The organism is Sphaerochaeta sp. PS, from assembly GCF_032144095.1.
Lineage (GTDB): Bacteria > Spirochaetota > Spirochaetia > Sphaerochaetales > Sphaerochaetaceae > Sphaerochaeta.
On the sequence record NZ_JAVSNJ010000016.1, the window covers coordinates 1 to 56,737 of the forward strand.

49 protein-coding genes (1 of these 49 cut by a window edge) are annotated in these 56,737 nt (G+C 53.4%); 25 read left to right on the forward strand and 24 right to left on the reverse strand.

Annotated features, from left to right (window positions below):
• Positions 1-86: 86 nt before the first annotated feature.
• Positions 87-1,826, forward strand: coding sequence for an adenine deaminase (gene ade / locus ROJ03_RS11250; RefSeq protein ID WP_313727155.1), 1,740 nt, complete (start codon positions 87-89; stop codon positions 1,824-1,826).
• 1 nt (position 1,827) lies between these two features.
• Here ade and ROJ03_RS11255 read toward each other — a convergent pair whose 3' ends face one another.
• Genes ROJ03_RS11255 through ROJ03_RS11265 form a run of 3 tightly spaced genes read right to left on the reverse strand, consistent with a single transcriptional unit; the run spans position 1,828 to position 4,702 of the window.
• Positions 1,828-2,583: an ABC transporter ATP-binding protein gene (locus ROJ03_RS11255; RefSeq protein WP_313727156.1), complete on the reverse strand. Its 756-nt coding sequence runs from the start codon at positions 2,581-2,583 to the stop codon at positions 1,828-1,830.
• Positions 2,580-3,599 carry an iron ABC transporter permease gene (locus tag ROJ03_RS11260; RefSeq protein WP_313727157.1) on the reverse strand — a complete coding sequence of 340 codons (1,020 nt, stop codon included), beginning with the start codon at positions 3,597-3,599 and terminating at the stop codon, positions 2,580-2,582. Before ROJ03_RS11260 ends, ROJ03_RS11255 begins: the two co-directional genes overlap by 4 nt.
• A complete protein-coding gene (locus ROJ03_RS11265) occupies positions 3,599-4,702 on the reverse strand; it encodes an ABC transporter substrate-binding protein (protein WP_313727158.1) in 1,104 nt (367 codons plus the stop codon). The genes ROJ03_RS11260 and ROJ03_RS11265 overlap by 1 nt, the downstream gene beginning before the upstream one ends.
• Positions 4,703-4,859: 157 nt before the next feature.
• Between ROJ03_RS11265 and ROJ03_RS11270 the strand changes: the two genes are divergently transcribed.
• The 5 genes from ROJ03_RS11270 to ROJ03_RS11290 are packed head-to-tail and all read left to right on the forward strand — an operon-like array spanning position 4,860 to position 9,583.
• Positions 4,860-6,188, forward strand: coding sequence for a glutamate-5-semialdehyde dehydrogenase (locus ROJ03_RS11270; RefSeq protein ID WP_313727159.1), 1,329 nt, complete (start codon positions 4,860-4,862; stop codon positions 6,186-6,188).
• Positions 6,185-7,309: a glutamate 5-kinase gene (gene proB, locus ROJ03_RS11275; protein ID WP_313727160.1), complete on the forward strand. Its 1,125-nt coding sequence runs from the start codon at positions 6,185-6,187 to the stop codon at positions 7,307-7,309. The genes ROJ03_RS11270 and proB overlap by 4 nt, the downstream gene beginning before the upstream one ends.
• Positions 7,299-8,228: a hypothetical protein gene (locus ROJ03_RS11280; RefSeq protein ID WP_313727161.1), complete on the forward strand. Its 930-nt coding sequence runs from the start codon at positions 7,299-7,301 to the stop codon at positions 8,226-8,228. Before proB ends, ROJ03_RS11280 begins: the two co-directional genes overlap by 11 nt.
• Entirely contained in the window at positions 8,225-8,977 is a 753-nt protein-coding gene (locus tag ROJ03_RS11285; RefSeq protein ID WP_313727162.1) for an N-acetylmuramoyl-L-alanine amidase, read from the forward strand. Before ROJ03_RS11280 ends, ROJ03_RS11285 begins: the two co-directional genes overlap by 4 nt.
• 9 nt (positions 8,978-8,986) lie before the next feature.
• On the forward strand, positions 8,987-9,583 hold the full coding sequence (locus ROJ03_RS11290; RefSeq protein ID WP_313727163.1) for a GyrI-like domain-containing protein: 597 nt from the start codon (positions 8,987-8,989) through the stop codon (positions 9,581-9,583).
• Here the strand turns inward: ROJ03_RS11290 and ROJ03_RS11295 are convergent.
• From ROJ03_RS11295 to ROJ03_RS11310, 4 genes are read right to left on the reverse strand one after another with little or no spacing between them, the layout of a single operon-like run.
• Positions 9,580-11,037 carry a nicotinate phosphoribosyltransferase gene (locus tag ROJ03_RS11295; RefSeq protein ID WP_313727164.1) on the reverse strand — a complete coding sequence of 486 codons (1,458 nt, stop codon included), beginning with the start codon at positions 11,035-11,037 and terminating at the stop codon, positions 9,580-9,582. The genes ROJ03_RS11290 and ROJ03_RS11295 overlap by 4 nt on opposite strands.
• A 13-nt stretch (positions 11,038-11,050) precedes the next feature.
• Positions 11,051-12,328 (reverse strand): serine--tRNA ligase, encoded by a 1,278-nt coding sequence (gene serS / locus ROJ03_RS11300; RefSeq protein ID WP_313727165.1) that lies wholly within the window; start codon positions 12,326-12,328, stop codon positions 11,051-11,053.
• A 41-nt stretch (positions 12,329-12,369) separates the two neighbouring features.
• Positions 12,370-13,182 (reverse strand): pyrroline-5-carboxylate reductase, encoded by an 813-nt coding sequence (gene proC / locus ROJ03_RS11305; protein WP_313727166.1) that lies wholly within the window; start codon positions 13,180-13,182, stop codon positions 12,370-12,372.
• Positions 13,179-13,685 carry a tRNA (cytidine(34)-2'-O)-methyltransferase gene (locus ROJ03_RS11310; RefSeq protein ID WP_313727167.1) on the reverse strand — a complete coding sequence of 169 codons (507 nt, stop codon included), beginning with the start codon at positions 13,683-13,685 and terminating at the stop codon, positions 13,179-13,181. The genes proC and ROJ03_RS11310 overlap by 4 nt, the downstream gene beginning before the upstream one ends.
• A 140-nt stretch (positions 13,686-13,825) precedes the next feature.
• On the opposite strand from ROJ03_RS11310, the gene ROJ03_RS11315 reads away from it, so the two are divergent.
• Positions 13,826-14,650, forward strand: a complete 825-nt coding sequence (locus ROJ03_RS11315; protein ID WP_313727168.1) for an undecaprenyl-diphosphate phosphatase — start codon at positions 13,826-13,828, stop codon at positions 14,648-14,650.
• A 1-nt stretch (position 14,651) separates the two neighbouring features.
• Positions 14,652-15,800, forward strand: coding sequence for an MFS transporter (locus ROJ03_RS11320; RefSeq protein WP_313727169.1), 1,149 nt, complete (start codon positions 14,652-14,654; stop codon positions 15,798-15,800).
• A gap of 8 nt (positions 15,801-15,808) precedes the next feature.
• Here the strand turns inward: ROJ03_RS11320 and dinB are convergent, their stop codons facing one another.
• The 3 genes from dinB to ROJ03_RS11335 are packed head-to-tail and all read right to left on the reverse strand — an operon-like array spanning position 15,809 to position 19,597.
• Positions 15,809-16,978: a DNA polymerase IV gene (dinB, locus tag ROJ03_RS11325; RefSeq protein WP_313727170.1), complete on the reverse strand. Its 1,170-nt coding sequence runs from the start codon at positions 16,976-16,978 to the stop codon at positions 15,809-15,811.
• A gap of 1 nt (position 16,979) precedes the next feature.
• Positions 16,980-18,125: a D-alanine--D-alanine ligase gene (locus ROJ03_RS11330; protein WP_313727171.1), complete on the reverse strand. Its 1,146-nt coding sequence runs from the start codon at positions 18,123-18,125 to the stop codon at positions 16,980-16,982.
• Positions 18,116-19,597 carry a UDP-N-acetylmuramyl-tripeptide synthetase gene (locus tag ROJ03_RS11335; protein ID WP_313727172.1) on the reverse strand — a complete coding sequence of 494 codons (1,482 nt, stop codon included), beginning with the start codon at positions 19,595-19,597 and terminating at the stop codon, positions 18,116-18,118. The genes ROJ03_RS11330 and ROJ03_RS11335 overlap by 10 nt, the downstream gene beginning before the upstream one ends.
• 176 nt (positions 19,598-19,773) lie before the next feature.
• On the opposite strand from ROJ03_RS11335, the gene ROJ03_RS11340 reads away from it, so the two are divergent.
• The 7 genes from ROJ03_RS11340 to miaA all read left to right on the forward strand — a co-directional run bounded on the left by ROJ03_RS11340 (position 19,774) and on the right by miaA (position 25,788).
• Positions 19,774-20,847, forward strand: coding sequence for a hypothetical protein (locus ROJ03_RS11340; protein ID WP_313727173.1), 1,074 nt, complete (start codon positions 19,774-19,776; stop codon positions 20,845-20,847).
• 375 nt (positions 20,848-21,222) lie between these two features.
• Positions 21,223-22,677 (forward strand): glutamate ligase domain-containing protein, encoded by a 1,455-nt coding sequence (murC, locus tag ROJ03_RS11345; RefSeq protein ID WP_313727174.1) that lies wholly within the window; start codon positions 21,223-21,225, stop codon positions 22,675-22,677.
• Positions 22,677-23,546 (forward strand): YicC/YloC family endoribonuclease, encoded by an 870-nt coding sequence (locus ROJ03_RS11350; RefSeq protein ID WP_313727175.1) that lies wholly within the window; start codon positions 22,677-22,679, stop codon positions 23,544-23,546. Before murC ends, ROJ03_RS11350 begins: the two co-directional genes overlap by 1 nt.
• A 9-nt stretch (positions 23,547-23,555) precedes the next feature.
• Positions 23,556-24,077 (forward strand): (d)CMP kinase, encoded by a 522-nt coding sequence (cmk, locus tag ROJ03_RS11355; protein ID WP_313727176.1) that lies wholly within the window; start codon positions 23,556-23,558, stop codon positions 24,075-24,077.
• A 13-nt stretch (positions 24,078-24,090) separates the two neighbouring features.
• Positions 24,091-24,579, forward strand: coding sequence for a hypothetical protein (locus ROJ03_RS11360; protein ID WP_313727177.1), 489 nt, complete (start codon positions 24,091-24,093; stop codon positions 24,577-24,579).
• Positions 24,580-24,650: 71 nt separating this feature from the next.
• Entirely contained in the window at positions 24,651-24,854 is a 204-nt protein-coding gene (locus tag ROJ03_RS11365) for a hypothetical protein (protein WP_313727178.1), read from the forward strand.
• A complete protein-coding gene (miaA, locus tag ROJ03_RS11370; RefSeq protein WP_313727179.1) occupies positions 24,778-25,788 on the forward strand; it encodes a tRNA (adenosine(37)-N6)-dimethylallyltransferase MiaA in 1,011 nt (336 codons plus the stop codon). The genes ROJ03_RS11365 and miaA overlap by 77 nt, the downstream gene beginning before the upstream one ends.
• On the opposite strand, the gene ROJ03_RS11375 is transcribed toward miaA, so the two are convergent.
• The 6 genes from ROJ03_RS11375 to ROJ03_RS11400 form a co-directional block, all read right to left on the reverse strand.
• A complete protein-coding gene (locus ROJ03_RS11375) occupies positions 25,748-27,229 on the reverse strand; it encodes a hypothetical protein (RefSeq protein ID WP_313727180.1) in 1,482 nt (493 codons plus the stop codon). The two genes, miaA and ROJ03_RS11375, sit on opposite strands and share 41 nt — an antisense overlap.
• A gap of 1 nt (position 27,230) precedes the next feature.
• A complete protein-coding gene (gene amrB, locus ROJ03_RS11380; RefSeq protein WP_313727181.1) occupies positions 27,231-28,073 on the reverse strand; it encodes an AmmeMemoRadiSam system protein B in 843 nt (280 codons plus the stop codon).
• Positions 28,066-29,499, reverse strand: a complete 1,434-nt coding sequence (locus ROJ03_RS11385; RefSeq protein WP_313727182.1) for an NFACT RNA binding domain-containing protein — start codon at positions 29,497-29,499, stop codon at positions 28,066-28,068. Before ROJ03_RS11385 ends, amrB begins: the two co-directional genes overlap by 8 nt.
• The gene (locus ROJ03_RS11390) at positions 29,480-30,844 is read right to left on the reverse strand and encodes a folylpolyglutamate synthase/dihydrofolate synthase family protein (RefSeq protein ID WP_313727183.1); all 1,365 of its coding nucleotides are present in this window, start codon (positions 30,842-30,844) and stop codon (positions 29,480-29,482) included. The genes ROJ03_RS11385 and ROJ03_RS11390 overlap by 20 nt, the downstream gene beginning before the upstream one ends.
• 91 nt (positions 30,845-30,935) lie before the next feature.
• Positions 30,936-34,067 carry a GNAT family N-acetyltransferase gene (locus tag ROJ03_RS11395; protein WP_313727184.1) on the reverse strand — a complete coding sequence of 1,044 codons (3,132 nt, stop codon included), beginning with the start codon at positions 34,065-34,067 and terminating at the stop codon, positions 30,936-30,938.
• Positions 34,068-34,140: 73 nt separating this feature from the next.
• On the reverse strand, positions 34,141-34,614 hold the full coding sequence (locus ROJ03_RS11400) for a hypothetical protein (protein ID WP_313727185.1): 474 nt from the start codon (positions 34,612-34,614) through the stop codon (positions 34,141-34,143).
• A 44-nt stretch (positions 34,615-34,658) separates the two neighbouring features.
• Between ROJ03_RS11400 and ROJ03_RS11405 the strand changes: the two genes are divergently transcribed.
• Positions 34,659-35,684: an HD domain-containing phosphohydrolase gene (locus ROJ03_RS11405; RefSeq protein WP_313727186.1), complete on the forward strand. Its 1,026-nt coding sequence runs from the start codon at positions 34,659-34,661 to the stop codon at positions 35,682-35,684.
• A gap of 1 nt (position 35,685) precedes the next feature.
• On the opposite strand, the gene ROJ03_RS11410 is transcribed toward ROJ03_RS11405, so the two are convergent.
• Genes ROJ03_RS11410 through ROJ03_RS11425 form a run of 4 tightly spaced genes read right to left on the reverse strand, consistent with a single transcriptional unit; the run spans position 35,686 to position 39,276 of the window.
• Entirely contained in the window at positions 35,686-36,441 is a 756-nt protein-coding gene (locus ROJ03_RS11410) for an ABC transporter ATP-binding protein (RefSeq protein WP_313727187.1), read from the reverse strand.
• On the reverse strand, positions 36,434-37,456 hold the full coding sequence (locus ROJ03_RS11415; protein WP_313727188.1) for an iron ABC transporter permease: 1,023 nt from the start codon (positions 37,454-37,456) through the stop codon (positions 36,434-36,436). The genes ROJ03_RS11410 and ROJ03_RS11415 overlap by 8 nt, the downstream gene beginning before the upstream one ends.
• Positions 37,425-38,366, reverse strand: a complete 942-nt coding sequence (locus tag ROJ03_RS11420) for an ABC transporter substrate-binding protein (protein ID WP_313727189.1) — start codon at positions 38,364-38,366, stop codon at positions 37,425-37,427. The genes ROJ03_RS11415 and ROJ03_RS11420 overlap by 32 nt, the downstream gene beginning before the upstream one ends.
• Complete coding sequence (locus ROJ03_RS11425; RefSeq protein ID WP_313727190.1) at positions 38,359-39,276, reverse strand: 4Fe-4S binding protein; 918 nt, start codon at positions 39,274-39,276, stop codon at positions 38,359-38,361. The genes ROJ03_RS11420 and ROJ03_RS11425 overlap by 8 nt, the downstream gene beginning before the upstream one ends.
• A gap of 103 nt (positions 39,277-39,379) precedes the next feature.
• Here ROJ03_RS11425 and ROJ03_RS11430 point away from each other — a divergent pair, with 103 nt between their 5' ends.
• From ROJ03_RS11430 to ROJ03_RS11440, 3 genes are all read left to right on the forward strand, one after another.
• Entirely contained in the window at positions 39,380-40,261 is an 882-nt protein-coding gene (locus ROJ03_RS11430; protein ID WP_313727191.1) for a LysR family transcriptional regulator, read from the forward strand.
• A gap of 122 nt (positions 40,262-40,383) precedes the next feature.
• Positions 40,384-42,126, forward strand: a complete 1,743-nt coding sequence (locus tag ROJ03_RS11435; RefSeq protein ID WP_313727192.1) for an AMP-binding protein — start codon at positions 40,384-40,386, stop codon at positions 42,124-42,126.
• A gap of 13 nt (positions 42,127-42,139) precedes the next feature.
• On the forward strand, positions 42,140-42,445 hold the full coding sequence (locus ROJ03_RS11440; protein WP_313727193.1) for a YhbY family RNA-binding protein: 306 nt from the start codon (positions 42,140-42,142) through the stop codon (positions 42,443-42,445).
• A gap of 168 nt (positions 42,446-42,613) precedes the next feature.
• On the opposite strand, the gene ROJ03_RS11445 is transcribed toward ROJ03_RS11440, so the two are convergent.
• Complete coding sequence (locus tag ROJ03_RS11445; RefSeq protein ID WP_313727194.1) at positions 42,614-44,095, reverse strand: beta-N-acetylhexosaminidase; 1,482 nt, start codon at positions 44,093-44,095, stop codon at positions 42,614-42,616.
• A 243-nt stretch (positions 44,096-44,338) separates the two neighbouring features.
• On the opposite strand from ROJ03_RS11445, the gene ROJ03_RS11450 reads away from it, so the two are divergent.
• From ROJ03_RS11450 to ROJ03_RS11465, 4 genes are all read left to right on the forward strand, one after another.
• Positions 44,339-45,544 (forward strand): ROK family transcriptional regulator, encoded by a 1,206-nt coding sequence (locus ROJ03_RS11450; RefSeq protein WP_313727195.1) that lies wholly within the window; start codon positions 44,339-44,341, stop codon positions 45,542-45,544.
• Entirely contained in the window at positions 45,537-46,460 is a 924-nt protein-coding gene (locus ROJ03_RS11455) for a sugar ABC transporter permease (protein ID WP_313727196.1), read from the forward strand. Before ROJ03_RS11450 ends, ROJ03_RS11455 begins: the two co-directional genes overlap by 8 nt.
• A gap of 1 nt (position 46,461) precedes the next feature.
• Positions 46,462-47,313 carry a carbohydrate ABC transporter permease gene (locus tag ROJ03_RS11460; RefSeq protein WP_313727197.1) on the forward strand — a complete coding sequence of 284 codons (852 nt, stop codon included), beginning with the start codon at positions 46,462-46,464 and terminating at the stop codon, positions 47,311-47,313.
• Between the two features lie 210 nt (positions 47,314-47,523).
• Positions 47,524-48,876, forward strand: coding sequence for an ABC transporter substrate-binding protein (locus ROJ03_RS11465; protein ID WP_313727198.1), 1,353 nt, complete (start codon positions 47,524-47,526; stop codon positions 48,874-48,876).
• Positions 48,877-49,060: 184 nt separating this feature from the next.
• On the opposite strand, the gene ROJ03_RS11470 is transcribed toward ROJ03_RS11465, so the two are convergent.
• Entirely contained in the window at positions 49,061-51,559 is a 2,499-nt protein-coding gene (locus ROJ03_RS11470) for a glycosyl hydrolase 2 galactose-binding domain-containing protein (protein ID WP_313727199.1), read from the reverse strand.
• Between the two features lie 98 nt (positions 51,560-51,657).
• Here ROJ03_RS11470 and ROJ03_RS11475 point away from each other — a divergent pair, with 98 nt between their 5' ends.
• A complete protein-coding gene (locus ROJ03_RS11475; RefSeq protein WP_313727200.1) occupies positions 51,658-52,452 on the forward strand; it encodes an aldolase/citrate lyase family protein in 795 nt (264 codons plus the stop codon).
• 106 nt (positions 52,453-52,558) lie between these two features.
• Here ROJ03_RS11475 and ROJ03_RS11480 read toward each other — a convergent pair whose 3' ends face one another.
• Together ROJ03_RS11480 and ROJ03_RS11485 are read right to left on the reverse strand one after the other, a co-directional pair.
• Positions 52,559-53,083: a hypothetical protein gene (locus ROJ03_RS11480; protein ID WP_313727201.1), complete on the reverse strand. Its 525-nt coding sequence runs from the start codon at positions 53,081-53,083 to the stop codon at positions 52,559-52,561.
• Between the two features lie 446 nt (positions 53,084-53,529).
• A complete protein-coding gene (locus ROJ03_RS11485) occupies positions 53,530-55,191 on the reverse strand; it encodes a diphosphate--fructose-6-phosphate 1-phosphotransferase (protein WP_313727202.1) in 1,662 nt (553 codons plus the stop codon).
• Between the two features lie 184 nt (positions 55,192-55,375).
• On the opposite strand from ROJ03_RS11485, the gene ROJ03_RS11490 reads away from it, so the two are divergent.
• Positions 55,376-56,737 carry the 5' portion of a glycoside hydrolase family 2 TIM barrel-domain containing protein gene (locus ROJ03_RS11490; RefSeq protein WP_313727203.1) on the forward strand. It continues 975 nt past the right edge of the window, so 1,362 of the gene's 2,337 nt are visible here — the first part of the coding sequence; its start codon is at positions 55,376-55,378; the stop codon falls past the right edge of the window.

The window sequence follows — 56,737 nt, forward strand, 5'->3', positions numbered from 1 at the left end:
AAAGATACAGCTATCACTTGCAGAAAAAGTCCAAGATGATACACTGGATGGAAAGGGCAGTTCGTTCGCTATATAAGGAGGAGCAAATGCCAGACGAGAAACAGATGAAACATGTCATCGATGTGGCCGTCGGTCGCAAGGATGCCGATCTCTGCATAACAGGATCTCAGATACTTGATGTCTATAATAAGGAGTGGTTCCAGGCTGACCTGCTCATAGCAGGAGGCCTCATCTGTGCGTTTGCCAAGAGTGGGCAGGGCAAGGCCAAGGAGATTGTTGATGGCAAGGGAAAATACCTGTTGCCAGGCTTTATCGATGGCCATGTACACATTGAATCCTCACACAGTACGCCTGAGGAATTCTCCAACCTGGTTGTTCCCTGCGGAACCACTACCGTAGTGGCCGACCCCCACGAGCTGTGCAATGTAACCGGCCTTGCAGGGTTGGACTATATGCTCATGGCATCAGAACATACCCCCCTCCAGGCATTCTTTATGGTCCCCTCCTGTGTACCCAGCACAGAGTTCGAGCATAGCGGTGCCATCATCCACGCCCCTGAGATTGCCACCCGCATAGGGCACGAACGGGTACTGGGACTTGGGGAGATGATGGACTACCCTGGGGTTATAGCAGCAGATGCTCTTGTTCTGGATAAGATATGGGAAGCAAGGAAGGTCGGCAAGGTCATTGATGGCCATGGACCTGCCATCTACGGGCGGGAGCTGGATGCCTATGCCTCCACCGGCATAAAGACCGACCATGAGTGTGAAACCCCTGAAGACCTCCATAGCCGGGTCCGGCGGGGGATGTATGTCATGCTTCGTGAAGGGTCTGCCTGCAAGAATGTACTGGGCCTTCTTGGCGGGGTGACAACGGCCAACAGCAGGCGTTGCATGTTCTGCACCGACGACCGTCAGCCCAAAAGCATCCTGGAGGACGGGCATATCAACAACAACGTCCGTCTTGCAGTAGGGGCAGGCCTGGACCCCATCGATGCGATCTGCATGGCGACCATCAACAGCAGCGAATGCTACCATCTCACCGACCGCGGGGCCATCGCCCCAGGCATGCGTGCGGATTTTGTCCTCTGTAACGACCTCTCTGAGTTCTCGATGCACAGCGTATACATTGCAGGATCCTTGGTAGCCGAGGATGGGCGCATCCTCAAGGCCGTGCCATTGCTCCACGATGAACGGGTAGCAGGGAAGATGCAGGTAAAGGATTTTTCCCTTTCGAGGCTAGCCCTTCCTTTGAAAAGTGAGCATGTGCGCATCATCGATGCCATCCTTGGAGGTGTTGTTACCGGCAAGGGTGAGGCACATGTAAAGGTAGTTGACGGCCATTGGGTCCATGACCCCTCCCAGGATATCGTCAAGCTTGCTGTCATCGAACGCCATAAGGGGACGGGGAACATTGGCCTTGCCCTCATCAGGGGTTTGGGCATACGGGGGGGTGCGATAGCCAGCTCGGTTGGCCATGATTCGCACAACATCATCGTCGCCGGTGATAACGATACGGATATGGAGGTAGCTGTCAACCACCTCATTGCCCTAGGGGGAGGGATGGTTATCGTACAGAAATCCCAGGTCCTCTCCTGCCTGGCCCTTCCCATCGGAGGCTTGATGAGTGACAAGAGCGGCAGCTTTGTGGCCAAGGCCCTGGACGAATTGCATGAGGTTTCCCAACAAAGGCTCTCGGCCAATCGGGAGATGGACCTTTTCACCACCCTCAGCTTCATGGCACTGCCGGTGATCCCGGCATACAAGCTCACCGATATAGGGCTTTTCGATGTAACGACCTTTTCGTTTGTTCCTCTGGAATTGTAGCCTAGTAGATGAGGGTTCTCCCGCCAACACTGCAAACGGTCATATCCGTCTCATAGAGGGTGGTCAGCATCTCGCTGGTAACCACCCTCTCTTTTGTGCCGAAACAGAGCAGGCTCCCTTTCTTGAGCATGGCGACATGGGTTGCAAGCTCATAGGCAAATGGGGCGTCGTGGGTGGTGAAGATGATGGTCTTGCCCTGGGCATGCAGTGCCTGGAGGATATCGATGACCTTTCTCCGGTTGGCAGGGTCGAGTGATGAGGTGGGCTCATCGAGCAGCAGGACTTTGCTTTGCTGGGCGATTGCCCTTGCTATCAGGACAAGCTGGCTCTCCCCGCCGGAGAGGGTGGTTACCGAACGGTGGGCATAGGAGGCCAGTCCTACCGTTTCCAACGCTTCATAGGCTAGGTGGACATCCTCATCGGAAGGGGAGCCCATCTCTGCCAGATAGGGAGCCCGGCCAAAGAGGGTATACTCCAGAAGCGTGAAGGAGAAGTTGTAGTGCTCGCTCTGGGGAACCAGGGCGATGAACCTACCCAGCTCCTTTCTGCCGTACTCTTTGAGAGGCTTATCGAACAGCAGGATATTGGCAGAGGGCTTCCACCCCAAGAGCAGGTCCATCAAGGTACTTTTCCCTGCCCCGTTTGAACCTAGCAAGGCTACTGTGGATTGTTCCTGGATATCCAAGGTGATGTTGCAGAGGGCCTTGGTTCCCGTTGGATAGGTGTAGCTGAGGTTGTCGACCTTCAAGGCTGTCATGCTTTGCCCTCCTGGTGCTTCAGTGAGAGGATGACGATAAAGATGACCGCCCCAATGAAGCTGGTGAGCAGGCCTATGGGAATTTCGGTAGGGAGCAGTGTCCTGCCCACCGTATCGCAAAGGAGCAGGAAAAGGGAACCCATCACCATCGAGCCTGGGAGGGCCACCTTGCTGTCAGAACCGAAGAGCTTGCGGGCAAGGTGGGGCATGATCAGGCCGACCCAGCCGATGAGTCCAGTAAGCGAGATGGTCAGGGTCGTACCTACTGTTGCCACGACCAGCAGCACTGTCCTGTCGAGCCTGGGATTGAGCCCTACTGAGTAGGCACTCTTCTCCTGTAGGGAGAGCAGGTTCATCCTCCACCTGTAGCTGAACAGGATGGCCAGGCAGACCAGCACGATGGGCATGACGGTGAGTATCTGTTTCCAGTTGCTGTTCCACAGCCCACCCATCATCCAGAACGTGATGTCCTGCAGATCCTTGGTAGGCTCGGCAACCAGCTTTACCACGCCGAGGGCTGAAGAGAAGATTGCCGAAACGGCGATGCCAGAGAGCACCAGCCTAAGCAGCCAACCCCCAAAGCGAAACTTCTTTGCCAGGAAATAGGAGGCTCCCAAAGCCAGAAGCCCAAAGAATGTTGCACTGACCTGGACCAGGGCAGAGTTGTAGTTTCCCACCACAATGACCAGGGCGGCACCGAATGCAGAACCCTGGCTTACTCCCAGAAATCCCGGTTCCACCAGTGGGTTGGAGAACAGCATCTGGAAGGTAAAGCCTGCCGCACTGAGTATGGCTCCTGCAATGAGGGCCAGCAGTATTCTTGGCAGGCGTATGTTGAGCATGATGTTTTTCATCATGACATTCTGGGAGAGGTCCTTGGGGAAGCTGAAGCCTCCCTTGGGGTAACGCCCTGCAAACAAAAAAAGCAGGGAGAGCATAAGCAACAAGAGCAGCAAGGACAACAGGATGGCCCTGTTGCGCTTCTGCTCGTTGTGATAGCTCCTTTCGGCGTTCATTATCTGTTGTTCAATGCAAGGGAGGCATTGAACTTGCTGACGATCGTGTCAAGTTTGGTAGTGTCGGTGATGCTATACATCTGGGTATAGAAAGTGCGCACCATCTCGTCCATGTCCACATCAGCGAAGAGCTGGGGATAGAGGTCCTTGGCCATCCATTCGGCCCCTAGGATCCAGCTGGAGACCGGTTGCATATAGCTGAGCATGTCAGCCGGGGTAGACTTCACCTGGTTATTCTTCACCGCATCAAGGCTCTTCCAGATGGGGGAGCTGTAGATTGCCTCTACAAAGGGGTCCGACAGGCTCTTGTAGCTTACCACATAGATGACCTCAGGGTCCCAGGCAGCTATCTGTTCAAAAGAGACGGTGGACCATCCGTTGGCGGCAAGGTTTGCCCCTTTCCAGACAGCTATGGCACCGACCTGCTCAACCATCCAGGTCTGCATCCATGCTTCAGGGGCTATCTTGAAGGAGTTTGCGTTGTTTTCGCTTACCCCTTGCAGGAAGAGGACCCGTTTTTTCTGGGATTCTGGGATTGCTGCAACCTTCTTTGTTATGGCTGACAGGCGTCTCTCGTAGATGTCCAGGATCTGGGTAGCACGGAAAGTGTTCTTCAGAAGCTTTCCTAGCTCTGCCAGCTCCACCTTCCATTCATCATAGGTTTCCAGGTTCATGGTGAAGTTGGGGACTCCCAGCTGATCAAGCTTTTTTCCGACCGATTCATAGTTTGCGGTCTTTATGAGTACCAGATCCGGATTGGTTGCAGCAATCTCCTCAACACTGGCCTGCTGGTCCAGACGGGGCTGCTCATCCAGGGAAGGGCGGAGAGAGGAAAAAAAGTCCCCTAGGCCCTGGTCGGTCTTGGAAAGGGTCACATCCATCTGCTGTACTTCTGGAAAGAGGAAGAGGGCATTTGCCGGCATGACCGCTGCCTTGCCTGCCACCATGACACTCTTTGGCTTCTCCTTCAGGGTCAGGGTCCTGCCATTTGCATCGGTTGCGCGGTAGTATTCACTGCTGATCATCTGTTTTTCGACATTGCCTTGGGCAAAGACCCCGAGGGAAAGGACCAGGACCAGAATACAGAGGGTTATTCTCTTCATAGTAAAAAAACTCCTTGTGCTGTTGCGAACGGTTGCAGTTTACCATTGTGTATACGAAAAAGCAATCGCAATTTACCAATTGGTTCACTTGGTTTCTCCTTGATACCTTCCCATATTCAGTTTACTGTATAGGTACCATAACAACGAGGTTACACAGATGGATGGCATACGCATTCAAGAAGATATCAAAAGACTAAAAACAAGTGCGACGGTGCTTTCCGTCAGCAGTGAGCTTGTGAGAAATGCCCTGCTTGCGGCCATTTCCGATGGCCTGAGCCGTGACTGGCCGGCCATCAGGGCGGCAAACGAGAAAGACCTCCACCTTGCAAAGGATAGCGGCCTGGCAGAGGCCCTCACCAAACGGCTGATCTTTGATGAAGAGAAGCTGAGGGGTGTCCAGGTGGGCCTAAAGCAGGTTGCGGAGCTTGAGGATCCCATCGGCAAGGTGTTGGAGCGAAGGCTCCTGGACAAGAACCTGCTGCTTGAACGGGTCAGCTTCCCCATCGGGGTGATTGGCATGATCTTTGAATCCCGCCCCGATGCCCTTGTCCAGATAGTCTCGCTCTGCCTTAAGAGTGGCAATGGCATCATCCTCAAGGGAGGCAAGGAGGCGTTCAACACCAACACCGCCTTGGTGGCATCCATCAAGAAGAGTGCCCAATGCTCACCTCTAGGTGATCAGTGGCTTACCCTTTTGGAAAGCCACAGTGATGTCTCCTCCATGCTGAAGATGGAAAAGGAGATTGACCTGCTCATCCCCAGGGGGTCGAATGCCTTTGTCAAATATGTGATGGAGAACACCACCATAGCGGTCCTTGGGCATGCCGATGGGATCTGCCACATCTATGTTGATGAGAAGGCCGACCTGGCGAAGGCCCTGGCCTGTGCAGTCGACTCCAAGACCCAATATCCTGCTGCCTGCAACTCCATTGAAACGTTGTTGGTCCATAGGAAGGTTGCCTCAACCTTCATTCCCCTAGTGGCAAAGGCCCTCAAGGAGAAAGGGGTCACCATCCATGGGGATGGGACGACATCCTCGCTCATCGACTGTACGGGATACCAGGAGGGGGACTATGCGATCGAATACCTCGCCCTGGAGCTGAACATCAAGGTCGTCAAGGATATGGATGAGGCCCTTGGCCACATCGCCTTGTATGGGTCGCACCACACCGATGCCATCATCAGTGAGGATAGGGGGGCCATCACCCGCTTCATGCAGGAGGTTGACTCTGCCGATGTGTTTGCCAACTGCTCGACCCGGTTTGCCGATGGCTTCCGTTTTGGTCTCGGGGCAGAGGTGGGCATCAGCACGGCAAAAATCCACGCCCGCGGTCCGGTAGGGTTGAATGGCCTGATGAGCAGCAAGTGGTTGCTCAACGGAAATGGACAGGTGGTCTCCTCCTATAGCGGGGTAGAAGGCAAGCCTTTCTTGCATATGGGCCTATCGTGTGAAGGCTCAAGTCTTCTTGCAGGAGAGGGGATATGAAACGAGATTTTTCCTCGATCCAGAGGATTGTAGTGAAAGTGGGGACGAACCTTCTTTCCACAAAGGATGGCATCGACGAAAGCTGCATAGACAGGATTGTCGACCAGCTTGTCCTTCTGCAGCAAGCCGGTTACCAGGTCCTGCTCGTAACAAGTGGTGCCATCGGGATGGGTGCAAAGGAGCTGAAGCTCAAGGGCCCTGTCAAGCAGGTAGCCATGCGCCAGGCCTGTGCATCCATAGGGCAACCCCTTCTGATGAGCAGCTATCGAAGGTCCTTCAAGAAGCATGGTGTGGTTTGCTCGCAGATTTTGCTTACCCGCAAGGAGATGAACAACCGCCACACCTACGTGAACCTCAGAAACAGCATCTTTACCCTGTTGGAGCTTGGAGTCGTCCCGATCTTCAATGAGAACGATACGGTAAGCACAGCCGAGATTGGCTCAGCCTTCGGTGACAACGACAGGATGAGTGCAATGGTGGCAAGCAAGGTTGATGCCGAATTGCTGGTCATCCTCACAGATATTGAGGGCCTCTATACTGCTGACCCCAAGAAAGATCCCAAGGCGGAGCTGCTCAGCGATATCGAGATCCTCGACAACGAGATACTCGGGTTTGCCGGCGGGGCAGGGAGCCTGTTCTCTACAGGCGGGATGAAGACCAAGCTGCTCGCTGCAAAGATAGCGGCGGTAGCAGGGTGCGGTTCGATCATCGCAAGTGGCTATGAGGAGAACATCCTCGTTCGCCTGATGGAAGGGGAGGTCCTGGGATCCTATTTCCACCCCCAAAAACGAATGAACCAACGTTCCCGCTGGATTCTCAACAACTCCCACCTGGGTTCCATCGTCGTCGATGAGGGGGCCAAACAGGCTCTCCTTTCCAGCAAGAGCCTTCTTCCCAAGGGTGTCCTCAAGGTAGAAGGGGCTTTTGAGGCAGGGGATGTAGTGGAGGTCTGCACTGTCGACGGCAAACCCTTTGCCAAGGCTGTGCCCTACTACAACAGTACTGACATCTCGATCCTGGCTGGGCACAAGAGTAGTGACATTCCCACCCTGCTGGGTAGCGGACATAAGGACGTCATATTCCGTCCGGAGGATTTGGTGCTGCTAGACGATGGCGAATAACTACAGGATCTACAGAAGAAGGGTTGACCTGGGTTCCCGTATATCCCAGCTGCACAGTACCGAGCAGCTGGCCATCGGTATCCTTGACACCGGAACCCCCGAGCAATTGATCGAGAACCTGAACTGGTTTGTTGAAAACATGAACTATGCCCTGCATGTGGTTACCCAGGAGGACCAGCTCGACATCCCTGCTATGCAGGAAGCCTACAAGGAGGTCACTTTCCTGGTCTTCACTTCAATGACCTTTACTGGAGAGAAGATCAATGCGATCGCCAATGAGTGTCAGACGAGCTACTTTCTCATTGTCCGCAGCGACCTGCTCCTTGTCCGCTTTGATGGTTCTGCCCTCTTCTCGCTCATGGCGGAGAGGGAACCTCCCGCAGCCTTGGCGGCTATCCTGGCCAACTCAAACAAGGAGATCGTCCCTTCCTTGCGTTCTCCCTTTCTCAACGGGAAACTCCTGGAGCCCAAATCGCATCTTCCTTCCCTGGATGCACCACATCCGCAGCCGACTCTCTATCCTGTAATGGCTCTGGGGATGTACGACCGGGCACTGTTCCAGAGGTTGCGCGGCTTTGACGAACGGATCCATAGCGAATATTTCCAGGCCCTTGACTGGGGTATCCGGTGCCACCTGCTCGGCTACACCGTCAAGGCGACGCCCCACCTCCTGATGCAGTTTGCCGACAGGCAGTCCATCATCGAAGACCGAAGTGAAAGTGATGGCTTTAAGAGGTGCTACACCAAAGCCCTCTCCATAGAGCAGATCAACGGCAAGAACCTGATACGAAAATACAAGGGGTATGTCGACAAGGACGCCCTTTCCGATGAAGTGAAGAAACGGCTTCTCTGGTTGCAGAAGATGGACTTTCCTCAACTGGTCAAGCAGTGGAAGCTCCCCGACGAGGAGCAGTCGTGAGAAAGGGTTTTGTAGCACTGGTCTCTATCCTTCTGGCTTCCTCTCTTGTCCCCCTGTTCTCGGCAGGGGATCCCTTCTCCTTTCCTGTCTCGACGGTCATCCTTGATGCTGGGCATGGTGGCCATGACCCTGGTGCGAGTGCTTCCTACAGCTTCTCCGGTGGCACCATCAACGAAAGCGACCTTACCCTTGATATTGCCAAACGGGTACTTGCCCTGTTGGCTGTAGAAAAGCCAGCATTGCAGGTGGTCATGACCAGAACCGATGACACCTATGTCTCCCTTGCCCAACGGTCGCAGGTTGCGTACTCTGCACCTCTGCCCCCAAAGTCCAGTGCCTTGTTTGTTTCCATCCACATCAACAGTGCAACAACCTCCGATGCCGTAGGCTTTGAGATCCTGACCAAACGACAGGCCAAACAGGTTTCCCTGCTTGATGAACAGACCCCGCTGGCAAATATTGCCCTGTTCGCTTCCCTGCCTTCCCTGGAACTCAACCGGTTTCTGAACCAGAGGAACCTCTATGTCGCAGGGACCTTTGCAGAGGTGTTCTCCGAAAAGTTGATAACCTCCCGAAGCCGGGGCATCAAGGAGAGGGACCTGTATGTGCTCAATGCAAGCAGGGTACCCTCTGTCCTTGTCGAGGTGGGGTTCCTGTCGAACGAAGATGAAGCACAAAAGATCCTCTCCCCAACGTGGAGACAACTTGTTGCCCATGCAATAACAGAGGCTGTGATCCGTTGTATCTAGGAGTTGCCTATGGAAAACCATGACCGAAAGAAACAGTTCAGGATGCTCTACTCACCCAAAACTGAACCGACGCTCATCACTGTCCCCTCTTGCCCATATTTTGTGGTGGACGGGGAGGGTTCCCCATCAGACGATGCGTACGGGGATGCTGTAGAGCTCCTCTATGCCCTGAGCTATACCCTGAAGATGGAGTTCAAGCATGAAAGTTGGTACCAGGGTTTTGTTGTCTCGCCTCTGGAGGGTGTCTGGTCCGCCCTTGAAGTCGAGAACCGGGACTGCTGGCGTTGGTCAAGCATGATAGCCCAGCCTCCCTTTGTTACGGAGGCTCTCTTTCATAAGGTCGCCGAACTGTGCAGTTTCAAGAAACAACTCTCGGTAAAGGATGCCCGCTTTGTCAGCATGGAAGATGGCCTGTGCGTTACGATGATGCACATCGGTCCCTATGCCCTGGAGAACCGTTCCTTTGAGAAGATGGATCAGTTCTGCCTTTCAAACAGGCTCAGGCGTGTGGGGGAGAGCCATCGTGAGATATACCTCTCCAACCCCCACAAAACGGTAGAGGAGCAGCTGAAGACAGTGCTGCGCTACCGTGTGGAGAGAGTCTAGCCAAAGATCTCTTCCTTGGCCTTTCTTCTCTGGGCAACAAGGAGGTCCATCTTCAGCTTCTTCAGCTTGGAAGAGAGACTGACCTTGTAGATGTGCGGGTTGATGAGGCGAAGGTAGCTTTTGTGGAATGCCTTGATGTTGTTGATGGAAAACTGCTGGACTTCCTGTAGGGTCGGTCTCGCTCCCAGCCGTCTGCCACCTTCCATCTTCTTCGTCAGCAGTGGAAGGCATTTTACATAGTCCTCCTTCTGCATCTCAAAGAAATCGGCCTCGGCAAAGGGGTGGTAGAAGGTGTACTTCTTGTCAGGGACAATTTTCTCTGTCTCCAGGGTGGTAAGGTCGGCCAAGGCACCCCCTTCCTTGTCGAAGAATCTCCAGACCTGCTTTATTCCAGGGTTGGTAGTCTTCTCGAAACTGTTGGAGATCTTCATGGTTGGCTTCATGGTTCCATCATCCTCTTCCTTCGCTGCCAGCTTGTAGACACCGTTGAGAGAGGATTGCGTGCCCCCAGTTATCAGGTGGGTGCCGATACCCCAGCTGTCGATGGGGACTTCATCGTGGACGAGCGTCTGTACTATCTCCTCTGTCAGGTCATTGGAAACGCATATGATGGCATCGGTAAGCCCTGCATCATCGAGTTTCTTGCGGACCACACGTGGCAGGTAGGAGAGGTCTCCGCTATCGATCCGTACTCCGATCGACTTGTTGATCTTCTTCTGTTCCAGGCCAACGATGATGGCATTCTCGATTCCAGAGCCTAGCGTATCATAGGTGTCGATAAGCAGGATGGCATTGTCAGGGTAGAATTTGGCAAAGGCCCTGAAGGATTCCAGTTCGGAGTTGAAGCTCATGACCCATGAGTGGGCCATGGTCCCGGCTACAGGGATGCCGAATTTCTTTCCGGCAAGGGTATTGCTGGTGACCTGGGCACCTCCAATGAACGCTGCCCTGGATGCCGATAGCGCCCCATCCCCACCTTGGGCCCGCCTGAGGCCGAACTCCATGAGCATCCCCCGCTTGGAAGCAAGGGATATCCTCGACGCCTTGGTGGCGATCAGGCTCTGGAAGTTCAGGGTGTTCAGCAACAGGCTCTCTATGAGCTGGGCTTCAATGAGGTTTGTATGCACTCTGACCAACGGCTCCCCGGGAAAGACCACTGTCCCTTCAGAGACCGCATAAATGTCGCCAGAAAAGGAGTAGTTGCCCAGATACGCCAGAAATTCCGGGGTAAAGGTGTTCAACGATTCCAGGTATTCGATGTCCTCTTCGCTGAATGCCAGATTTTCCAGCTTGTCGATGAGGTCATTCAGGCCGGCAAATACCACATACCCCCCTTCAAAGGGGTTGGTGCGGTAGAACATCTCGAATACCACCTGGGGGTTGTGCTTTTGGGAAAAGTACCCCTGCATCATGGTCAGTTCATAGAAATCTGTCGTGAGGGCGCTTACCTGCATTATTCACTCCTTGTCATCGAGCTTTGATAAGGTTGAATCCTGTATAGGGAACCAACGTTTCGGGAATGGTTACCGAACCATCCTCATTCTGATAGTTCTCCAACAGGGCTACCATGGCTCGGGAAAGTGCAATGGCTGTTCCGTTGAGCATGTGGACAAACTGTATGGACCCTGCATCATCACGATAGCGGATTCCCAACGAGCGTGCCTGATAGTCGGTACAGTTGCTCGTCGATGTTACCTCGCCGTACTCTCCACCCTCGCCACGGCCGGGCATCCAGGCCTCGATATCGAATTTGCGGTAGGCAGGGGCACCCAGGTCTCCTGTGCAGGTGTCGACGACGCGATAGGCGAGGCCGAGACCGCTGAAGATCTCCTCTTCGATCTCGAGCAGGAGGTCGTGGTAACGCTCACTGTCTTCCGGAAGGCAGAGGATGAACATCTCCAGCTTGGAGAACTGGTGCACCCGGTAGAGGCCCTTCGAATACTGGCCTGCCCCTCCAGCCTCGCGGCGGAAGCAGTGGGAGAGCCCGCTCATCTTGATGGGAAGGTCCTTCCTGTCAAGGATCTGGTTTGCATAGTATCCACCAAGGGTAATCTCAGCGGTCCCTACCAGGCAGGTATCGGTTCCTTCGAGGTTGTAGATGTTGCTCTCTTCTCCACGGGGATTGAAGCCGATTCCCTTGAGGATCTCCTCCTTGGCAACATCCGGGGTGATGAACGGGGTGAACCCTTTTCTTATGACAATGTCCAAGGCGTATCGTTCCATGGCCATCTGCAAGATGACAGCCTGGTTCTTCAGGTAGTAGAACTTGGGTCCGGAGACCCTGGTAGCCGTATCGAAATCGATGAGGTCGAGGCTCTCACCCAGCTGGACATGGTCCTTGGGCTGGAAGGAGAAGGTGGGGGGATTTCCGACAAACTTCAGTGCGGTGCTGTCCTTGTCCTCCTTGCCGATGGGAGCCTTTGGATGTGCATAGTTGGGGATGGTCCTTGCCTTTTCCTGGAATTCGTTCTCGACGAGCTCAAGTTCTGCCTCTAGCTTGGCAATGGTCTCCTTGATCAGCTTTCCTTCCGCAATGTAGGCGTCCCGGCTCTCCTTGTCGAGCTTGCCCTTCATCTTCTGGGCATTCTCGTTCCGTTTTGCGCGGTAAGACTCGCTTTCCTGGAGCAGTGCAGAACGTCTCTCCTGCAAGGTGATGATCGCATCGATGTCGACATGCATGAAGCGGCTGCTGATGTTCTTGGCAATTTCGTCCCGTCTTTCTTTCAGTTCTTTCAGGTCTATCATGATTCTTCCTCATTGGTATGATATGAAATGGGCAATGGGTCTTACAGTCCCTGGTGTTTCGATTCTTCTTCAAGGTCCCTAAATCTTTCTGCTGCTGCATGTACCGCTTCCATGACGGTTGCATCAAAGGCCCCTTCGGCGAGGGCTTTCATCCCTTCGATGGTGGTCCCTCCAGCAGAGCATACCATGGTGGCCAGCTTCACTGGATTCTCGTCGGTACCTTTCTGCAGGGAGGCTGCACTAAGGCAGGTATCCCGTGCAATGGCAAGGGCGAGAGGGTACGGAAGCCCTTCCGAAACGCCTCCCATGGCAAGGGCGTGGAAAAACTGGAAAACATAGGCGATGGCCGAGCCGCTGATGCCGGTGAAGGCAGCTATCTGCTCCTCAGGAAGGGGAAAGGCCGTCCCGAAACCCCTTGCGATGATTAGGGCCGTCTCCAGAAGGTGCTTGGAGGATTTTTCATGGGCAGCCACTGCCGTAACCGATTGCTTAACCTGGGCGGCGAGGTTGGGCATGAACCTGACGATCTCGTTTGTGCCAAGCTGTTTCGCTAGGGTCTCCAGGCTGACGCCTGCTGCTATGCTGATCCATTGCTTTTCGGAAGCCCCCCTTTGGCGGAGGGTTGCATAGAGGGAGGGCAGGACCTGGGGCTTTACGGAGAGCAAGAGCAGCTCTTCCGAGAGGAGCAGCTCATCCAGCGAGGATGCAACGGAGCATCCCAGTTTTTTTCCCAGCGCATCCAGCTTGGATTTGTCAGTGTCAAAGAGGGTGACACTCCACGTCTGCTGTTCGCAGAGGGCCTGGGCTATCGCCCCACCCATGTTTCCTGCCCCGATGATTCCGATCTTCTTCATTTCGCTTCTCCCCAGGATAGTCTATGCAGAGTCCCTGCCTGTAGCAAGGACGGGAACTGTTGCTGTCTCATGTACTCATATGCCGCGATGGCGGCTGTATTGGATAGGTTGAGGCTTCTCGCCTCCTCCCGCATCGGGATGCGAACACAGCTCGCCTCATGATCGACGAGGATGCTTTCACTGATTCCTGCGCTCTCCTTGCCAAAGATGAGGTAGGCCTCTTGGGGGTATTGCACTTCACAATAGAGTTGATGGGCTTTGGTGGTAAAGAAAAAGAGGTTGTCATCCTTATGGCTTTCCAGGAAGGTTTCGACACTTTCATATTCAAGGATGGTAAGCAGATGCCAGTAGTCCAGGCCTGCACGCTTGAGGTGTTTTTCGTCCATGGAGTAGCCCAAGGGGTGCACCAAATGCAAGGTTGCACCGATTGCTGCACAGGTACGGGCTATATTGCCGGTATTCTGTGGTATCTCGGGTTCAAACAGGACGATATGAAGTGCCATATGCTCTATTCCTCTTCGTTCAAATCTACCACTTAAGACGAATCGGTACAAGGCATGCCAACTTGTGGAAGGAAAAATTGCACAAGCTTGTATCGTGGGTGATTTTGCTCTAGACTTGTTGCCATATCGTAGGAGGGGCCATGCTCGAGTTGTTGAAGGCATTGTTGTTGGGTCTTGTGCAAGGAATAACAGAGTGGCTTCCCATCAGTTCTACAGGGCATCTGCTCTTGCTTGATGAACTTATCTCGCTTTCCATGAGCCCAGAAGGGAAAGAGCTGTTCATGGTCATCATCCAGCTGGCTTCCATCCTGGCTGTCATCATCCTCTATTTCTCCCTGCTCAATCCCTTTTCCCCCAAAAAGGATGCAACGGAAAAACGCAACACCTGGATCCTCTGGTCGAAGGTGCTTATCGCAACCATTCCAGCAGGCGTGGCAGGAATTCTGCTTGACGAGGTGATGAATACCTACCTCTACAGATGGCAGGTCATCGTAGTGGCCCTTGCCTTGTACGGTGTGGTCTATGTGGTTCTGGAGAAGAAGGGTCGAGGTACCAGGGAAGCTAGGGTCAAGACCCTGGAGGAGATCACCTACAGGGATGCCGCCGCCATGGGGGCATTCCAGATGCTGGCCCTGGTTCCCGGCACCAGCCGCTCGGGCTCGACCATCCTGGGGGGGATCCTCTTTGGGGTAGCCCGGCCGATAGCGGCCCAGTTCTCCTTTTTCATGGCAATCCCTGTCATGGCAGGGGCATCGCTGCTGAAATTGCTGAAACTTGGCCTATCCTATACAGCTGGGGAGTACGCAGCAATTTCTGTAGCGTTTGTCTCCTCCTTCCTCGTATCCCTATTCTGCATCAAGGCGTTGGTCTCCTATGTCCGGAAACATGACTTCTCGGTCTTCGGGTACTACAGGATAGGCCTGGCCTTGGTTGTGACGATCTATTTCCTCTCTACAGGACGGTAACATGGCCCTTTTGATCATCATCTACATCTCCTTCATCAGTCTGGGACTGCCCGATGCAGTCCTGGGAAGCGCGTGGCCTGTCATGCATGTGGCTTTGGCCCTACCCCTTTGGAGTGCTGGTCTCGTAGCTGCTGTGGTCAGCATGGGAACGGTCGTTTCGGCGCTCTTCAGCACGAAGGTCATAACCAGGTTTGGCACCGGCAAGGTGACGATGGTCAGTGTCCTCTTGACAGCCCTTGCCCTTCTGGGCTTTTCCCTCTCGACCAACCTGGCGATGCTGATGCTCTTTGCCCTGCCTTTGGGCTTGGGGGCAGGATCGGTGGACACCGCTCTCAACAACTATGTTGCCCTGCACTTCAAGGCAAGGCATATGAGTTGGCTCCATAGCTTCTGGGGTGTAGGTGCCAGCTTGGGGCCTGCCATCGTATCCCTTGCCCTCACCCTAGGCTATAGCTACCGAGGGGGCTACCTCGCCATCGGGACAGTGCAGATGCTCCTGGTAGTGGTTCTCTTCTCCTCACGCTCCCTCTGGAAGGACCGTGAGGTACAGGAGCGCGGAGAGGTAAACCAAAGCAACCTGGTTGCCATGAAGATCAAAGGGGTGCCTTTTGCCCTGCTGACCTTCTATCTCTACTGTTCGTTGGAGATCGCAACAGGGCTTTGGGCTCCCACCTATCTGGTGCAGGTCAAGGGCCTGGACCCGACCAAAGCCGCCTTATGGGGAGGCCTCTACTATCTGGGCATCACGATAGGGAGGATTGCAAGTGGGTTCATTACCTTCCGGGTTTCCAACAACAAGATGACACTCGGAGGCTTGGTGGTCTGTTTGGCAAGTTTGCTGCTCTTTCTCTCTTCCCGAGCCAGCGTCTCAGGTATCGCCCTGTTTATGTTGGGGTTGGGAAGCGGTCCCATCTTTCCCAGCATGATCCACGAGACACCACGCCGTTTTGGCGTTGAGTCAAGCCAGGCCATCATAGGGCTGCAGATGGCAACGGCCTATATTGGAAACATGGTCATGCCCCCTGTCGTCGGGGCCCTCGCATCGACGGTCGGGCTGGTATGGCTTCCTGTTCTCCAGGCCTTCCTCATTGTTGCGATGATGGCCAGCGTATTGCGTCTGGTCTTGTTGGGAGAGGGAAAAGGAAGGTAAAGGGTTCCCTAGTGTTCTGTGCCCTTGTCCAGATTCGTCGCCTTGAATACCTGCTGGCCTTTCTTCTGCATCTTCAGGATTGCCTTTTCCAGCTCCCTTCTTTTTTGGTAGGGGTCCTCGAACAACTCCTCCTGCAGTGGCTTCTCCCCATCATAGAGCTGGTAGAGCCCGATGCCGATAAGCCGTACCGGCAAGCCCTCATGCCACTTCTGGTAGAGCAGTTCCTTGCCATAGGTGTAGATCTGTTCGGCACTGTAGATGTTGGCCTTGGGGGTCACCTGAAGGGTGTAGGTGGAGAAATCGGGAAAGCGAAGCTTGATGCCGATGGTCCTTCCTATCTGTTTTTCGTCCAGGGCGCGAAACATGACCTCATGACTCATCTGTAGAAGGTTCTGCTCCAGCACCTCTTTGGTAGTGACATCCTCAATGAAGGTTGTCTCGGTTGAGATGGAGTGGCTCTTTGCCTGGGAGCTGAAGATTCCTGGGTCAACGCCCCTGCAGGCAGAGTAGAGGAAGCTTCCCATCGAGTTGCCGAACAGGGATTGCAGGGAGGGTAGGGTGAATTCGCGCAGCTCTGCTGTGGTATGTATGTGTTTTTGGGCCAACAAGGCTTGGGTGACCTTTCCTACACCCCACAGCTTTTTCAACCCGACAGCATCTATGAATGCAATCTCCCTGCCCGGGGATACCCTGCAAAGGCCGTCTGGCTTGTTGTAGTCGCTGGCCATCTTCGCTATGAAGTGGGATGGGCCTATCCCCACTGAGATGGTCAGGCCTGTCTCCTCGTTGACCTTCCGTTTCAAAAGCAGTGCCGCCTCCCTGGGAAGCCCATAGAGGCGACGGGTACCGCTCATGTCCAGGAAAGCCTCATCGATGGAGAGTTGCTGGACATCGGGTGAGAAGGTGCGCAGGATCTCCATCACGGCCTTGCTTACCTGGCTGTAGCGGTGCATGTTGGGTTTGATGACAAGCACTTGGGGGCAGAGCTCTAGGGCACGCGCCATGGGCATGGCAGAGTGCAGGCCGAACTTCCGGGCCTCATAGGAGGCTGTGGAGACGACACTTCTTGGGCCCAGGCCGCCTATGACCAAGGGTTTTCCCACAAGGGAAGGGTTGTCATGCTGCTCTATGGCAGCATAGAAGGCATCCATGTCGACGTGAAATATGACCCGTTCCATCTCAGGCTCCTGGTGGGCGATAGGTACGGGTACTCTCTTCCCGTTTTTTTTGCAGTGCCTGGGCTATGAGAAGCTCAAGGACCCTTTCCATCGTATATCCCCCATGGCGCATGATGAGGGGGAAGTGGCTGGTACCCGTCATCCCAGGCGAGGTGTTGATCTCGTTGAGGTATATCCTACCCTCTGAGACAAAGAAATCAACCCGTGCATATCCTTCACCCCTGATGGCCCTGAATGCACGTTTCGCATAGGAGCGAATCTGCTCGTCCATCTCTGGAGGGAGGGAGGAAGGCAGTTGGAGATATGCACTGTCTATTTGCCCATACTTGTGGTCGTAGCTGAGAAAGTGCTCCCTCTCTTTGCCTGGGTCGACTACCAGGGCCGGGCCTGCGGCTACCAAACCCTCTGCCCCTGCATCCAGGACCGCACATTCAAGCTCCGATACCCCTTCGATGAGTTTCTGTACCAACACGGCCTCACTGTGGCACTTGGCCTGGAGCACTGCCTCCTGGAAGAGCAGCCCGTCAGGGGCGGGAAGGGCGGAGACGCCCAATGAGGAGCCGCTGTTCTCAGGCTTTACAAAGAGAGAAGGGCCGAGCCTCTCCTGCAAGGCCCTAAGGGCAAGGCTCCAACGATCTGTGCCTTGTACTGTTTCAGGGGAGATCCAGCTAGGGGTCACACTTTTTCCCCCTTCCAGCCAGGCCAGGTCGCCCTGCAAAAGCAGAACTGATGGGACGGTGGGGATGCCTTCCAACGAAAAGAGCCTGGACGCAACATCCTTGTGCATGCCAATGGCGCTGCTGAGGGTGTTGCATCCACACAGCGGAAGATTCGCAAGCATGCACAGTCCCTGCAGGTTGCCGTCTTCCCCGCCATAGCCATGGGTAACGGCAAAGGCTACATCGAGCAAAAGAGGCTCTCCTGCACAGAACAATCCCCTGCCTGGGACAATATCCAAGGCAAAGGTGGTGTCAATCGTATCTGCAATGTGGTCCTGTTTCTGGAGGAACCATTGGCCCTCCAGGGTGATGGCTAGCAAGAGGATTGTGTGGCCGAGGTTGCGTAGAGGTGGCAGTACTCCTTTGGCACTGTTGATGGAGACCTCATGTTCCCCCGACCTCCCTCCATAGATAAGTCCTACACGCATCCGGTCTCCCTCTCTTGCTTTTGTACCATGGAAAGAACCACTGCCTCTTCATTCCAGCTCCTCTTGCCTGTTCTCCCTTCAATGGATGATTCATGCCCCTTGCCAAGGAACAGCAGGGTGTCGCCAGGCTTTGCAAGGGTGAAAGCCCTCTCGATTGCAGCCTCACGATCCTCGATCTCCTCGACGATGCAGGATGGGTTGTCCATCTCGGAACGAAGGTCCCTGAAGATGGTCTTGCTCTCTTCCCCCCTCGGGTCCTCCTCGGTGAGTATGAGCCGATCGGAGTAGTGGCTTGCTATCTTTCCCATTGGGGCGCGCTTGCTGGTGTCTCGTTCCCCGGCACAGCCGAAAACCGCTATGATGTTCCCTTTGCCGGTACCCTCCCTCATGTGGGAAAAGATCTGGGCATAGGCGTCTGCGGTATGGGCAAAGTCAATGACGATCCGGATCCCTAGCCGGTTCTTGATGGTGACCATCCTCCCTGCAACTGGGGTGAGTTCTTCCAGCAGTGGCAACAGGTAGTGTGGTTTTTTCCCAAGAAGCCTTGATGCTGCCAGCAAGGCAAGCATAGCATTGCTCGCCAGGCAGGAGAGTTGTAGGGGTGTTTCGAAGGTCAGGCCGCAGCTATGGATAACGCTGAACCCCTCTTCTGTTGTGCTTAGCGAGTAGGGAAGTTCCTCCTCCACCAGGTAGGAGGAGCAAGAGGGGGGCAGGGCTCTGATGAATGCTGTTCGGTAGGGGTTCTGTTGTGTGGTAAGGAAGGTCCCACCTTTTCTGAGCGCCCGAACAAGGTTGCATTTTGCATCCACATAGGCTTGGATCGTCTTGTGGAATTCAAGGTGTTCGCTGCTTACCGTTGGTACCAGGGCCATGGAGAACTCAATGGTTGCGAGCCGGTCATACTCCCTGCTCAGGGCGTGGCTGGTGCACTCGAGCACCACATGGGTGAGGGAGTTCTCCACACAACGGCGCAAGAAACGGTGCATCTGGTCGGCCTCGGGTGTGCTCTGCCTATAGGGCGAGGCCTGTTTTCCTGACCCGTCATCCATGCTGACGGTCCCCAGGATACCCACCTTGCACCCCTGGGAACGGAGCATCTGGTAGAGGTAGTCGCTTGTCGTGCTCTTCCCATCGGTTCCCGTCACCCCGATGACAACCAGGCTTTTGGCTGGCCAATCATGAAAGGCTGCACACATTCGGGAAAAGAGAGGACGGGGAGCCTCGGTGGTGTAATAGAATACGGACTCCTGCTTTGCCTGTACGGGGTGACGGCTCACGATGCAGATGGCACCGTTTTGTATCGCCTCCTCTATATAGAGGTCGCCATCTGTGTGGAGGCCCGAAAAGGCGAAGAAAACGCTCTTTTCGGTGCATTGCTTGGAGTTGTAGCAGATGGATGAGACGGTGAGGGAGGGGCAGAGCGTGGGATCCTCAATGCCAACAGAGTTCAACAGGCCCAACAGCGTATTCATGCTCCCATCGTAGCAGGGATGCTTTGGCTCTGCAACTGGTAGTGGAGTTGCCCTGCATTTTTTGGTATGGTGTTTGTGTCAGCTCCTCAGCTATGGTATAACTTGGTCATGGGATAGGATATCTTTTCCTGTTTCTGGACTTTTGTGAGGGCAAAGTATACCCTCAAGGCATGCGCATGAAACGATTATCCGGTATTTTCTTGTTGGTCACTCTTTTTGTATCGCCGCTTTTCTCCTTCCCGCTGCTTCAGACCGAGATCGGGGCGCTGGGGATGGGTAGTGTAGGGGCCGCCCTCTCTGTCTCTTCAGCCTTGTATGCAAACCCAGCCCTCTTGTTCATCAAGGAGGAGGATGGGAGCTTTTTTACCCTTTCCGGCAGTTACAGCGACCAGGTCAAGCCCTCCAACTTCAGCAGCGCTCTTGCGAACCCTCTCCTGGAGAACCCATTCTCCAACCTGAGTGTCTCCTTTAGGGGAAGCAATGTCGCCCTTACCATCCAGAACCAGGTTTCGCTCAATGATCGATCTGAAGGCAGCGGGTCTACCTCCTATAGGGGCCTTACCCACACGCTCTTCCAGCTGGACTGGGCTACTGGCCGTGCTCCTTTTTCGTTTGGACTGAACGTCAGGGCCCTGGCAGTATCAGAGAGGAACCCTGTGGAGATTCGCTCTTCCCATGTCGTTGCTGACTACTTTGTCATGACCTCCCTCAGCAAGTATGAAACGGTGGAGAGCAAAGCGTCCATCACTGTAGGGATAGGCCTTTTGCTCGACTATGATTGGTTCAAGATGGGCATCACCAGTGACTCTTTTGCCTTTGCCAATGGCAGTGACCCCCTGGCCATCAGTGCTGACAGGATCTACAATACCTTGGATTGGGGCTTCTCCTTCAGTACCCCCACCTATGACAGGAACAACTTCCTCCATCTTCTGAAACTGCAGGCAGCGATGGATCTGGTGAATATCGGTTCTGTCGACGATAGGGAGATCCGGTTGGGTTTTGACCTGAAGCTGCAGCTGCTGCCCACCTGGTCGGTTAGCATAAAGAGTGGCTATCGCGAAACGAAGGAACAGCCAGGTGACTATCTCAAGTTCAACTTCTCCAACGGGATACACACCTTGGGCCTTGCGTTCCGCTTTGACGCCTTTACTGTAGACCTCGCCTCCTCGATTCCCACCCAGTGGTATCTCGGTACCGCTGATGATGATAGCTCCGTAGAGGTGATGGTGGCACTTAGCTTCACCCTTTGAGGTGGACAAGGAAAAACGGGATAAGACAATACTTGACACTCCAAAGAGTGCACTATATAGTCAAACGGTAGATTGTTGTAACCGTAAGGAGTAGAGTATATGTCCAAAGCACATAGAGGTAGTGGAATCAGAGCAGAAGCCAACCAAGGACGAGGCGATTGCCCAGTCTGCAAGCGCACTGCAGTAAAGATTCTTTACGAAGCCACTGTAGATGGTGGGAAAGTAAAGATTTGCAAAGCTTGTAATGCCCGGCTCAAGGCTGAAGCAGCCAAATAATTGCTCGTTGTTTGCAGGTGAGACTGTCTTTGTAGGCAGTCTTTTTTTTCATCATCAGACAGAGGTATTGTTGTGGAATTTTCAGGAAAGAGGGTATTCTTGGTAGGTATCAAGGGGACTGGGATGGCATCCCTTGCCGCCCTGCTCAAAACCTTTGGAGCCTCGGTCTCCGGATGTGATGTCCCTGAACACTTTCTGACAGATGCATTGCTCTGCCACCATGGCATTCCTGTCGAGGAGGGGTTTTCTCCCTCCCTGCTTGATGATGGCCTGGCCCTGGTAGTCCACAGCACAGCCTATCCCCTCTCCCTTCCGATTCTCATACAGGCTTCGGCCTTGGGTCTGGAGATCTACTCCTACCCCCAGTTTCTTGCCTTCCTTTCCAGTGAAAGTGACAGCTATGCCGTGGCCGGGACGCATGGCAAGACATCGACTGTAGCCACCACATCCTTCCTGCTTTCGACCGGGACCCTCACCACCTTTCCCTTTTACAGCATCTTTGGCTCCCAACTGCAACATGCATCCACGGTACCCTGCCAGGGTACCAAGATAGCCTTGTTCGAGGCGTGTGAATACCAGGACCACTTCCTCTCCTACCACCTGAGGGGTGCCCTGGTAACCAACATCGAGCTTGACCACCCAGATTTCTTCCCTTCAGAGGCCGCTGTACAGCAGAGTTTCGAGAAGTTCGTGGACAATCTGGCCAAGGGTGGATTCCTTATCTGTTGCAGTGACGACCCAGGATCCCGGAGACTGGCAGCCTATTGCAGGCATCACCGAAAGGACCTTACCTTGCTGACCTACGGCTTTCAGGACAGTGGGCCTTTTCGCATCATGCAGAACAGCTATGGCGGCGGGTACACCCTCTCCTGTCTCGAGGGGGGAAGCTTCACGACGACGGTGAATGAACGGGCCCTCGTTGGCAACCAGGTGGGCTCCGTCATCCTCGCCCTCTCCATGATCCTGGACAGGGAGAACCCCAAGCTCTACCTGGAAAGCGGGACATTGATAACTGCAGAGGTCATTCCGACCCTGGCCAAGATGCTCAGTGCAAAGCTTGCCCAGTTTCCCGGCACTGTGGGTCGGTGTGAGCTGATGGCACAAGAGCAAGATGTACTCTATTTTGATGACTATGCCCATCACCCTACCGAGATAGTGACTACCCTTGGGGAGTTGCAGAGTCGCTACCCGTCAAGGCGCATCCTTGTTATCTTTGCCCCCCATACGGCAAGCAGGACCCTCACCTTGCTCAACGACTTTGTCCTTGCCCTGGGCAAGGCTGACCGGGTGATCGTGCAGGCATGCTTTGCCTCTGCGCGCCACGATGGCTCACAAGAGGATGACTCTGGCAAAAAGCTCGCTGAAGCCCTGGGGACAAGGATCATGAGGACGACCCGATGCAGTTGCCACGCCGTTGCCTATGCAAAGGACGATGAAGAGGCCGTCGCCCTTGGAGCATCCTGGTTGCAACCCCATGATTTGTGTATTACGATGGGTGCTGGCAACAACCGCCCCCTTTCGGCCTTGATTGCCCAGAAAAGAAGGAGCCTTTGATGAAAAGCATGACCGGTTACGGTTCGTTTGAAGAGATGAACGAACAGTTCCAACTCTCCGTTGAGCTTAAGTCCTACAACAGCAGATACCTTGATATCAACCACAATATTCCGTTTTTTCTCTCCTCCTTCGAGATGGAGATCGATGAAGCGATAAAGCAGTTTGCAACCCGTGGGCATGTGGAAGTGAACGTGAGGGTAAAGTCCTTTGTCTCCGATATGGAGATCGTGGTGGACAAGCTGGCTGTGCAACGGTATAGCGAGGCCTTCTCCCAGATCGCGGCCATCAGCGGGAAGGCCCTCAAACCTGAGCTTTCCGATTTCCTGGGTAGCGAAGGGGTGCTTACCAGCTTCCGCCAGGGCGATAGCGAAATCTACCGGGCCTCTCTTTTTTCAACACTAGCCAAGGCATTGCAGCAGTTTGAACAGAGCAAGCTACGTGAAGGGGCGCATACAAAGGCCGACCTGGCCCAGATGGGCAAGCTCATTGCAAACGGACATGCCGTCATTGCCTCCCATGCAGATGAACTGGAAGCTCTGGTGAAGAGCAACCTGAGGGCAAGGTTTGATGAGATGCTCTCAGACCAGAACTATGACGAGAACAGGATCCTCTCCGAGGTTGCCGTCATGCTCATCAAGTATTCGGTCAACGAGGAGCTCAAGAGGCTTGAGGTGCACATCAAGGAATTTTTCAATCTTCTCCATGCAGACGAGCCTGTGGGCAAACGGTTGGATTTCCTCTGTCAGGAGATGAACCGGGAGATCAACACCATAGGCAGCAAGAGCCAGATGGTCGAGATGAATCTGGAGGTTGTCCGCATGAAGGATAGCCTGGAAAACATTCGCGAACAAATTCGCAACATTGAGTAGGGGTTTTTTGTGCGCATAGCTATCAGTGGAAAAAGCGGGTGTGGAAACACCACTGTCAGTCGGTTGGTTTCCGAGGCCCTAGGCTTTCCGATGATCAACTTTACCTTCAGGAACCTGGCCGAAGAGCAGGGCATAGAGTTTTGGACCTTCTGCAACATGGCTGAGAAGTCCGATGAGCACGACCTTGAGGTTGATCGCCGACAGGTGGAGATGGCCCTGAGCGTGGATGATTGTGTTCTGGGCAGCCGCCTGGCCATCTGGATGCTCAAGGAGGCTGACCTGAAGGTGTACCTTACCGCAACGACTGAAGAGCGTGCCAGAAGGGTGCTCAAGCGTGAAGGGGGCCTCTTTGAGGAGCGCCTTATGCAGACATCCCAAAGGGACAGGAAAGACAGCGCCCGCTACAGTCGCCTGTATGGGATCGACAACAGTGACACCTCCATAGCCGACCTGGTCATCGACACCTCAGATCTCCAGCCACAGCAGGTAGCCGCCCGCATCCTGGCCGAAGTCAAGAAGATTCAGAAATAAGGATACGTTTCCCATGAAAAGAGCCATCCTTTCTGCCATTTTGCTCTCTCTTCTAGTGTTCTCCCTCTCTGCAGCCCCCTATCTCGGCATCAGCCAGGGATTGGGGTCCACCTCGGTGGAGGTGGGCTACCTTACCCGTTCCATCGACCAGAACCTCTCCCTATCGCTGCCCACCCTGGACGCCCTGGATAGAGGTGATGATTTTTACCGCTACCCGGTCCTTTCTCTGAACATCCTGTACAAGCTTAGGCTTGGCTCTACCATAGCCTTTGCTGTAGGGCCTTCCCTGCGCATGGGTTGGGAGTATGAAAAGGCGTTGATTCTCCAAGGTGGCTTTGTCGCCCAGATCTCCCTTGAGGCCCCAGAGGTGATGGACATCCTGTTTGTGGAGGGTGGGTATTTGCCGAAGGCATGGCAGTGGCTGGGAGGGACACCCTCTTCAGGGGTGCTCGAAAAAGGAATTTCCCAGTTTCTCCGGTTTGGCTACCGGCACGCTTTTTGAGTGCTGTACATTCTTGGGGTAATTTACTATAGTTAAAGAGTTGCATTATTTGTGCACAAGGAGTATCGACGGTGAGCATTCCATTGAACACCCTTATTGATTTTGAGGATAATATCTATGAGATTACCTGTGTGGCCATCAAAGAGGCCATCATATTGAGTAATCCCGGTTGTGGCGGTCAGGAAATTGAGGAGAACAATGGAAAAATTGTTAGCGAAGTCCTCACCAGAGCCCTTAACGGTGAAATCCACTTCGACGCCCCAGATCTGCGCTAAACCCTTCGAGTCAGTAGTTTTCCTTTTCGGCCCTACAGGGGTCGGAAAGACCGAGCTTCTTCTGGATCTGGATCCCAAGAAGTTTTCTGTGGTTAATGCCGACTCAATCCAGGTGTATCGACACCTGGACATTGGGTCGGCCAAAGCCTCTTCTGAGACTCTCAAAGCAATCCCCCATTATCTGGTAGACATATTCGACCCCTGGCAACAGTTCAGTGTAGGGGATTTTGTTGCGCATGCAGACCAGGCTTGCAAAGAGATCCATGAGGAGGGGAAGGTACCGGTGCTCAGCGGAGGTACTGCCTTCTATTTCAAGCATTTTCTCTTTGCCCTGAGCGAAGCCCCCCCCAGTGATGAGGGTGTACGGCTTTCCGTTGCCAAGGAAATTGCAGAGAAGGGTGATGCGTGGGCCCATAGCCGGCTTGCACAGGTCGATCCCATCTCTGCCAAACGGATACACCCCTCCGACATGTACAGGATCTCACGCGCCCTGGAGATATATGAAGGGTCAGGCAGGCCGTTGAGCAGCTATGCTGTACCCTCAAAACCCCGATTGGGCATGAAGCCCCTGATCCTTGGCCTGAATCGTGACGGTGATGAGCTGAAAGAGCGTATACGGCAACGGGTTGCCCAGATGTTCGATGAAGGTCTGGTCGAAGAGATTCGCCACCTGATCGAGATGGGGGCCAACGCAAGCTGGCCAGCCCTGCAGGGCATCGGCTACAAGGAGTTCTTCCAGGCGAGGATCTCCGGCGAGGCTTCCCGTTCCATGATCGCCGAGCAGATCGAACGCAATAGCCGCGCCTATGCCAAGAGGCAGATGACCTTTTTCAAGAGCTTTGCAGATGTCATCTGGATGGATCCAACGAACAAACAGCCCATCCTCTCCCTAATCAATTGGTACCAGGGAGCATCGTCCCCTTCTGGTAGGTAGGGACTCTCAGCAGGTCCAACTTGCTGACACTCCTGTTGGTTATGGAGGTAATCTCAAACCACCCCCGTTTGGCGAGTTCCACGGTGAATACCTGCACCTGGTTGTAGCGGAATATCACCACTTCTCCAGCCTCCACCATGGTCCCTTCCTGGTCCTCGAAATAGGGGTAGGGGGAATAGAGGGTACTGCTTACCTCATAGCTTGTGCTGTCCAATGCCTTGACCGAGACATCGGTCACCCCGTAGAGGAAGGTCCCTTCCAAAAGTGCTGGCTTTCCATTGGCTATCCACTTGTTCGGATCGACCTGGGTCGTTATCCCCTCATAGGCCTGGCGGGTCTGGCGGGAAACAAACAGGTTGGTGACCTCCATTGCAGCTGGGTTCTTCACCTTCTTGCCTAGGGAAGCCTCCATCTTTTGCAAGTCAAGCTCATTCTGCCCGACAAAGTACTCCTCTATGACCTGTTGCTGGTTCAGCCCTGCGGTATAGGGTGGAGCAAGTGCATCCTTGATCCTGCCGGTGGTGAAGGATATGACCAGGATGGAGGACAACAGGACAGTGATGACAATCCACCCCTTTTTTCTCCAGAAAACAACCCTGTTTGCCCGTTTTTCCTGGCTTTGCAGAAACGGTGAGGTGGTGGGGTTGTCACGCATGTCCTTGTAGGATGGAGCCTGGAGGCGGTTCTCCGCATCCCAGTGCAAGGATGCCGTTGCAGAGAAAAACCAGGAGAGGGCTTTCTGGCTCTCGGCATTGCCACTCGCCTCCCGCTGTTTGGCCAGGCTCATGCGAAGGCTGCCGTCGATGAAGGTTACGGTTTTTTCTGACACGGATGTGGCAAGGAGGCTGAGGGGTAGGGCACGGAAGCCATCCTCCCTGGTAGCCTTCTGGGCGAACGGGGGAAACCCTGCATAGGCAAAGTAGAGCAGCTGCACCATCTGGTCGCAGAGGGCGAATGGGGTGTGGATGCCATGGTGTACCCATGCAGAACTCATCAGGTAGCGCTCCTCCTCCTCAGCACAAGAGGAAAAGAGGTCGGCCAGATCCTGGGGAAGGATGAGAAAGCCTCCTTCCTCAATTGCCCAGATCCTCCAGATGGGGAGGGTATTGCTGCTGAGGTCAAGAAACCTTGAGGGGAGGGTGCTCAACGCCTGGGAAAGATCCCGGACGAGGGAGAGGGCCTTGCCTCTTCTTGTGGTCGCAATCTCTGTGATGGGAAAGAGGTTCAGTTTTTCGAAGTAGAAGCAACGCCTCTCCTCCACAATGGAAAAGCCCTGCCAATACCACGGCATTGGGGCCTCCCCATCGCGGATGAGGTATCCACACTGCTTGCCACCATGCATAAGGTAGGAGGGAAGGTCCATACCCTTGGGCCCAATGGCTATGCAGGAATACTCTTTTTGCTCGATCTCTGCTGTAAAAACTTCAGGGGAAACAATCATCCTAGGCCTCTATCCTTTTTGCACTGGCATGCCAGACAATACGTTCTTTTGGGTTGTGCTCGATCGGGAGGGAAGCAAATTGGGTAGACCCTGTTGCAAACTTGGTGAACTCCCATCTGCCAACTCCCCAACTCTGGCGGCGCAAGGCCTCGAAGGCGGCGATGCCACAACTGGAGATGCTCCTGGACCTCAGTTCGTCAAGGAGGGGGGCACCACTTTCCAGGAGGGATACCAATTTCCGGCTATGGGAGGTTGCAAGCGGGGAGGGAAGGTTTGCACAGCAGTTTGCAGAGACGACGAACAGCGTCTCGGGAGCCATGGATACTATCCTGGCAAGGATTGTACCATAGGTCCTGCACTCTTTGGGGTCACTGGTATTGGTGAGCAGGGAGAGGGCCGGTACCCCTGCAAAATAGGCACCTACCACAGGGAGGGTAAGCTCCACTCCAGGCTCTTCTATGAAGTAGCTCTGCTCTGAGGCCAGGTCATCGGGGAAGAGGGCGAGCAGTGCATCCCGTATCTCGGTTGCGAACCGGATGGTGGTATTGGGTAGCGTGATGCCTTCCCCAGGTTGGGTAAAGAGAAAGTGGGGCTTGTCCACCTCCAAGGGCTCCTGATGGAGGGATCCCAGGATGACCACCAGCTTGGGCTTCAAGGTCGATGCCTGGCTGAAGCTGTTGTGCAACAAAGGCAGCACCACCTCATAGCTTGCATGGCCGGTAAGGATGGCGGCCGGCAGGGTGGTGAGTTTTTTTGCATCCGTCGCATCCTCAGGGTTGCAACAGGCAGCAAGTTCTTGGGGATCGCTAGGGTAGAGTATCGTATGGTGTTCGCTCTTATGCATCGTCATCCTCCAAAAGTAGCCTTGCAAGGCGGCTATCGTCCAGTACTACCGAGAGATTCTTTTCCTGGGTTGGGAGGACGAGGCCCATCTTGCCTCCCTTGGGTTTGCGCAGGTGCTTTACCTGGGTATAGTAGAGGTCAGCCTTTCCTTGGTGTTTTGCCTTGCTGAACACAAGGGCAAGATTCGCTGCATCGAGGAGTACCTCCAGTGGTACACTCTTGTTTTTCAGGAACTTGATGAATACATACCCTCCAGGGCAGTCACGGGTATGCATCCAGTAATCGTTGCCTTTTGCCCAATGGCGGAGCAGTTCATCGTTCTCCTTGGCATTGCGCCCGACAAGCAGGGTGTACTGTCCGCTCTGTATGGTCAGCCCCGGGGAGTTCACCTTTGTGACCTTGTCTACAGTCTCTGTGCCTAGCTCGCGCTTGAGGGCTCGTATGTCGTTTTTGTCATTCGCAGAGGGGGTGAGCAGCCGTTCGTATTTCTGTCTAGTCCCTTCCAGCTCCAGCATGGCTTTGTCGTACTCGGTCCTGGCATTCTCAAAGGAACCTTTTGCCTTCTGGTAGCGTTCATAGTAGTGGGCTATCTGCTGTGTTGGCTGCAGTTTGGGGTCGAGAGGGATCAGGAGCTTCTCCCCGCTCTCCCAATCATCCACCTCCAGGGAGGTTCCCTTCTGCTTGAGCAGGTGTGCATTTGCACTGAGCAGGTCTCCCATTTTCTTGAAATGAGAAAACTTGCCACTTTCCAGCATCATCCTCTTGTGGGAGTTTGCTGTAGCTTCCAGGCTCTGCAGTTCCCTATCCCTTTTTCGGCTGATTTTCAGTACAAGCTCTTCAAGTGTCTGGGTATTGCTTGCCTGCCCGTACTCCTCCTCTATCTGGCGGTTGAAGGAGCTCTCCTTCCGTTCACGGACGATGAACTTTCCCCCGTCATCTTCCTTGGCTTCTGGAGGCATGAGGAGGGCGCCACTTTTTTCATCCCTCTTGGGGCGGCGGTAGAGTAGGTCGAGGATGATGTCCTGTTCATCCGTTATGATGATGTTCGCTCCAGGGCCACTGTAGAAGCGGAAGTAGAGATGCAGCTTCCGCCCATGGTTGTCCAGATGGAGGGTGAGAAGGCGGTCGAAGGGAACCTGCTCCACCGAAACAACCTGGGAACCTTCGAGGTTGGCCCTGCAGAATTGGATGAAGCGCTGGAGTTTTGCTGTCTTTCCCATCTGCTGAACCGCAACGGGGTGCGTCTCCATATGGAGTCTGCTGTAGGGGGTGCCCAACTCGGTATAGAGAGTCCACCTACCGAGGCTGGGATGGTAGAAGAACCAGCTCAGTGAATGGAAATCATGCTGAACGACCGACTGCAGGCTACTGCCCACAAAGGGGAGCTCGCTTGTAATGAGTTCTATTTCACGCCAGTTTAATGACATTTTCGCTCCGTATCCTATCGTAGGCTGTTTTCACCCCTCCAGCAAGGTAGAAAGAGCCACAGACAAGAATTGCACCATCCTTGGCTGTGATCTGCATCGCTTGTGCAAGGGCTTCCTCATTATCCTCTATCAGGCGGATGTCATACTCTCCCTCCATCGTCTGGGTCAGTGCACGCATCTGCTGCTCGATGAGGTGTATGTCGCTCTTCTTGTAGGTTCCAGGTGTCGAGATGATGATGGTTCTGAAGTGCTTGAGCACCAGCATTCCCATATGGCTGTGGTCCTTGTCCTCCAAGGCTCCATAGATGATGGTGTTCTGCTGTGAGGGGTAGAGGGAGGAGAACGATTCCAGCAAGGCTTGCAAGGAGTGGAAGGTGTGGGCTCCGTCCAGGTAGATGTCCGGCTCCTGTGCAATCTTCTGGAATCTGCCGGGAAGGGTGTTCTTCTGTAGGCTGGCCAAGGTCTGTTCGCCAAAGAGGCCCAGGCCCCTGAGTGTCATCAAGGCCAGGGCACAGTTCTGTGCCTGCACCTTCCCCAACATGGAAAGCGAGAGTTTCTCATGGTTGTGGTCTTTCCACCAGTACTCTACGATTTCCCCAGTCTGGGTGATCTTGTAGCTATAGCTCAGAAGCTGCTCGGAAAGTAGTGTTACAGGGCTATCCTGCTCTTTTGCTTCCTGCAGGAATACCTCCATGACCTCCCTGTCCTGGTAGCCGATAAAGCAGGGAATCCCCTTCTTGATGATCTTGCTTTTCTCATAGGCGATCTTCTCAAGGGTGTCACCCAGGATCTTGGTGTGCTCAAGTTCTATGGGACAGAGGACCGTCGCTTCCGGTTTGATGGTGTTGGTAGCATCGAGCCTCCCTCCAAGGCCTGTCTCGATGACAGCCCATTGGCATCCTGCCATGAAGAAGAGGAGGTAGGCATAGGCAGTGTAGAGTTCAAAGGTGGTGGGTGTAGTCTCTCCCCACTGGTCGCTGAAGGTGAATCCTTCCAGACGCCTACCCAGTTCGTTGCCAGCTTCAACAAGCAGAGAATCAGGGAAGAAGGTCCCACTGAGGGTAAAGCGCTCACGGTAGTCCACCAGGTGCGGTGATACATAGAGGGCTGTCTTGTACCCCAGGGCGGTCAGTCCGCTGGCAAGGTAGGAGGCTGTCGATCCCTTGCCCTTGGACCCAGCAAGATGGATTTTCCTGAATGTCAGTTCGGGATTGCCTATGTAGGCAAGGATTGCATGCATACGATCCAGGCGGTATGTTCTGGTAGTGTAGTGGTTGGTTTGCTTTTCCAGATTGGTGAAGCTTTCCATATATCTGATGACTTCATCGAAACAAGTAAACTGCATAGTTGTAAACACCTCGCGACAACTGTAATAGCATACGGTGGTTTGGTCAACGAGATATCGGCCAGGCTGTGTTTCTCCTTCCTTTGGGATTCTATGCCTCCTGGCTCAGTTCCTGTCCTTTGCCGGTATCGGCGCTGAGGATCCTGTCCATCTCATCATGAATTCCCTGGGTGCTCTCCCCAAAATCGAACATGGGCCTGAGACGGGAGAACAACGGGCGGACAAAATGTCTGAGCTGGCTCTGGTCCTTTTCCAATGTGCTCTTGCTCTGCAGGGTGAGGACGGTAACAGCCGAGGGTGAGTAGTAGGTTCCGACCTCCTGGAAGCCAAACTTCTTGTAGAGCTTGATGGTCTTCAGGTCATCGGCGAATACGTCGATCACCAGGTTCTCGATCCCCTTGCTCCGGGCAAGGAGGAATACCAGGATGATCAGGCCGATGGAGGCGGTGGTGTTCCGCATTTCCGGCAGTACGGCGAGGCGGATGATCTCCGAACAGTTCCGTGACTTGATGATCGGCTCGATATCAAAATACCGGGAGATGGGCAACGGCCAGAAGTTGTCCGAAGTCATCAGGGAGACAGTCCCCACAGGCTGCAGGCCCTTGAAGGCCAAGATATGTATTGCCTTCTCATCTACCGACCTATGGATGGACTCCTCAAGATATCCCTTTTCCCCAACCAGGACCTTTCGTTGGATGAAGAACACGTCGTTCATCCCTGCCTGGTCCTCAACCAGAGTGAATCTGATTGCATTCCTTTCCTCATCATTCAACGGAAATATTGTGGTAAACTCCGAGCCTACCTGTAACTCGCTTTTCACTCTGATCCTTCCTCCCATCTTATCCACGATATTGTAACAGTTCGAGAGACCAAGGCCTGTACCCGAACCCGGAGCCTTGGTAGTGAAGAAAGGCGTAAATATCTGGTTGAGGTTTTCTTCAGCAATGCCGCAACCTGTATCGGCAACCTTTATGATGACAAATCCATCCTGCTCCATGCAGGAGAGGGTAAGGGTCCCGTTCCCATCCATCGCCTGGATGGCGTTTACAATGAGATTCAGGAAGAGCTGTTGCAGCTTTCCCTCATTTTCCTGCAGGTAGGGAAGGGCATGATAGTTTCGTTTGACGATGATATTTTCCGAGTCTATGCCCCGGAGGGCGAGCCTAAGGGAGAATTCCAGGACCCGTACAATCTCCACAGGTGGGGCCTCTTCCGTCTTTTCCTCATCCTTGCGGGAGTAGATGGACAGTTCCTTGATGACATCGGCTGCCGTCTTGGAGTAGGAGAGGATATCCTCAAGATATTCGTGGTGGATATTGTCCTTGTCGACTTCAGAGAGCATGATCTCTGCTGTACCGAGAATCCCGGCCAAGGGGTTGTTCAGCTCGTGGGCAATCCCTGCCGCCAAGGTTCCTATTCCCGCCATTTTCTCTGTCCTTACCAGCTCTTCCTGCAGGTTCTTCTGTTCGGTTATGTCGTTGATGATCTCGATAAAGACGTTCTTCGAGTTTTCAGGAACCTTGACATTATGGAATTGGAAGGAGTAGATCTTTTCGTTGATCTCGCTCTCAGTCTCCTGCACAGCCCCATTGTGCAGGCAGTCTAGTGCCTGACAGAAGGTGCAGGGCCTGGTACGCTGGAAGAAGGCGCGGTAGCACTTGTTTCCGATCAGGTCCTTCTTGTTGTTCCCATAGAAGGTGACCGCGGCCGTGTTGGCTTCCTGGATGGTGTAGTCGATGTCGATGAGGCAGACCGGAGAGGCGATGCCGTTGAAGATGGCTTCCAGCTTGTTCTTGCTCATGGTCAGTTCATCACCCTGGAGCCTGAGCTGTTCGAAGGAGAGTGCGTTCTCCAGGGAGAGGGAACTTTGGGCCGCAAGGATTTCCAGGGCTTCCAGTTCGATGGAGGTGATCAGGCTCTTGGTGTAGTCATAGCCGATGAGGATGTAGCCTGCAATCTGTTTCCTGAACACCAGTGGGATAAGGACATCGAAGGGCGGGATCTGTTCGCTGACCTTCATGCGCTGCTCTTCGGGTGTGACATTGAGGATGGATGAGGTGTTTTCGCCTCTGAGCTTGTGGAGCCTCTCCTCCAGGTACGGGGGGAAGTCAAAGACGACTTCGTCACCGACCTCTAGGCTGGTAGGGCACTTGCTGTTTGCGATCATCTTGAACTTGTCCCCATTGTCGAGGCGCTTTACCACGAAGATGACCCACTCTGTCTTTAGGCCGGAACTCAGGTTCTTGACCACCTCGTCCCCAAGTTCCTTGAGGTTGACGATGGTTGTCAGCTTATGGCTGAGATTCTTGATGGTGGTCTGGTAGGGATGCCTTTTGGGAATGATGACACTGTCGACCACATAGGCGAGCAAGTTTCTCAGGGGGTGTATCACCAGGACGGTCACGATTCCGAGGATGATGGTGAGCTGGATGATGTTCCCAGGCACAAACTCAGGCTTGATCAAGCGAATGAGGGTTATGATCGCATAGTAGGAGACTGAGGCTATGATCGCAAGGATGGTTGAGTAGATGATGTTGATGCCGATCCGGGAATAGCTGATGAGCCTGTACTTGTAGATGGTGTAGAAGAGCAGCAGCGCGTTGATGGTGGCTGCAAATATGTCGATGGGATACTTGCCGAATTTCGGAAAGATATTCATGAAAATACCTACAAGCATGACAGCGACACCTATCAGGGGTGGCAGCACATTCTTGTGGATCTTATGGAGGGGTTTGTATTTTGCGCCGAAGAGCAGGATTATGAAGGTGAGGATAAGGTAGGAGTAGCTTAGGGAGTAGGCGGAGATCGAGCCGGGGGCAAGATAGTAGTAGAACGTCCCGTCGGCGGTAAAGCCTGCATCATTGACAATGCTGCCTGTGAAGTTGAGGTACATCAAGGGGATAAGCAACAGGTAGCTGACACCTATGAAGATCCTGATGTAGCGCCTGTTGAGCTCCAGGATATCCACTATGAAGTTGCTCAGGGCAAAGGGGACAGCCAGCAGTCCAATGAGCATGATCTTGTTCCAGAAGAGCGGGGTCATGTAGCCACTGTTGAGATGCATCATCATCGAGCCGAAACTCCAGATGGTTACAAAAATCATATAGAGTTGGAAAGACCAATAGAAACCTTCTTTCTTGTACTGCAGAAATCCGAAAATGGTGAAAAATACATAGAGAACAAAGGCCATTGCAGGAATGATGGTTGAGATGTCAATGATCATGAAAAACCCTTTTTTTTCTTTCCATTAAGACTTATTTGTACTATTATAGAGGTAATTTATGGAATTAATCAAACTATTTCTTCTCGGAGCAACTGGATATTTGCTTGCGTTGTTGTACGATGTTGCCGTTTTGTATACCAAGCCTCTGCTGCAGAAAATCCTGTACGTGGGTTTTTTTGTCACGGCGTTTCCCTATCCTCTCCTGTTTGTGGCCTACGACTCCCCCCATCCTGGCTATGCGGCATGGATACTCTTTCCCCTTATCCTGGTTTTTGCCTCTCTTCTGGTATACTCGGTGCTCATTGAACTTGCCCTCTTCGGTGGCAGGCCTGGAGAGGTCTACCAAAAGGGTACCTACGGCAAGTCTAGACATCCGGGGTTCATCTGGTATACTGTTATCAATGTTTTGGTGGCTATATACTACTGGAACTATCATATTACTATGCTTTGTTTTGGGCTTACCTTGTGCAACCTTGTCCTCATAACTGTTGAGGATCTGTATTTCTTTCCCCGCATGTTTTCCGGGTATGAAGAGTATAGGAAACATACTCCGTTTTTCTTCTAGGCTTTACTTGATTGGAGATTCTTCAGATGATCAAACATATTGTGGCTACCGATGATGATCCGGCAATCAGAAAGATCCTGCAGATCATGCTGAGAAAGGAAAATTACCAGGTTACCTCCTGCAAGGATGGTACCGAACTGTTGTCGGCCCTCAAGGCAGGTTCAGCCTCCGTCGACCTTGTCCTCCTGGATATCAAGATGCCTGGGCTCTCAGGTCTGGAGCTTCTTGAGCTGCTCAGACGCGGTTACCCGCGTATTCCAGTCATAATGCTTACCGCCTTCAACGATCTCGATACAGGGATGCAGGCAATCCGCCTGGGGGCGAGCGACTATCTTGCCAAGCCTGTCCGTCGGGAGGTCCTGCTGGAATGCGTGGCTCGTGTCCTGGAAGAGACAGCACTGAAACAGGAAGAGGTGGCCGAGAAGGTCCACTACATAGCGCATCAGAAGGAACTGGAGACCCAACTTCAGGATGCCCTGATGGCTCTGAAGAGTACAACCCTTGCCACCCTTGAAGCCTTTACCGAGACCATTGAGCAGAAGGACCCCTATACCAAGGGGCACTGCGGCCGTGTCCGTGCCATCTCCCTTGCCATGGCCAGGGAGCTCCATTTTTCCCAGGACCGTATCGACACCCTCGTAGGGGGGGCCCTTCTCCATGACATAGGGAAGATAGGGATCCCCGAAGAGGTCCTGAACAAGACCACATCGTTGACAAAAGAGGAGTTCGACCTCATACGCGAGCACCCCATTGCCGGAGAGAGGATCATCAATCATATTGACCTGTTCCAACCCTACCGGGCCATAATCCGAAGCCACCATGAACGGATCGACGGCAAGGGGTATCCTGACGGCCTGAAGGGCGATGAGATCCCCTTGGATGTGCGTATCGTCTCCCTTGCCGATGCCTTCGATGCGATGACCACCTGCCGTTCCTACCGGTCGGCCCTTCCTGCCGAGATTGCAGTCGAGGAACTGAAGTTGTTCAGTGGTACCCAGTTCGATGCTGATTTGGTGAACCTTTTCATCGATAAGGAAATCTACCTGCTTTGAGCTAGGAGAATAGGTAGAGGGGGTTCCCCTCTCTCTGGATTTCCATACAGCTTACCGAGAATACCTCTTCGATCACCCCCGATGAGACGATCTGCCTTGTTGGCCCGTAGGAAGCGACCTTGCCACGGTCAAGCAAGCAGACTTGGTCTGATATTTCCAAGGCCCCACTTAGGTCATGCATGACGGCAATGACCGCCTTGCCCTCCTGTTTTAGCTGAAGCAGCAGCTTGAGCATCTCCCTCTGCACCGACAGGTCAAGCGAGGTTGCCGGTTCATCCAGGGCGATGTAGGGAGTGTCCTGGGCTAGGGCCATGGCAAGGTATGCCTTCTGCCTCTCCCCTCCGCTTATCTGGCTAAGGCTTTTGTCCTGAAGCTGCTCTATGCCGAGTTGTTTCAAGGCTTTCTCCACGATCTGATAGTCCTGGGGGCCAGCACTGCGGGAGAAGCCCAGATGGGGGTATCTGCCATGCATGACCAGGGCCCGAACCGTAATCTGCGATTCGCTGCGGCTCTGGCTGAGGTAGGATAGCTTTTGTGCCCACCGTCTTTGCCCGTACTCTCTCTGGTCCTCTCCTTCCAGGCTCACCCTTCCGGCCAGAGGCTTCAACAGCTTGCAGGTAGTCTTGAGCAGGGTTGACTTTCCCGAGCCATTCTTGCCGATGATGGTGGTGATCTCCCCACGACGGAAGGTGAGGTTGACGTTGTGAAGCACCCTCTGGCCCCTGTACCCAACATCCAGGCCGTTCAGTTCAAGCATTGGCCGTCCTCCGTTTTCTGGTAAAGAGAAGCAAGAGAAAGAAGGGACTTCCCAAAAAGGAAAGGACCACCCCTGTCGGCAACTCATAGGGAGAAAAGAGCATCCTTGCCACAAGGTCACACCCCACGGTCATGATGGCCCCTCCCAGGGTGCACGACAAAAGATAGAGGGGGGACTCCTCACCAATGAGAAACCGTACCATATGGGGTACCACCAGACCCACAAACCCAACAAGGCCACACATGCTGACCACAGTTGCGCTAAGCAGTGCTGAGAGCATGAGCGAGAGAAATCTGGTCCGTCGCACATCCAGCCCTAGTGAGCGTGCCACCTCATCGCCAAGGGAGAGGATGGCCAAGGGCTTTCCCAGGAACAGGGAACAGGTGATGCCCAGCAGGATAAGGGGAGCGGCAAGCTGGAGTTGTGAAAAGGTTACATGGGCAAACGAGCCAATGAGAAAATCGATGCGCCCAAGCTGTGTCTCCGGTCTGAGGGTCAGAAGTGCATCGGTACAGGAGCCCAAAAGGGAGGAGACCGCCACCCCTGCCAGGATGATGGTCAGCCTAGTGGACCCGGACCTCCGTGCCAGGGCGTAGACCAACAGCGTTGCCATTAGGGCTCCCAAAAATGAGGCGAATGCCCCCAAAGCTAGCATTCGAGGGAAAAAGGCAGCAGCGAGTAGGGTCAGAAGCCCAGATCCAGCATTGACCCCGATGATGGAAGGCCCTGCCAATGGGTTGTGCAGCGACTTTTGCAAGAGGGAACCGGAAAGGGCGAGTGCCATTCCTGAAAGAAGTGAGGCCAGGGTCCTGGTAAGCCGTACATAGCGGACTATCCTGTAGGCTTGGCTGGAAGTATCCTTTCCTGTGATGATGGCCAGCAGGGTCCTTGCCCCTAGGGGAGTTGAGCCCAGACAAAGGCTGAGGCAAAAGCAAAAACCAAGGAGGATGAGCAGAACCAGGATAAGGGTAGCCCCCCGACCCCTAGTTGCTGAGAATGTTTGCAAGGTATGCATAGCTCTCCCCCCATCGGGCGTTGGGTTTGTAATGGAAGAGGCTTTTGGGTAGCAGGTGGTATCGACCTTGCCTGACAGCATCCAGTTGCCCAAAGGCAGCATTGGTCTGCAGCAGGTTGTCCATGGTTGCCTGGGCGCTCTCCTCGGAGCCCATCGGGATTACAAAGATGTAGGTGGGGTTTTCGTTCAGGATTGTTTCCATCCCCAAATCCTCGAGCAAGGAGGGGTAGAGGTCGCAGATATTGGTCAAGGAAAGATCGCCGAGCATCCTTGCCGTCATCATGTCCCCTCCCTTTGCCTTGACGTTGGTTGCATAGGAGCGGAGAAGGAGGTAGGTGGGCCGATCCTCAGCCGGCCTCTGGCTTGCGAGTATGGCATTGATCGATTCCTGTACCTTAAGTCCATGTTGGTAGTAGAGCTCCTCCTTGCCGGTCAGTTCAGTGCATATGTCAAGCATGGCAAGGTAGTCCTCAATCTGCTCCACATGGAAGAATGCGTGGGCAATCCCACAGGCATCCAGGACAGGGCCTAGGGAGAGGTGACTAGGAATATCGGCCGAGAGCAGGACGAAATCTGCATCCAGGGCTATGATGGTCTCGTAGCTAGGATCCTTGACGGTCCCGACTACCTGCACATTGTCAGGGAGGGCAAGTTCCGTTCGCTCAAGAGCATCGCTTGTGGTGGCGAGCACCTCTCCCCCAGCCAGCATCCATGTCTCGGCATAGGAGGCGGTGAGACAGACCACCCGCTCTGGCCTCTTTTGTAGGGTCACAATCCTACCCAAACTATCGGTAAACTGGAAAGCCTCCGTACCAGGGACGAGAACGCTCCCCTCCGTTTGTGCACATCCTGAAAACAGCAGGGCTACAAGGAGTGTGATGATGAGAAGGGTTTTTCCTCTTCTACTCATGGCTGAGTATCTCCTCCTTGCGTAGCAGGAGGTCCTCCCCCTCCATTCGTTTCTCTACCTCCACCATGCCGAGCCTCTCGACAAGGGTTGCGAATCGTTCACCCTTGGCGGCCTCATCCTTGAACAGCAACAGGCATTTCTCTATAAGGGGCAACACCTCCCCCTTGGTGTAGAGCCTCTCCAAGGCAGTGCCTATGCGTATCTGCTTTCCCCATCTGCCACCCAGGAAGACCTTGAAGCGGGTCTCCTCCCCTTTGATGGCCCCAAACGGGCAGTTGCCAACACAACGGCCACAGTTGTTGCAAAGCTCTCTGGCAAACGAAGGTTTTTCTGAACTCTGATGCTCCATTGCCTGCATGGGACACCTCTTTTCGGCATTGCAGAGCTTGCACTCTTTGCAAAGCCCCTCGTCAAGCAAGGGAACCCGTTGCCCGACAATACCAATGTCATTGAGCTCGGGCTTGATGCAGTTATTCGGACACCCCCCTGCGGCAATCTTGAACTTGTGCGGGAGGGTGACCGAACGGTAGCCTTCGTAGAAACGGTTGTGGATCTCGAGGTTGAGGGCGTTGGTGTCGTAGAGGCCGAAAACGCAGGTACTCCCCTTGCAGCTTACGATAGGGCGGACCTTTGCACCGGTGCCTCCGGTTGTCAATCCTGCCTGCCGTATGCAGTGCTTGAAGGCATCGATCTTCTCAAAGGGGATCTGGGGGAGCTCTACGGTCATCCTGCTGGTGAAGGAGACCCTCCCGTTGCCATACAGCTGGGCTGCCCTTGCAACTGCCAGTGTCTGCTCTGCACTGAGGCTGCCCCCTACCGGTATGATCCTGGCTGAGAAATTCTCAGTTCCCCTGTTGTGAAGAAAGCCTTCGGCCTTGAGGCTTTTGATGGTTGCTTCTGCGAGTTTCATGCTCTATCTCCTTAAAACGGTTGCAGTATGCAAGAGTTTATGTATATAGTAAATAATATGTTTTCTATATTATATATAGGTAAAAAACTATAGGAGGGTAGCCATGACGATTCGGGACCTGAGGATCTTTTCAGAGGTAGCCAATACGCTGTCCATGAGTGAAACGGCAAAAAGGCTCGACTGCGCCCAGCCCACCGTCAGCCAGGTCATAGCAGGGCTGGAAAGTGCCTATGGTGTCAGGCTCTTCGAAAGGCTCTCCCGACGGCTCTTCTTGACCCCTGACGGCTCCTATCTGCTCTCCTACGCCCAGACGATCCTCTCGCTCTATGATGAGGTTGATGCCAACCTGGGTTCCTATACCCAGGGCGTGACGCTGAAGGTAGGGGCAACCATAACGGTCGGCAACACCATCATGGCTGAGGTTGTCTCCCTCTTTGAAAAGGAGAACCCCCACATCCTTGTGGAACTCTATGTGGACAATACCCAGACCATCGAGGAGATGTTGCTCGCCAGCCGGCTGGACCTGGCACTGGTCGAGGGGAGGGTACACGACCCCTCATTGGTCTCGACCCCGATCCTTCACGATACCCTGATAGTTGTTGCATCCCCACAGTTTCCCCTTGCAGGACGGGTGCGCACCAGCGATCTCGAGGGCTTGCCCTTTGTGCTGAGGGAGCAGGGAAGCGGGACGCGCGAGGTATTTGTCCAGCATCTTCAGGCTCGGGGAGTGACGATCAGGGAGAAGTGGGTCTGCCATTCCAGCGATGCTATCCTCAGCGCGGTGAGGATGGCCCAAGGGCTGACGGTCCTCTCCAGGCGTCTGGTCGATCGCGACATAGAGGAGGGGTTGCTGCGGGTAATCGAGCTTGAGGGGGTGACTTTCAGCAGGTTGTTTTCCCTGGTCTATCATAAGGACAAGTTTTTTACCCCGCAGCTTTCCTTGTTTGTGGAGAGCCTCAAGTTGTTACAGGAAAAAGAGACCTAAGGGCAATTACACAATTACGCAAAGCGAAATAGTGTCACGATAATCTTGATTTAATAAAAACTTGTGCTTATAGTAAGAGAAAACAAGCTAGCTTGCAGGCATAGCTGAGAGGAGTATAGTATATGGCAAAGAAGGGTAGTGCTCCAAAGCCTTGGGATTTCCTGGATGAATATCGCAATACGATGTTTACCGGAGAGTGGCCGACTGTTGTCGAGATGTTTGAGATTTCTGTAAAGAGATTCCCCGAGAACAGGTGTTTTTCAGCCTTTGTCCCGAAGAAGGAGAGCTTCAACTACACGGAGGTCCACACCTACGTGACCGGTCTTGCCAACTATTTGCTTACCAAGGGTGTGAAGGAAGGCGACAAGATTGCCGTCAGCGGGAAGAACAGCCCCGAATGGGCCATTGCCTATCTGGGCATCCTCTTTGCCGGGGCGATTGTCGTTCCACTTGACAATACCCTCAACAACAAGGACATGGAGAAGCTCATGCGGTTTGCAGAGGTGAAATACCTTCTTGCTGATCTTGAGCGGCTACAGGATTTTGACAAGGATGGCAAGCTTGGCCTGGCGGAGAAGATCAGCCTCGAGCCCACAAAAGCCTTCCCCTTTGTCCTGGAAACCCAGGAGAAGCAGGAACAGAAACGCCGAAAGAGCATCTCTTCCGATACTGCTGCGATCCTCTTTACCAGCGGGACCACAGGCACCCCCAAGGGTGTCATGCTCAGCCATAGCAACCTGGTTGCCGATGCCTATCTTTCCCAGGGGAATATGCATCTCTACCCAACGGATGTCTTCTATGCGATCCTGCCCATCCACCACGCCTATACCATGATGGCTGTCTTCTTTGAAGCCCTCAGTGTTGGCGCCTCGGTGGTCTTTGGGAAGAAGCTGGTTATCAGCCAGGTGCTCAAGGAGCTCAAGGAAGGGGAGGTGACCATGTTCCTCGCCGTCCCGATGCTCTTCAACAAGATGATCGGTGCCCTTATGGGCGGGGTGAGGGAGAAGGGCATAGTCCTATACGGCTTCATCCGTCTCCTTATGAGGTTCTCCGGCCTGATCAAGAAGGTCTTCAAGGTGAACATTGGCAAGAAGATGTTTGGCTTCCTGCTGAAGAAGCTCTCCCTCGAGAACAACAGGATCTGCATATCCGGTGGCGGGCCCCTTCCTGCCTCCACCTTCAAGATGTTCAATGAGTTGGGCATAGATTTTGTACAGGGCTACGGCCTGACCGAATCAAGTCCCATCACCCACCTCAACCCTGTTGAGGCCTATATCGAGACCTCTGTCGGCAAGGTGGTTCCCCATACCCAGGTAAAGATTGTTGATCCAGACCAGGATGGAAACGGCATCATCCACATCAAGGGCCCCATGATCATGCAAGGCTACTACAACAACCAGGAAGCGACCGATGAGGTCCTCCAGGATGGCTGGCTCAATACCGGCGACGTCGGGCATCAGGATGCTAACGGCTACCTCTACCTCACCGGACGTGCCAAGAACATCATTGTCACCGACGGGGGCAAGAATGTATTTCCCGAGGAGATCGAGGACCACTTCCAGCTCTATGAGGAGATCGAGACCATCTGTGTCTGTGGCTATATCACCGATGTGAAGAACAAGAGCGAAGGTATCAGGGCCCTAGTCTATCCTTCTGACAAGTTCAGGACAGCGATGGAGAAGGAGCATGGTGAGAAGGCAAAGGCCCAGATGGAGAAACGCATCGAGGCGATCATCAGCGAAGTGAACAAGAGCCTGCAGGCCTACAAGAAGATCACCCGAGTTACCGTTGTGGATGAACCTCTGGAAATGACGAGCACGAAAAAAATTAAGCGCTTCATAGTTGAACAGAAGTACAAAGACTAGGTATAGTACGGGTATGAATAGTAGTGTACGGAGTTTCCTGAAGGCCCAGGCCCAGGAGTTGAAGCCTATCGTCATGGTGGGAAAGGGTGGCGTTGACCCTAGGATCATCACAGCCCTCAATGAGGCCCTTGCCAGCCATGAATTGGTCAAGGTCAAGTTTCAGGCATTCAAGGACGAGAAGCGTGAGCTCTCTGAAGATCTTGCTGCAAAGACAGATAGTGCTTTGGTGAGTATCATAGGGTTCATCGCAACGTTCTACCGCGCTGGGGAGGCTCACCTGATCCATATCCCCAAGAGTCTGGTAGAGAAAGGCGAATGAACATCTCTTACTGAAAACGATGGCATCAGGGAAGTCTCTTGCCTTTTTTTGTCTGTACCCCAAAAAAGATGCAGGCCCTCTTTCCAACGGAAGAAGGGCCTGCGCTTAGAGAAAATCCACCAGAAGGTGATCCCTGATTAGAGCATATTAACCATATCCCTTGCAAGCCTAGACACTCGCTCCACGATAGAGGTTGATGTCCAGCCTGGTGAGTTTCTTCTCCAGTGATGGCCTTCTCTCCTCCACCGAAGCAAAAGGCTGAGGATTCCAAAGTCGTTCTGCCATGACAGAGAGTCGGGGGAAGAACATGTATTCGGCGGCTTTTGCACTGGTGACCTTTTCGGTCCAGAGGTTGCCTTGCCCACCGAGTATCCTGCACTGGGCCTCCTTGGATATTCCCTTGGGGATGGGGGAGAATTGTGCGGTTTTTTCGATGGTGGTGACACCGATATTCCCGGGCTCATCAAAGGAGGGCAGATGCTTGTAGTCAAAGTAACAGCCTGCTGTATTTGGGCACATGATGACATCGTGGCCAAGGCTGCTCGCCTCGATACCGCCCGCATCGCCTCTCCAGGACATGACGATAAGGGAGGATGGGATGCCGAGTTTTTCCGTCCCTTCCAAGACCTCATCCCAGCCGATCGGCCTTTTCCCCGCTTTCTCGACCATGGTGCAGACCTGGCTAGTCATCCAGCTCTGTAGCTCCTTTACTGAAGCGAGGCCTTGCTCTTCCATCCTCTGCCTGCATTTGGGGCAGGTTTCCCATGCTGTGTGTGGACATTCGTCCCCTCCGATGTGGATGTAGGGGTCGCTGAACAGCCTTGCAGTCTTTGTGATGACCTCTTGTAGAAATTGCAGGAGATTATCATTTCCTGCACACATGACCTCATCAAATATTCCCCATCGGTCCTGTACCTCATAGGGGCCACCTGTGCATCCGAAGGTGGGATAGGCAGAGAGCAGTGCGGATGCATGGCCAGGGGTCTCGATCTCAGGGACGACGAGCATATGGCGCTTGTGGGCATAGGCCTGGACTTCGAGGATCTCCTCATCGGTATAGACTCCCCCGTACGTCCTTCCGTCGGTATAGGAAAGCAGCGTCCGTTTGGAGGCCACCTCTTCCAACCTCTCATACCCCTCTACAGTGAGGCGCCAGCCCTGGTCATCGGTGAGGTGCCAGTGAAAGCGGTTGAGGTGGTGCATCGAGGCCACATCGATGAGTTTCTTGATGAAGGCGACCGAGAAGAAATGGCGGCTGCAGTCCAGCATGAACCCTCTCCATGGGAAGGCGGGCTCATCCTCGATGAGGCAACAGGGGATCAGGTTGTCATTGGCCAACGCCATCTGCCTGAGGGTCTGCAGGGCGCGAAAGCCCCCTGAAGGGTAGGTCGAGCTCACCACAATCTGGTTCTTGCCCACTTTCAGTCGATAGCAATCCTCCCCAAACCCTTCGACGAGTTTGAAAAGGATGTCCTCTCCTCCAATATTGCAGGCCAGCTGTTCTCTAGCCAGCTCAACGACCTCACCAAAGATCGGGTCGTAGCTGATCGTCGTCCCCATATGGAGGCGGAAGGCCCCATCTTTCTGTTCAACATGCTTGGGAAGCGGCATCAATAATCCGCTGGCCGTCTCATTTTTCTTTGTTTGCATGGCTTCTTCCTACCATGGGCTGGCCTATCTGTCAAGTTCAACGGTTGAACAAACTCAGGTTTTCTGGGATTTGGGTGTCCGATTACCAAAGCCCATGGGGTGGCTGGTAAAGAGCCCAAAACTAGGTGTTGACAGATGGTAGAGGCAATGGTACTCTTAGTTTGTACAAAGAGCAAACAAACTGTATATGCCACAGTATCGTTTCGGGATTATTGAGCCTTCAGCCAAAGTATAGAGAAGAGTATGAGAATTAACAACAACAACTTTCAGAAGAATGCAAACACATCCCTCGTTGCCCAACTGATTTGGAAAAGTCCTGGGATCAGCAGAGTGGATATTGCCCGGGAGCTGAGCCTCTACCGTTCCACTGTCACGAACATCATCTCCTCCCTGATCGACAACGACATTGTCTATGAAGGGGAAGAGGGAAGTGGGATGAGCCGTGGTGGGCGCAAACCCATCATCCTGCGGCTCAACGAGAAGTTTGGCTGTGTGGTTGGCTTTGATATCCAGCCCTCCCACTATCGTGCGGTAATAGTGGACATTACGGGTGCTTTGCTGTTCGAGGAGAAGGGGGCCATCCCCAAGGTCGATTTTGAGGGAATCCTCACCTTCCTCATGGATCTTGCCCTGAAAGGTGTTGAAAGTACGGGTTTGCCCTTGCTGGCAGTTTGTGTTGGCGTTCCAGGTATAGTAAACTCTGAGAACGGGATCATTGAGTATGCCGAGCCGTTCAACCTTCGCCACTTTGACCTGCACTCCTTCTTTGCAAGCAGGTATGCCGTTCCCGTTTTTGTCGAGAACGATGCCAACTGTACCGCATGGTTGGAGATGACCATAAACCGCACGATAAAGCTTGGGGATTTCATCTGCCTGTTGGCAGACTATCATGAAGGTAACTACCAGTTTGGTGACCGTTCAGGCATTGGGGTAGGGATTGGGCTTTCCATCGGTGGAAAGGTCTATCATGGTTCACATTCCAGCGCTGGTGAGTTTTGCTCCCTTAGCTGGAGGGGGGACAGTATCGGGCAGACAGGGTTGGATGAGGCTCTCCTCATCCGGTCTGCCTACGATGAAGAGGCATGGAGGGTATGGATGGTTGATCTCTTCTCCTCCATGGTTCCCGTTGTTTCAGTCATGGACCCAAGGGTCATCTTCATACATGGGAAGCCTTTTAGCGACGAGAAGAAAATACTTTCCCTGCTGGAGGCTGACTGCCCACAATTTTTGGCAATTCTGAAGAAGATCAAATGCAAGTTGATCTTCGATGCCCAGGATGAGTCTGTGGTTGCCAAAGGGGCTGCCATGATGTACTTGCAGAAGTTGTTTGCAGTGCCTGAGCTGTCGGAGATCGAAAGTCGTTCGCATTTTGATTGGGATGATGTCATCGACCAGGCAAACAGGAAAAAAATCTATACCAAGAACGGTTTGGGAGTTGGCAATGAGTAAAGAGCGAGCTAAGAAGGATACCCTCAACTCCGCATTGGGTGAACAACAGCGGTCGTATTGGCTGCTCGTCTTGCCCGCTGTGGTGATATATCTCTCGGTAATGGCATTCCCCACCATTTTTTCCGTTGTGCTGAGCATGACAAACTTTAATGGGGGAAAAGTCTTTGGAGGAAGGGTCCCGATAGAGTTTGTTGGCCTGAAATGGTACAAGCAGCTTTTTGTCGATGAGTATTTCTATCTCGCGCTGAAGAACAACTTGTGGATAGTCATGGTCTCGGTGTTTGGCCAGATTCCTCTTGGGTTCTTCCTTGCCTACGTGCTCTACAGAGGCCTGGTCAAGAAGACCGACTTCTTTCAGACGATGATCTACCTGCCCTGTGTCATTTCCACCGTAGTCATCGGTATCCTGTGGAAATCCTTCTTTGCACCCTATGGGGCATTCCCGGAGATCATGCGCCTGTTCAATCCAGCCTATGAGTATGGGCTTTCCAACCACCCAATCCTCCCTGTCCTGTTTGTAATCCTCTGGATGTACACCGGTACCTATCTGATCATCTTCATGGCAAATCTGCAGAAGATCGACAGTGCGGTCATCGAGGCTGCCAGGATCGACGGGGCCTCAGAGGTGCAGTCGTTGCGGTACATCATACTACCGGCCCTTTCAGGGGTGATTGTAACCAGCTGCATCCTTGCCATCAGCGGATCGTTGAAGAGCTTCGACCTCATCTATGTGATGACCGGGGGAGGGCCTGCCAACCGCACCAGTGTCCTCTCTGTCTATATGTTCGACAAGGCTTTCAAGGGCGCTCCAAGGTATCCATTGGCGAACGCCATCAGCACGGTGATGGTCACCATCAGTTTCATGCTTATCGGCCTTACCAAGTGGGCCGAGAGCAAGTTCGGGGGGAGGGAATAATATGCCAGACATCAAGGATACCAAAAGCATAGGGGCCAGGATCAATCTGTTCCTGACCTACCTGATACTGCTCTTCTTTACGGTCATGGCGATCTACCCGCTCTTCTGGTTGCTTCTCAACTCATTCAAGACAACCACCGAGTTCCAGCTCAACAAGCTAGGGTTTCCCCGGGATTGGACGTTGATAAACTACAAGGATTCCTGGGTGCGTGGAAAATTCCCACACCTTATCCTCAACAGCATGTTCTACACGGGCATTACCACAGTGGTAACCCTGGTCCTCTCCTTTATGGCGGGCTTTGCGTTTGCAAAGATCCCCAACAAGGCAACGAAGCTGTTGCACGGTTCCTTCATCATTGGGTTGCTGCTGACCCTGCAGTCGATCATGGTGCCCTTGTTTTTGCTGATCAACTGGACAGGCCTCTACAATACCCGGTTGGGGGTCCTCATACCCTACATTGGCATCGCGATGCCGATGGGCATCTACCTGGGTACCGACTACATCAAGAGCATTCCCAATGCCCTTATCGAGTCGGCCCGGCTTGACGGGGCCACCTATTTCAGGATTTTCCGCTCCATCATCATACCCATGGCCCTGCCAGTGGGGGTGACGCTTGCAATCCTGACGGTAACCGGTACGTGGAATGAATTTATGCTCATCAATATCCTTACCAGCAGTGATGCGTTGAAGAGCCTTCCTGTAGGGGTTCAGAAGTTTGCCGGAGCGCTTTCCAGTGACTTTGGCAAGCAGTTTGCTGCTCTGGTAATTGGGTTGGTTCCTATGCTGGCATTCTATCTTGGTTTCCGCAAAGAGATCACCAAGGGTGTGGCTGCAGGCGCAGTAAAAGGCTAAGTGGTCTGGATTTGATATTCTTGCCAAACTCTTGACAAAAAAGTTTGACAGGTATGTAACACCATGATACTATTAGTTTGTACAAAGTATGAACTAAAGAGAATAGGATGTTTTCCTCGCTTTATTAAGGAAAACAAACAGGGAAGGCAATTGGCAAACCAATTGCGATGTATACAGGTAATGAGTCATTAGGAGGTAACAATGACTGGTATGAAGAGAGTTTCAATTGTAGCCCTTGCTCTGCTCATGGTCGTCTCGGCGGCTTTTGCACAGGGAACCAAGGAAAATGCGGCTGCCGCAGGGCAGGTAGAACTGACTGTTCTGAACTACATCGACATGTCGGAACCGAACAGCGCGAATGAGATCGCCATGATCTGGGACAAGTTCTCTGCAGATAATCCGGACATCAAGATTGTCCGTGAGGATCTGTTCAACGAGCCCTTCCACCAGAAGACAGAAGCCTATGTTGCCAGTGGCAAGCTTCCTGACGTACTGTACATGTGGCCCAGCGGCCGCTCAACCAGCCTCCATACCACCCACAGCGTGAAAGACCTCATGCCGTTCCTGGTAAAAGATGGTCTGGTAAGCTCCTACAACCCCGCCACCCTGGTACCCCAGTTTGCCGGATATGTTGCTGAGCTCCCCAATGGCATCACCACCACCCACATGCTCTATGTCAACACCAAGGTGCTGAGAGACAATGGCCTTACGATGCCCAAGACCTATGAAGAGATGAAGGCTATGGTACAGCCTTTGAAAGCAAAGGGCATCGACTTGATCGCCATGGACAACATGGATGCTTGGGTCATGCAGAGTTGCCTCTTCTCCATGGTAGTTGGTCGTATGGGTGGAACAGATTGGTTCCCCATGCTTGAAGCTGGAAAGATCAACTTCAACGATGCTTGGTTCGTCAACTCCCTCAAGCTGATCGACGACATGTACAAGTCCGGTATGATCAACCGCAACAGCCTCACCAGCCCCTATGGCTCAAGCCGTGGCAGATTCGCTACAGGTAAGGCCGCCTTCTATATCGATGGTGACTGGTCAACTGGTTCCTTCCAGACTGATACCACCACCGGTCAGGCTCTCATCGATCGCAAGGGACAGGAAGAGGATTTTGAGTTGGTCGTCATGCCCGCCCTCCCCGGCGAAGTGATCCACAACTCCAACAGTGGTGTCCTTGGAACCGGTTGGGGAATGAGTGCCAACCTTGCTGCTGGTTCTGCAAAAGAACAGGCCGCTTGGCGCCTGATCAAGTTCCTCCAGGGCGAATATGTACAGACATACCGCCTGTCCATCGGTGCTTCCTTCCCATCCAACCTCAAGGTTGATGTGGCCAAGGTTGTAAAGGATGCAAATCTTGAGCCTTTCGTAGCCAAGAGAGCTGCCTACTATGCTGCCTACAACACGATCACCCCGGTTATCGATGGTGTACTTGCTGGTGATGTCTACAACGTAATCAACACTGGCCTGCAGGAAATCGGCCTTGGTTCCAAGACTCCTGTCCTGGTTGCTTCTGAGGTACAGAAGGCATGGGATGCCTGGAAAGCCAGCAACAAGTAACCATCCAAGAAACATCGTACTTTCCAGGAGGGACCAGCAATGGTCCCTCCTGTTTGCATCTGTAGCAAGGCTTGTTTTCCTCCATTGCAAGACGGATACAATAGGGGTAAAGGTAGGTGAAGGACAAAATAATTGGGGTGCTTTCACACCCCAATGCCAAGCGAAGTAGCCTTCTTCCTAAGCGCTAACGGCTGCTGCCATAGAGGTCGAATATCTTCAGCTTCTTTTTGAAATTCTCGAGCGTGATCTTCTCCCTCGTCCTGAAGATGACCATCTTCTGGGCTGTCGGCCTGACGCTGAAGAGGTTGTCGGAAAAGGTACCTGGCACATCCCCAGCATCAAGGGCAACCTGAAAGGCAGGGGCCTTGCAGCTTACGGTCACGGAGAACCCCTCCTGGGCTTTCTCAATGCGCATCTCCAGCCCTGGGTCAACAAGCCTGCAACGCTTGGGACGGCTAAGCAGGATGACATTCTCCACATAGAGGTCGTCGGTCTTCAGCTTGAAGTATATGAACATCTCCTTTGCATCGATGGATGTCTTGGAGATATCGATGGTGCAGACCTTGGTGCTGCTCTGTGGCAGAAAGTCCATCCTGTACTCTTTCTTCGATACTTTCTCCCCGTTGAACCGGCATATCTTGACTGATACCTTTGCATCGAGGAGGGGTGTGCTCTTGTCATGGACTACAAAGACCTCAACCTTTCCCTCCTCTTTCATGTACGCGATGGGCAGTGACGGTGCAAAGAACTGTTTGGCAGCATGGTGGAGCAGTTTCCACTTTCCTGTGTAGTCGATCGAGGACCAGGAGGCAACAGGCCAGTTGTCGTTCAGCTGCCAGTAGAGGGTGCCCATGCAGTGGGGACGGGTAGTCCTCCAGTATTCGATCGCGGTCTTCATCGCCATCGCCTGCTGTACCTGTGAGAGGTAGAGCATCTGTTCGAAATTGCTGGGGAAACGGAAGTATCGGGAGAAGTTCTCGATGATGATGGAGTTGCCCCTGTCGTTCTTCTGGTGATGTTCCATCACCTCGCTGGTAAGGTTGTGTTCTGAAAGGGGTGCATAGGTCTCGACCGTCGAGAGGGAGGGGAAGCTCTGGTACCCGAACTCGCTGACAAAGCGTGGGTTGATCGAGTAGTAGGCCTCAAAAGGCTTGCCTTCATGCCAGACCGACCAGAAGTGCATATCCCCCTTGTTGTCATCGTGCCAGTTGTCGGAGTAGTCTCCAGGACCTGCAGAAGGGCTTGATGGCCACCACTGCCTGTGAGGGTCCAGCTCCTTTATCACTCTTCCGACGGTCCCTTCATTGAGCCTGTCGTAGTCGATGACATACCTCCATGGGTTGTTCTTGGACTCCTCATACCAGCTGATGGCACCCAGGTCCTCATTGTTTCCACACCACAGGGCAATGCTGGCATGGTCGCGCAACCGGGGAATCTGATAGCGGAGCTCAGCCTCCACATTGGCAAGGAAAGCCGGGTTGGAAGGGTACATGGAGCAGCTGAACATGCAGTCGTGCCAGAGCAGCAGGCCCTTCTCGTCACAGAGGTCGTAGAAGCACTCCATCTCGTAGAGGCCTCCACCCCAGATGCGCAGCATGTTCATGTTTGCATCAACACAGTCCTGGAGCAACTGCTCGTATCGGGTTTCCGTAATGCGTGAGAAGAGGGCATCGAGGGGAATCCAGTTGGCGCCCTTGGCAAAGATGTCCCGGCCGTTGACCGAGAAGGTCATGCTTTTGCCTTGCTTGTCGGCATCCTCCACCTTCTTGACCTCGATGGTCCTGAATCCGATGCGCTTGGATAGGGTTTGTCCCCCTATGGCAAGGTCCAGGATGTAGAGGGCCTGCTTGCCCTCACCAGAAGGCCACCACAACTCTACATCCTTGCAGATGAGGGTGAAGGTTAGCTTGTTCAGGCCGACCTTGAGCTCAACAAAGCCTTTCTGTTCTGTATTCCCCAGGACGGCTGTGCTTGCGAGCCTCTGCTCCTTTGCAGAGTTGTATATGACATGGATGCGAGCTTCCCAATCAGTCTCGTTCAGTTTTGTTGTGTCGGTTACCACCGATTCTATGATGCCCTCATCAATGAACTGGAGGAGGATAGGTTCATATACCCCAAAGCTCATGATGCAGGGGCCCCAGTCCCAACCGCTGTGGCATTGGGTCTTGCGGATGAGATTGCGGTGTTTTGCAGAGACGGGATAGACCGAGTAGGGGATGGGGTAGGCAAGCTTTGCAGCCTCCTGTATGGCCACGTTCTCAGCGCTGGCAAACTCAAGGGTTATGGTGTTTTCCCCAACGGTGAGCAAGGGCCTTATATCAAAGCGGAACCTGCGGAACTGGTTGTCGCAGTAGCCGGCCTTCTGTCCGTTGACCAGGACGGTGATGATGGTATCAGCCATGGTAAGGGTGATGACAGCGGCCCCTGAGGCAAGCTGTTCATCTGTTACGGAAAAATTCCTGCTCAGAGTCCAGCCATGCTGTCCAACCCATTGGATATCGAGCTCATTGGTCCCCCAATAGGGGTCTGCGATGAGCTGCTGTTCCAACAGCGCTGAATGGATGTCACCAGGTAGGGTGCAAGGTACTGCCGGGTTCTTGAGAAAATAGTTGCAGTAGGGAGCTACTGCCTTATTGTCTGTAGGGGAGAGGGACCATTGTCCGTTCAAGTCTATGGTATGCATGCATAATCCTCCTTCCTAAAGTATAGCATAGGAGCGAGAATAAAGCGTATTGCTGTCGTTCTTTTGTTGGGGTACACTCCAACTCAAGGAGCTACTTCATGCATACAAATCTATTCCGTACTCTTCTTCAGGAAAATCGTTCTTCGATGGGGACACGAATCCTCAGCACCTGGCCTATCATGGTCGAGGCGGTAGGGGCCTCCAAACAATTTGACTATATCGAGTTTGTGGCGGAATATGCCCCGTTCACCGATGTCGACCTGGAGAATGTGGTACGAGCTGCGGAACTTCACCAGATGTCTTCGATGATAAAGATTGATTTTCAGAACCGGTTCTACGTAGCGCAACGGGCTCTGGCCGCAGGGTTCCAGAGCATCCTCTTTACCGACCACAAGAGCGCAGAAGAGGTGAGGAAATCGATTGAGGCCATCAGGGCTGACTCCCCTCAGGATGGAGGACGGTTTGGCAAGCCTACCCGCAGGTTCATCGGCTTTGAGCCCAACCTGAGCCAGATGGAGTACGCCCAGATGCTTCGCGATGTTGTGGTGGCCGTCATGGTCGAGAAACGACAGGCACTGGATGAGCTTGAGGCGATCTGCTCAGTTGAGGGAGTGGACATGGTACAGTTCGGACCCTCTGACTACGCGATGAACAGCGGCTGGAACTTCTCCGAACACAAGGTTGAGGTAAGGGACGCCGAAAAGCGGATGATCGAGATAGCCCTTTCCAGGGGAGTGCAGCCCCGGTGTGAGATCAACACTGCCCAGGAGGCACAGCCCTATATGGCCTTGGGTGTGAAGCACTTCTGCCTTGGTGATGAGCTGAGGAACAATATGGTCTACTGGAACAAGGAGGGCAAGGCCCTGAGGGATATTGTGGTTCAAAAGGGGTAAAATCCTTTCCTTGCCAGTGCAGGGCCACACTCTTTGGACAGAACAGCGGCCTCCGGTTAGGAGGCCGCTGTAAAGATAAACAATCGCTAGATTTGTAATCTTTTCATCAGGTAGCTGTGAAGGTGAAGGTTACGGTTCCCGAATACGAGCCCGATACTGCAGAATCAAAGGTTGTTGCATCGACGGAGAGGGAGATCGCATGTGATTGCGCCTGGAGGGTTCCAAGGGAGGCGACGGTGAGGACAGTCACCGCAGTAGGGTCAGTAGCACCACCGGTGGTAAGGTCTACGCTGTTTACCCCAACGGTATAATCGATATAGGAATCAACTGAACTTACGGTACTCTTCATAGCCGAGGCTCCCATCGTTACCGTATAGCCGGTTCTCTTGTTGGAGAGAGTTGTCAGATATGCAGCAAATGTCTGGTCCCCGCTGGTTGATATCGGAAGTTCTTCGAAATCGGTAAGGGCATTGTATGCGGCTACAGTATGGGTGGAAAGTGCTGCTGTCGTAATTTTCATAAGCCCGATCTCATCAATGGTAGTGGTGACAGTAAAGTTGTCAGATACTGCAAAGATGGATGTGCTGGCAAGTAGTAGTACCAAAAGTACTGCGATGGTTGTCTTTTTCATTGATGGTCTCCTTCAGGAGCAATGCCCCTAACACATACCCAAGTTTCTTTCTCTTAAGTACACTACTATAGTAGGGATTAGATGCCTCATATGTCAATAGCTAGATATATTATTTGATAGAAATATTTTATTATTAAATAAACAGTTTTTAAATACATATAGAATATCTATTTAATGATAAACAATACGATTTAACCTTGTGACAGGTGAATATGCCAGTGCCCTGACTATATCCTAGTAAAAATAATATTTCTGGTTGCGTATATTGGTGAACCATACAATGTATTGGCTCATAGCCTCTCTATAGATACTCTCAGATATCGTATTTGCCTTGTATCATTTGACTGTCGCACCCTATAGGAAACCAAGGTGGGAAGATGACACAAGAATGGGCTACCGCATTGCGATAGCCCATCCATAGAAGAAGCTACGATCAGATCTGGTTGTTACTTTGCAGCCTGTTCCAAGGCAAGGGTGCGGGTTGTCTGGTCACACACTTGGGTTGGGCCGAAGTACTGCACAGCTCCTGGATAGACGAAACAGGTCTCTCGTGCCCACTTTTGGCGATGTTCGGCAAAATACTTGAAAGGTGCACCGTCAAGTTCGACCAAAGCCTTCTTGATGACAGGCTTCATTGAGCCGTGGCGCTGCTCGAGGTTCATCATCATCGTTATGGGGATTCCTCCTGCCTGCCACTTGTCAGCGGGGAGTGAGAGGTTGGTAACCGAGGAGATGTAGCCGGTAAGGTCTCCTCCGATGAGCATGAATGCGTTGTAGCCAAGGCTATAGCAGTAGTCTGCATCAAAGTTGGTGGGGAATGCACATCTGCCCTCATAGCCGAAGAAGTGGGTCATGGTGCTGAACTTCCCAGAATAGGTCCCTTCTGACTTCATCTTCTTCAGGCGGGCATCGACCATCGAGGCGAGCAGCTTGTCGGTCTCGATCCTTGAGACCTGGACGTTCCCATGAGGGTCCCTGTCCATGAGCAGCTGTTTCTTGATGTCGCTTGGGAGGATGGAGAATACGTTGCGGCTCGCTTGGGAGAGCCTTTCAGAAACAAAGGTGATTCGCTCTGAGCTGTCGTTGCAGGCTGAGAAGGCGACGATATCCTTGGCAAGGAGGTTGTTGATCTCCTCAATGAGGTACTTAATCTCGGGGATGAACTCGACAAGCCCTTCTGGGATGAGCACGACACCGAAGTTGTTGCCATCCTCGGCCCTTGCGGCAACGGCATCAGCGATGTAGTTGACGATGCTGGTCAGCGACTGCTTGTTCGCCTCAACCTCTTCGCTTATGAGGCAGATGTTGGGCTGGGTCTCCAGGGCGCATTCGAGGGCGATGTGGCTGGCGCTGCGTCCCATAAGCTTGATGAAGTGCCAGTATTTCTTTGCACTGTTGGCATCACGCTCGATGTTGCCGATGAGCTCGCTGTATGTCTTGGTTGCGGTATCGAACCCGAAGGAGATCTCGATGGATTCGTTTTTCAGGTCGCCGTCAATGGTCTTGGGACACCCAATGACCTGGATGCCATGGTCATGCTGCTTGAAGTACTCTGCAAGGACAGCTGCGTTGGTGTTTGAGTCATCGCCGCCGATGATGACCAGGGCAGAGACATCATGCTGCTTGCAAACCTTGGCACAGATCTCAAACTGCTCTTCGGTCTCTAACTTGGTCCTTCCGCTACCAATGATGTCAAAGCCACCGGTATTGCGGAAAGGAGCAAGAAATTCCTTGTCGATGAGGATGTAGGAGTCCTCGAGAATGCCACTGGGGCCGCCTTTGAATCCAAGCAGTTGGTTACCGGGATTTGCTGCCTTGAGGGCATCGAAGAGACCGCTGATGACGTTGTGTCCACCGGGGGCCTGGCCACCGCTGAGGATCACCCCGACATTCCGCCTATCGGAGATCTTCTTGTTCTTTCCCTTTGCAAAGGAGATGGCGGGAAGGCCGCAGGTATTGGGGAAGAGGGCCTTGATGGCTTCCTTGTCATGGGCTGGGGAGGTCTCTGCTCCTTCTATCGGCAGGATTGTCCTGATGTCCTCCCTAAGGATGGATGGAAGTTTTGGCTGGTACTCATAGCGCAGTTTCTGTAGTGGTGATATGTCCATGATGGCTCCTTTCTGTATTGGTTAGTGACCAGTGTAACCATAGAGCAAAACGGGAGTCCGTTTCAAGCGATACCAACCTTTTTGGATGGACAACTTGTACAGAATCTATAGTATGCAACACTTTATCACCTTTTTGTTGCACCCTTGCCAGCCATCTGGTATACCAACATGCAGGAGGTTGTGCATGCAAGCAAGAAGTCCTGTACATAGTGGGTGGCTGTTTTCTCCTGACTACCAGCCAAGCTATCGTGAACCCTCATTTGATGACTCCCTTTGGGAGGTTGTCGACCTCCCCCACACCAACGTGGTGTTGGACCGTCACTACGTTGATGAGGCCTCCTTCTGTTTTGTCTCGACCTACCGCAAGACCCTCCACATGGCCCTGCCCAAAGGGTATATGGCCACCATACGGTTTGAGGGGATCGCTTCCCAGGCGAAGGTCTTTGGTGATGGGGTGCTTCTTCACACCCACAAAGGGGGATATCTCCCCTTTGAGGTTGCATTGGGCAGCAAAGCTACCATCGCCCTTACTGTGGTGGTGGACAGCAGGGAAGATGGCGGGATCCCCCCCTTTGGAGGTAGCATAGACTACCTTACCTTTGGGGGCATCTATCGTGAGGTCTTCCTGCTTGTACATACCGAGCAGAGGATCCTCTCCCTGTTTGTTGAGAGCCACGACAGCGCTTCTGTCCAGTTCAGGGCGGAAGTCTCCTCTGCAAAGGGGGTAGGGTATGTTGCCCGCATCCTGGATGCGGAGAGGGAGATCGCCCGTATCGAGACTCTGGTGCTTACCCAATCATTCTCCTCTTGCTTCACCTCCCTCTCCCTTGAGCCTTGGTCCCCGGACAACCCCAAGCTCTACTGGCTTGAACTGGCTCTGGAGGAGGGGCAGGTAAAGAGGGTCCGTTTTGGATCACGGTCGGCTCGCTTTGCCAAGGATGGCTTCTACCTCAACGGGGAGAGGCTCAAGCTCATCGGACTGAACCGCCACCAGAGCTACCCCTATGTAGGGTATGCAATGGCCGAAAGCGGTCAGCGTGAGGATGCAATGAGGCTCAAGGAACTGGGAGTGGATATCGTAAGGACCAGCCACTATCCCCAGAGTCCCGCTTTCCTTGATGCCTGTGACGAGCTTGGCCTGCTTGTGTTTGAAGAGATCCCGGGCTGGCAACACCTCTCGGACGAAGAGGGGTGGCGCGCCCTCTGCCTGGAAAACGTGAAAGCCATGATAGAGCGGGACTTCAACCATCCCAGCATTGTCCTCTGGGGGGTACGGGTCAACGAAAGCGCTGATGACGATGAGCTCTATGCAAAGACCAATGAGCTTGCAAGAAAGCTCGACCCGGGCAGACAGACCGCCGGGGTACGCAACTTCGCCAAGAGTTCCTTTTTGGAGGATGTCTATACCTACAACGACTTCTCCCATGACGGGACCAATGCAGGCCTTGCCAAAAAACGAACCATCTGCAATACCGATTACCCCTATCTGGTGACCGAGTTTTGCGGCCATATGTTCCCCACCAAACGGTATGACTCCCCCCTCCAT

What these genes read in the sequence shown, in the direction of transcription:
- ROJ03_RS11465 (WP_313727198.1), top strand. Translation starts at nt 47,524, where the DNA reads ATGAAGAGAGTTTCAATTGTAGCCCTTGCTCTGCTCATGGTCGTCTCG.
- ROJ03_RS11440 (WP_313727193.1), top strand. Translation starts at nt 42,140, where the DNA reads ATGAATAGTAGTGTACGGAGTTTCCTGAAGGCCCAGGCCCAGGAGTTG.
- ROJ03_RS11395 (WP_313727184.1), bottom strand. Translation starts at nt 34,067, where the DNA reads ATGATCATTGACATCTCAACCATCATTCCTGCAATGGCCTTTGTTCTC.
- ROJ03_RS11415 (WP_313727188.1), bottom strand. Translation starts at nt 37,456, where the DNA reads ATGCATACCTTGCAAACATTCTCAGCAACTAGGGGTCGGGGGGCTACC.
- ROJ03_RS11400 (WP_313727185.1), bottom strand. Translation starts at nt 34,614, where the DNA reads ATGTTTCCTATACTCTTCATACCCGGAAAACATGCGGGGAAAGAAATA.
- ROJ03_RS11265 (WP_313727158.1), bottom strand. Translation starts at nt 4,702, where the DNA reads ATGAAGAGAATAACCCTCTGTATTCTGGTCCTGGTCCTTTCCCTCGGG.
- ROJ03_RS11270 (WP_313727159.1), top strand. Translation starts at nt 4,860, where the DNA reads ATGGATGGCATACGCATTCAAGAAGATATCAAAAGACTAAAAACAAGT.
- dinB (WP_313727170.1), bottom strand. Translation starts at nt 16,978, where the DNA reads ATGGAACGGGTCATATTTCACGTCGACATGGATGCCTTCTATGCTGCC.
- ROJ03_RS11425 (WP_313727190.1), bottom strand. Translation starts at nt 39,276, where the DNA reads ATGAAACTCGCAGAAGCAACCATCAAAAGCCTCAAGGCCGAAGGCTTT.
- ade (WP_313727155.1), top strand. Translation starts at nt 87, where the DNA reads ATGCCAGACGAGAAACAGATGAAACATGTCATCGATGTGGCCGTCGGT.
- ROJ03_RS11480 (WP_313727201.1), bottom strand. Translation starts at nt 53,083, where the DNA reads ATGAAAAAGACAACCATCGCAGTACTTTTGGTACTACTACTTGCCAGC.
- ROJ03_RS11280 (WP_313727161.1), top strand. Translation starts at nt 7,299, where the DNA reads ATGGCGAATAACTACAGGATCTACAGAAGAAGGGTTGACCTGGGTTCC.
- miaA (WP_313727179.1), top strand. Translation starts at nt 24,778, where the DNA reads ATGGAAAAATTGTTAGCGAAGTCCTCACCAGAGCCCTTAACGGTGAAA.
- ROJ03_RS11455 (WP_313727196.1), top strand. Translation starts at nt 45,537, where the DNA reads ATGAGTAAAGAGCGAGCTAAGAAGGATACCCTCAACTCCGCATTGGGT.
- ROJ03_RS11420 (WP_313727189.1), bottom strand. Translation starts at nt 38,366, where the DNA reads ATGAGTAGAAGAGGAAAAACCCTTCTCATCATCACACTCCTTGTAGCC.
- amrB (WP_313727181.1), bottom strand. Translation starts at nt 28,073, where the DNA reads ATGCATAAGAGCGAACACCATACGATACTCTACCCTAGCGATCCCCAA.
- ROJ03_RS11310 (WP_313727167.1), bottom strand. Translation starts at nt 13,685, where the DNA reads ATGGCACTTCATATCGTCCTGTTTGAACCCGAGATACCACAGAATACC.
- ROJ03_RS11330 (WP_313727171.1), bottom strand. Translation starts at nt 18,125, where the DNA reads ATGCGTGTAGGACTTATCTATGGAGGGAGGTCGGGGGAACATGAGGTC.
- ROJ03_RS11410 (WP_313727187.1), bottom strand. Translation starts at nt 36,441, where the DNA reads ATGCTTGAACTGAACGGCCTGGATGTTGGGTACAGGGGCCAGAGGGTG.
- ROJ03_RS11350 (WP_313727175.1), top strand. Translation starts at nt 22,677, where the DNA reads ATGAAAAGCATGACCGGTTACGGTTCGTTTGAAGAGATGAACGAACAG.
- ROJ03_RS11260 (WP_313727157.1), bottom strand. Translation starts at nt 3,599, where the DNA reads ATGAACGCCGAAAGGAGCTATCACAACGAGCAGAAGCGCAACAGGGCC.
- ROJ03_RS11255 (WP_313727156.1), bottom strand. Translation starts at nt 2,583, where the DNA reads ATGACAGCCTTGAAGGTCGACAACCTCAGCTACACCTATCCAACGGGA.
- ROJ03_RS11320 (WP_313727169.1), top strand. Translation starts at nt 14,652, where the DNA reads ATGGCCCTTTTGATCATCATCTACATCTCCTTCATCAGTCTGGGACTG.
- ROJ03_RS11390 (WP_313727183.1), bottom strand. Translation starts at nt 30,844, where the DNA reads ATGCAGTTTACTTGTTTCGATGAAGTCATCAGATATATGGAAAGCTTC.
- ROJ03_RS11335 (WP_313727172.1), bottom strand. Translation starts at nt 19,597, where the DNA reads ATGAATACGCTGTTGGGCCTGTTGAACTCTGTTGGCATTGAGGATCCC.
- ROJ03_RS11375 (WP_313727180.1), bottom strand. Translation starts at nt 27,229, where the DNA reads ATGATTGTTTCCCCTGAAGTTTTTACAGCAGAGATCGAGCAAAAAGAG.
- ROJ03_RS11340 (WP_313727173.1), top strand. Translation starts at nt 19,774, where the DNA reads ATGAAACGATTATCCGGTATTTTCTTGTTGGTCACTCTTTTTGTATCG.
- ROJ03_RS11435 (WP_313727192.1), top strand. Translation starts at nt 40,384, where the DNA reads ATGGCAAAGAAGGGTAGTGCTCCAAAGCCTTGGGATTTCCTGGATGAA.
- ROJ03_RS11295 (WP_313727164.1), bottom strand. Translation starts at nt 11,037, where the DNA reads ATGCAGGTAAGCGCCCTCACGACAGATTTCTATGAACTGACCATGATG.
- proB (WP_313727160.1), top strand. Translation starts at nt 6,185, where the DNA reads ATGAAACGAGATTTTTCCTCGATCCAGAGGATTGTAGTGAAAGTGGGG.
- ROJ03_RS11445 (WP_313727194.1), bottom strand. Translation starts at nt 44,095, where the DNA reads ATGCAAACAAAGAAAAATGAGACGGCCAGCGGATTATTGATGCCGCTT.
- ROJ03_RS11360 (WP_313727177.1), top strand. Translation starts at nt 24,091, where the DNA reads ATGAAAAGAGCCATCCTTTCTGCCATTTTGCTCTCTCTTCTAGTGTTC.
- ROJ03_RS11315 (WP_313727168.1), top strand. Translation starts at nt 13,826, where the DNA reads ATGCTCGAGTTGTTGAAGGCATTGTTGTTGGGTCTTGTGCAAGGAATA.
- ROJ03_RS11430 (WP_313727191.1), top strand. Translation starts at nt 39,380, where the DNA reads ATGACGATTCGGGACCTGAGGATCTTTTCAGAGGTAGCCAATACGCTG.
- ROJ03_RS11405 (WP_313727186.1), top strand. Translation starts at nt 34,659, where the DNA reads ATGATCAAACATATTGTGGCTACCGATGATGATCCGGCAATCAGAAAG.
- ROJ03_RS11470 (WP_313727199.1), bottom strand. Translation starts at nt 51,559, where the DNA reads ATGCATACCATAGACTTGAACGGACAATGGTCCCTCTCCCCTACAGAC.
- ROJ03_RS11450 (WP_313727195.1), top strand. Translation starts at nt 44,339, where the DNA reads ATGAGAATTAACAACAACAACTTTCAGAAGAATGCAAACACATCCCTC.
- ROJ03_RS11385 (WP_313727182.1), bottom strand. Translation starts at nt 29,499, where the DNA reads ATGTCATTAAACTGGCGTGAAATAGAACTCATTACAAGCGAGCTCCCC.
- proC (WP_313727166.1), bottom strand. Translation starts at nt 13,182, where the DNA reads ATGAAGAAGATCGGAATCATCGGGGCAGGAAACATGGGTGGGGCGATA.
- ROJ03_RS11485 (WP_313727202.1), bottom strand. Translation starts at nt 55,191, where the DNA reads ATGGACATATCACCACTACAGAAACTGCGCTATGAGTACCAGCCAAAA.
- ROJ03_RS11460 (WP_313727197.1), top strand. Translation starts at nt 46,462, where the DNA reads ATGCCAGACATCAAGGATACCAAAAGCATAGGGGCCAGGATCAATCTG.
- ROJ03_RS11475 (WP_313727200.1), top strand. Translation starts at nt 51,658, where the DNA reads ATGCATACAAATCTATTCCGTACTCTTCTTCAGGAAAATCGTTCTTCG.
- serS (WP_313727165.1), bottom strand. Translation starts at nt 12,328, where the DNA reads ATGATAGACCTGAAAGAACTGAAAGAAAGACGGGACGAAATTGCCAAG.
- ROJ03_RS11290 (WP_313727163.1), top strand. Translation starts at nt 8,987, where the DNA reads ATGGAAAACCATGACCGAAAGAAACAGTTCAGGATGCTCTACTCACCC.